General features: G+C 72.1%; 40 protein-coding genes. 32 read left to right on the top strand and 8 right to left on the bottom strand.

Annotated elements, in window-relative coordinates:
* The 3 genes from ACFVH5_RS25300 to ACFVH5_RS25290 all read left to right on the top strand — a co-directional run.
* The coding region (locus tag ACFVH5_RS25300) for a DUF4162 domain-containing protein (RefSeq protein WP_385836046.1) at nucleotides 1-441 on the top strand (441 nt) is incomplete at its 5' end.
* Complete coding sequence (locus tag ACFVH5_RS25295; RefSeq protein WP_385836045.1) at nucleotides 438-1,229, top strand: ABC transporter permease; 792 nt, start codon at nucleotides 438-440, stop codon at nucleotides 1,227-1,229. The genes ACFVH5_RS25300 and ACFVH5_RS25295, both read left to right, overlap by 4 nt.
* Nucleotides 1,230-1,370: 141 nt before the next feature.
* Nucleotides 1,371-1,766, top strand: coding sequence for a VOC family protein (locus tag ACFVH5_RS25290; RefSeq protein ID WP_385836044.1), 396 nt, complete (start codon nucleotides 1,371-1,373; stop codon nucleotides 1,764-1,766).
* 91 nt (nucleotides 1,767-1,857) lie between these two features.
* Here ACFVH5_RS25290 and ACFVH5_RS25285 read toward each other — a convergent pair whose 3' ends face one another.
* Both ACFVH5_RS25285 and ACFVH5_RS25280 read right to left on the bottom strand, forming a co-directional pair.
* Nucleotides 1,858-2,598, bottom strand: a complete 741-nt coding sequence (locus tag ACFVH5_RS25285) for a helix-turn-helix domain-containing protein (protein ID WP_385836043.1) — start codon at nucleotides 2,596-2,598, stop codon at nucleotides 1,858-1,860.
* Nucleotides 2,599-2,600: 2 nt separating this feature from the next.
* On the bottom strand, nucleotides 2,601-3,560 hold the full coding sequence (locus tag ACFVH5_RS25280; protein WP_385836042.1) for a cupin domain-containing protein: 960 nt from the start codon (nucleotides 3,558-3,560) through the stop codon (nucleotides 2,601-2,603).
* Between the two features lie 81 nt (nucleotides 3,561-3,641).
* Between ACFVH5_RS25280 and ACFVH5_RS25275 the strand changes: the two genes are divergently transcribed.
* A complete protein-coding gene (locus ACFVH5_RS25275) occupies nucleotides 3,642-4,478 on the top strand; it encodes an NmrA family transcriptional regulator (protein WP_385836040.1) in 837 nt (278 codons plus the stop codon).
* A 105-nt stretch (nucleotides 4,479-4,583) separates the two neighbouring features.
* On the opposite strand, the gene ACFVH5_RS25270 is transcribed toward ACFVH5_RS25275, so the two are convergent.
* Nucleotides 4,584-5,747, bottom strand: coding sequence for a YihY/virulence factor BrkB family protein (locus ACFVH5_RS25270; RefSeq protein ID WP_385836039.1), 1,164 nt, complete (start codon nucleotides 5,745-5,747; stop codon nucleotides 4,584-4,586).
* A 785-nt stretch (nucleotides 5,748-6,532) separates the two neighbouring features.
* Here ACFVH5_RS25270 and ACFVH5_RS25265 point away from each other — a divergent pair.
* From ACFVH5_RS25265 to ACFVH5_RS25135, 27 genes are all read left to right on the top strand, one after another.
* Complete coding sequence (locus ACFVH5_RS25265) at nucleotides 6,533-9,028, top strand: Pls/PosA family non-ribosomal peptide synthetase (protein ID WP_385836037.1); 2,496 nt, start codon at nucleotides 6,533-6,535, stop codon at nucleotides 9,026-9,028.
* A 59-nt stretch (nucleotides 9,029-9,087) separates the two neighbouring features.
* Entirely contained in the window at nucleotides 9,088-11,478 is a 2,391-nt protein-coding gene (locus tag ACFVH5_RS25260; RefSeq protein WP_385836036.1) for an amino acid adenylation domain-containing protein, read from the top strand.
* Between the two features lie 104 nt (nucleotides 11,479-11,582).
* Entirely contained in the window at nucleotides 11,583-12,584 is a 1,002-nt protein-coding gene (locus ACFVH5_RS25255; RefSeq protein ID WP_385836034.1) for a TauD/TfdA family dioxygenase, read from the top strand.
* Nucleotides 12,581-13,690, top strand: coding sequence for a 2,3-diaminopropionate biosynthesis protein SbnB (gene sbnB, locus ACFVH5_RS25250; protein ID WP_385836033.1), 1,110 nt, complete (start codon nucleotides 12,581-12,583; stop codon nucleotides 13,688-13,690). Before ACFVH5_RS25255 ends, sbnB begins: the two co-directional genes overlap by 4 nt.
* Nucleotides 13,691-13,760: 70 nt before the next feature.
* On the top strand, nucleotides 13,761-14,747 hold the full coding sequence (sbnA, locus tag ACFVH5_RS25245; protein WP_385836031.1) for a 2,3-diaminopropionate biosynthesis protein SbnA: 987 nt from the start codon (nucleotides 13,761-13,763) through the stop codon (nucleotides 14,745-14,747).
* Between the two features lie 80 nt (nucleotides 14,748-14,827).
* Nucleotides 14,828-16,495 (top strand): acyl-CoA dehydrogenase family protein, encoded by a 1,668-nt coding sequence (locus ACFVH5_RS25240; RefSeq protein WP_385836029.1) that lies wholly within the window; start codon nucleotides 14,828-14,830, stop codon nucleotides 16,493-16,495.
* Nucleotides 16,496-16,786: 291 nt separating this feature from the next.
* Nucleotides 16,787-18,118 (top strand): GAF domain-containing protein, encoded by a 1,332-nt coding sequence (locus ACFVH5_RS25235; protein ID WP_385836028.1) that lies wholly within the window; start codon nucleotides 16,787-16,789, stop codon nucleotides 18,116-18,118.
* 177 nt (nucleotides 18,119-18,295) lie between these two features.
* Entirely contained in the window at nucleotides 18,296-19,702 is a 1,407-nt protein-coding gene (locus ACFVH5_RS25230; protein WP_385836026.1) for a hypothetical protein, read from the top strand.
* A 63-nt stretch (nucleotides 19,703-19,765) separates the two neighbouring features.
* Nucleotides 19,766-20,335 carry a GNAT family N-acetyltransferase gene (locus ACFVH5_RS25225; protein WP_385836024.1) on the top strand — a complete coding sequence of 190 codons (570 nt, stop codon included), beginning with the start codon at nucleotides 19,766-19,768 and terminating at the stop codon, nucleotides 20,333-20,335.
* Nucleotides 20,336-20,462: 127 nt separating this feature from the next.
* A complete protein-coding gene (locus ACFVH5_RS25220) occupies nucleotides 20,463-20,546 on the top strand; it encodes a putative leader peptide (RefSeq protein WP_349817346.1) in 84 nt (27 codons plus the stop codon).
* 148 nt (nucleotides 20,547-20,694) lie between these two features.
* Nucleotides 20,695-22,392, top strand: a complete 1,698-nt coding sequence (locus tag ACFVH5_RS25215) for a nitrite/sulfite reductase (RefSeq protein ID WP_385836022.1) — start codon at nucleotides 20,695-20,697, stop codon at nucleotides 22,390-22,392.
* Nucleotides 22,389-22,568, top strand: coding sequence for a hypothetical protein (locus ACFVH5_RS25210; RefSeq protein WP_384799863.1), 180 nt, complete (start codon nucleotides 22,389-22,391; stop codon nucleotides 22,566-22,568). The genes ACFVH5_RS25215 and ACFVH5_RS25210 overlap by 4 nt, the downstream gene beginning before the upstream one ends.
* Nucleotides 22,565-23,326, top strand: a complete 762-nt coding sequence (locus ACFVH5_RS25205) for a phosphoadenylyl-sulfate reductase (protein ID WP_385836021.1) — start codon at nucleotides 22,565-22,567, stop codon at nucleotides 23,324-23,326. Before ACFVH5_RS25210 ends, ACFVH5_RS25205 begins: the two co-directional genes overlap by 4 nt.
* 56 nt (nucleotides 23,327-23,382) lie before the next feature.
* Complete coding sequence (gene cysC / locus ACFVH5_RS25200; RefSeq protein WP_385836049.1) at nucleotides 23,383-23,934, top strand: adenylyl-sulfate kinase; 552 nt, start codon at nucleotides 23,383-23,385, stop codon at nucleotides 23,932-23,934.
* Nucleotides 23,931-24,869 (top strand): sulfate adenylyltransferase subunit CysD, encoded by a 939-nt coding sequence (gene cysD, locus ACFVH5_RS25195; protein WP_385836020.1) that lies wholly within the window; start codon nucleotides 23,931-23,933, stop codon nucleotides 24,867-24,869. The genes cysC and cysD overlap by 4 nt, the downstream gene beginning before the upstream one ends.
* 2 nt (nucleotides 24,870-24,871) lie before the next feature.
* A complete protein-coding gene (locus ACFVH5_RS25190) occupies nucleotides 24,872-26,236 on the top strand; it encodes a sulfate adenylyltransferase subunit 1 (protein ID WP_385836019.1) in 1,365 nt (454 codons plus the stop codon).
* A 234-nt stretch (nucleotides 26,237-26,470) separates the two neighbouring features.
* Nucleotides 26,471-27,574 carry an aliphatic sulfonate ABC transporter substrate-binding protein gene (locus ACFVH5_RS25185; RefSeq protein ID WP_384799876.1) on the top strand — a complete coding sequence of 368 codons (1,104 nt, stop codon included), beginning with the start codon at nucleotides 26,471-26,473 and terminating at the stop codon, nucleotides 27,572-27,574.
* A 32-nt stretch (nucleotides 27,575-27,606) separates the two neighbouring features.
* Entirely contained in the window at nucleotides 27,607-28,425 is an 819-nt protein-coding gene (locus tag ACFVH5_RS25180; RefSeq protein ID WP_385836016.1) for an ABC transporter ATP-binding protein, read from the top strand.
* Nucleotides 28,412-29,347, top strand: coding sequence for an ABC transporter permease (locus tag ACFVH5_RS25175; RefSeq protein WP_384799882.1), 936 nt, complete (start codon nucleotides 28,412-28,414; stop codon nucleotides 29,345-29,347). The genes ACFVH5_RS25180 and ACFVH5_RS25175 overlap by 14 nt, the downstream gene beginning before the upstream one ends.
* Before the next feature lie 5 nt (nucleotides 29,348-29,352).
* Nucleotides 29,353-30,096, top strand: coding sequence for a sirohydrochlorin chelatase (locus ACFVH5_RS25170; RefSeq protein ID WP_385836015.1), 744 nt, complete (start codon nucleotides 29,353-29,355; stop codon nucleotides 30,094-30,096).
* A gap of 412 nt (nucleotides 30,097-30,508) precedes the next feature.
* Nucleotides 30,509-32,752 (top strand): hypothetical protein, encoded by a 2,244-nt coding sequence (locus ACFVH5_RS25165; protein ID WP_385836014.1) that lies wholly within the window; start codon nucleotides 30,509-30,511, stop codon nucleotides 32,750-32,752.
* A 4-nt stretch (nucleotides 32,753-32,756) separates the two neighbouring features.
* Nucleotides 32,757-34,004 carry a hypothetical protein gene (locus tag ACFVH5_RS25160; RefSeq protein WP_385836012.1) on the top strand — a complete coding sequence of 416 codons (1,248 nt, stop codon included), beginning with the start codon at nucleotides 32,757-32,759 and terminating at the stop codon, nucleotides 34,002-34,004.
* Nucleotides 34,001-36,823 (top strand): GTPase-associated protein 1-related protein, encoded by a 2,823-nt coding sequence (locus ACFVH5_RS25155; protein ID WP_385836009.1) that lies wholly within the window; start codon nucleotides 34,001-34,003, stop codon nucleotides 36,821-36,823. Before ACFVH5_RS25160 ends, ACFVH5_RS25155 begins: the two co-directional genes overlap by 4 nt.
* Nucleotides 36,820-38,451: a hypothetical protein gene (locus tag ACFVH5_RS25150; RefSeq protein WP_385836008.1), complete on the top strand. Its 1,632-nt coding sequence runs from the start codon at nucleotides 36,820-36,822 to the stop codon at nucleotides 38,449-38,451. The genes ACFVH5_RS25155 and ACFVH5_RS25150 overlap by 4 nt, the downstream gene beginning before the upstream one ends.
* 200 nt (nucleotides 38,452-38,651) lie before the next feature.
* Nucleotides 38,652-39,314 carry a tellurium resistance protein gene (locus tag ACFVH5_RS25145; RefSeq protein WP_107022038.1) on the top strand — a complete coding sequence of 221 codons (663 nt, stop codon included), beginning with the start codon at nucleotides 38,652-38,654 and terminating at the stop codon, nucleotides 39,312-39,314.
* Entirely contained in the window at nucleotides 39,308-40,225 is a 918-nt protein-coding gene (locus ACFVH5_RS25140; protein ID WP_384799900.1) for a protein phosphatase 2C domain-containing protein, read from the top strand. The genes ACFVH5_RS25145 and ACFVH5_RS25140 overlap by 7 nt, the downstream gene beginning before the upstream one ends.
* Nucleotides 40,226-41,569, top strand: coding sequence for a protein kinase (locus ACFVH5_RS25135; RefSeq protein WP_384799902.1), 1,344 nt, complete (start codon nucleotides 40,226-40,228; stop codon nucleotides 41,567-41,569).
* A gap of 36 nt (nucleotides 41,570-41,605) precedes the next feature.
* Here the strand turns inward: ACFVH5_RS25135 and ACFVH5_RS25130 are convergent, their stop codons facing one another.
* The 5 genes from ACFVH5_RS25130 to ACFVH5_RS25110 all read right to left on the bottom strand — a co-directional run bounded on the left by ACFVH5_RS25130 (nucleotide 41,606) and on the right by ACFVH5_RS25110 (nucleotide 45,625).
* A complete protein-coding gene (locus ACFVH5_RS25130; RefSeq protein WP_384799905.1) occupies nucleotides 41,606-41,929 on the bottom strand; it encodes a hypothetical protein in 324 nt (107 codons plus the stop codon).
* A 64-nt stretch (nucleotides 41,930-41,993) separates the two neighbouring features.
* Nucleotides 41,994-43,490: a hypothetical protein gene (locus ACFVH5_RS25125; RefSeq protein WP_385836006.1), complete on the bottom strand. Its 1,497-nt coding sequence runs from the start codon at nucleotides 43,488-43,490 to the stop codon at nucleotides 41,994-41,996.
* Nucleotides 43,491-43,546: 56 nt separating this feature from the next.
* The gene (locus ACFVH5_RS25120; protein WP_385836005.1) at nucleotides 43,547-44,590 is read right to left on the bottom strand and encodes a ketopantoate reductase family protein; all 1,044 of its coding nucleotides are present in this window, start codon (nucleotides 44,588-44,590) and stop codon (nucleotides 43,547-43,549) included.
* A gap of 53 nt (nucleotides 44,591-44,643) precedes the next feature.
* Nucleotides 44,644-45,075 carry a DUF4440 domain-containing protein gene (locus tag ACFVH5_RS25115; protein WP_385836003.1) on the bottom strand — a complete coding sequence of 144 codons (432 nt, stop codon included), beginning with the start codon at nucleotides 45,073-45,075 and terminating at the stop codon, nucleotides 44,644-44,646.
* A complete protein-coding gene (locus tag ACFVH5_RS25110; RefSeq protein WP_385836002.1) occupies nucleotides 45,068-45,625 on the bottom strand; it encodes a DUF1697 domain-containing protein in 558 nt (185 codons plus the stop codon). Before ACFVH5_RS25110 ends, ACFVH5_RS25115 begins: the two co-directional genes overlap by 8 nt.
* Before the next feature lie 326 nt (nucleotides 45,626-45,951).
* Between ACFVH5_RS25110 and ACFVH5_RS25105 the strand changes: the two genes are divergently transcribed.
* Nucleotides 45,952-48,243 carry an MMPL family transporter gene (locus ACFVH5_RS25105; RefSeq protein ID WP_385836000.1) on the top strand — a complete coding sequence of 764 codons (2,292 nt, stop codon included), beginning with the start codon at nucleotides 45,952-45,954 and terminating at the stop codon, nucleotides 48,241-48,243.
* Nucleotides 48,244-48,389 lie beyond the last annotated feature (146 nt).

Genomic DNA, 48,389 nt, shown 5'->3' with positions numbered 1-48,389 from the left:
ACCACCGGCGTCACCGTCTTCCTCACCACCCAGTACCTGGAAGAGGCCGACCAGCTCGCCGACCGCATCGCCGTCCTCAACAACGGCCGCATCGCCGCCGAAGGCAGCGCCGAGGAGCTGAAGCGGCTCATCCCCGGCGGGCACGTACGGCTCCGCTTCTCCGATCCGGCCGCGTACCGGTCCGCCACCTCCGTACTCCAAGAGGTCACCCTGGACGACGAGGCACTCGCACTGCAGATCCCCAGCGACGGCAGCCAGCGCGCACTGCGCGCCATCCTCGACCGGCTCGACACCGCCGGCATCGAGGCCGACGAACTCACCGTGCACACACCCGACCTCGACGACGTCTTCTTCGCCCTGACAGGCGACACCACCGCCCCCAACCAAACCGACGACCAGGCCGACCAGGCCGCCGACCAGATCAAGGAGAACGTCCGATGAGCACCCTCTCCCTCGCCGTGCGCGACTCGTCCACCATGCTGCGCCGCAATCTCCTGCACGCCCGGCGCTACCCGTCGCTCACCCTGAACCTGCTGCTCACCCCGGTCATGCTGCTCCTGCTCTTCGTCTACATCTTCGGCGACGTGATGAGCGCCGGGATCGGGGACGGCGGCGCCGACCGCTCCGAGTACATCGCCTACATCGTCCCGGGCATCCTGATGATGACCATCGGCAGCACCGTGATCGGGGCCGCGGTGTCCGTCGCCACCGACATGAACGAGGGCATCATCGCCCGCTTCCGCACCATGGCGATCCACCGCGGATCGGTGTTCATCGGGCATGTCGTCGGCAGCGTCCTGCAAGTGCTCGCCAGCCTGGTCCTCGTCGGGGCCGTCGGTGTGGCCATCGGTTTCCGGTCCACCGACGCGACGGTCGTCGAGTGGCTGGCGGCGTTCGGGCTGCTGGCCCTGTTCGCCCTGGCGCTGACCTGGATCGCGGTCGGGATGGGCATGGCGAGCCCGAACGCCGAGGCGGCCGGCAACATGGCCATGCCGCTGATCCTGCTCCCGCTCGTCTCCAGCGCGTTCATCCCGGCCGACACCATGCCGGGCTGGTTCCGGCCGATCGCCGAGTACCAGCCCTTCACCCCGGCGATCGAGACCCTGCGCGGGCTGCTGCTCGGCACCGAGATCGGCCACAACGGCTGGCTGGCCGTGGCCTGGTGCCTGGGTCTGGCGGCGCTCGGCTACTGGTGGTCGGCCTCGCAGTTCAACCGCGACGCGAAGTAGGCGGCATGGCACCGCGGGCCGGCCCCCGCACCTCGTCCCGCCCCAGGGCGGCGTACCCCGACAAGGCGTCGGAGTGCGCCGCCCTGTCCGTACGTCCGATTCCTTCAAGACCCGCGCCACCGCGGTCCCTACGGTGGTCCCATGACTCCACGATTCGATCTCATCGGCCTCGTCGTCTCCGACATGGCCGCGTCGCTCGCCTTCTACCGCCGTCTCGGCCTCACGTTCCCCGAGGGTGCCGAGAGGTTGCCGCACGTCGAGGCGGAACTGCCGGGCGGTCTGCGTTTCGCGCTCGACACGGAGGACACGATCCGCTCGTTCCACCCCGACTGGCGACCGCCGACGGGCGGGGGCCGGGTGGCACTGGCCTTCCTGTGCGACAGCCCCGCGGACGTCGACGCCACGTACGAGGCGCTGCTGGCCGCAGGCCACAAGGCCGAGCTGAAGCCGTTCGACGCCCCCTGGGGCATGCGCTACGCGACCGTCCAGGACCCGGACGAGAACGGAGTGGACCTCTTCGCCCACCTCGCCCGGTAGCGGCCCCTCTTCTGAGTGCGCAGCCCCCGGAGCTTGCGGGGGAGTGCGTGCGGGTCCGGTGGGGGCTGGTCGCGCAGTTCCCCGCGCCCCTTCAACGGCGCAGCAGTACCCCCAACGGCGCCCCCGCCAACTCCTTCACCTCCCGCGCCAGATGGGCCTGGTCCGCGTACCCCGCGACCACCGCCACCTCCGCCGCGGCGGCCCCACCCCGCACCAGCGCCAACGCCCGTTGCAGGCGAAGAACACGGGCGAGCGTCTTCGGCCCGTACCCGAACGCGACCAACGCCCGCCGATGCAACTGCCGCTCGCTCCAGCCCACCTCCTCAGCGGTCGGGGCGACAGCGGCCCCCGAGGACAGCGCCGCCACGACGGCCCGGAGCCGCGGATCGGGCGCCGCTGCGTCGGCCGCCCGCTCCATGGCCACCGCCTCCAGCGCGACGGCGGGATCGGCCGCCGCGTCGACCCGCTCGGTCAGCCGCCGCACCTCTCCCCCGTCCCACAGATCCGCGAGGTCGACGCGCCGGTCGCGTAGTTCGTGGGCGGGTACGCCGAGATAGGAGGGCGCCGTTCCGGGGAAGAACCGGACCCCCGCGTACCGCCTGGCGCCTCCGGGGCCGTCGGTCCCGCTCGCGTACGCCCGCGTGTCGGGGCCCGCGACGAACAGCCGGCCCTCGGTCCACAGCAGGTCCATGCAGCCGTCGGGCAGGACCGGCGCCGCGTCGCCCGGCACGGCGGTACGTGTCCACACGACCGCGCCGGTGAGCCGCGACGCCCGCTCCCGGTACGGCGCCGGCGACGGCTCGGAGTGCTGCTCGGCGTACGGCTCGGCCACAGTCAGAAGGCTACGCCGATCGGTTGCCGGGCCGCCCGCGTCCGGTGTTCCTGCGGACTGACCCCGTACACCCGCTTGAAGGCGCTGGACAGGGCGAACGCGCTGCCGTAGCCGACCTGGCGGGCGATCGCCTCCAGGGTGTCGTCGGTGTCGCGCAGCCGGTCGGCGGCGAGGGCGAGGCGCCAGCCGGTGAGGTACGTCATCGGGGGCTCGCCGACGAGTTCGCTGAAGCGGCGGGCGAGGGCGGCCCGCGAGACGCCGGCCTTCGTGGCGAGGGAGGCGACCGTCCAGGGGTGCGCGGGGTCGTCCTGGACGAGCCGCAGCACCCGGCCGACGACCGGGTCGGCGAGCGCCCGGTACCAGGCGGGCGCCTCGGCCTCCGGGCGGGAGAACCAGGCCCGCAGCGCGGCGATGACCAGCAGGTCGAGGAGCCGGTCGAGGACGACCTCCTGGCCGGGCTCGTCGCGCACGATCTCCTCGGTGAGCAGCGGGGTCAGCGGGCACTCCCACACGTCGGAGGTCAGGGTGAGGACCGGCGGCAGCGCGTCGAGGAGCCGCCCGCTGACCTCGCCCTGCACCGGATACGTACCGATCAGCATCACCATGGAACCGTCGAGGCGCTGCCCCCAGGTGCGGACGCCGAGGTCCATGTGGCCGCGCATCGAGCGCCCGTCGGGATAGGTGCACTCCTGGCCCGGCAGGATCACCGCGATCGGCGGGGTCGCGGGGTCGTCGGCGCAGGTGTACGGGTCGGGGCCGCGCGCGATGGCGAGGTCGCCGGCCCGCAGCCGTACGGGCTCGCCCCCGTCGGGTGTGATCCAGGACTCGCCGCGGATCATCAGCATGACGGTGAGCGGGGCGCGGTCCTCGATCCGAAGGGACCAGGGTGGTTCGAAGCACGCCCGGATCATGAAGGCGCCACGCGCGCGTGGACCCTCCAGAAGCCCTGCGAGTGCGTCCATGGGAATCAGAGTAGACGCGCACTTATGGGAACGAGAGGTTCAGCGATGTTCCCTTTCGGCATGCGGTCGTTGACTGGGCGCATGACGGAAAACACGCGCAACGGGACGGTGTTGGTGACGGGCGCCTCCGGGAGGACCGGGCGTCGGGTGGCGGAGGCGGCGAGGGCCGCGGGGTTCGGGGTACGGGCCGCTTCGCGCGGTGGTGACGTGCGCTTCGACTGGTACGACCCCTCGACATGGGACGAGGCGCTGCGCGGGGCCGACGCGGCGTATCTGGCGTACGCGCCGGACGTCGGTGCGCCGGGCGCGGCCGGGAACGTCGCCGCGTTCGCCCGGCGGGCCCAGGATCTCGGTGTGCGCCGGCTGGTGCTGCTGTCGGCGCGCGGGGAGCGTCAGGCGGAGCCGACCGAGCGGGCGCTGCGCGAGTCGGGGGCCGCGTGGACCGTGGTGCAGGCCGACTGGTTCTTCCAGAACTTCAGCGAGGGCCTGCTGGTGGAAGGGGTGCGCGGCGGCGAGTTCGTGTTCCCGGCGGGCGAGGTGCCGGTGCCGTTCGTCGACGCGCGTGATCTCGCGGAGGTCGTGGTGAAGGCCCTGTCCGACTCCTCGTACGTGGGGCGGACGCTGGAGATCACGGGGGCGCGGCTGCTGTCCTTCCGGGAGGCCATGGCGGAGATCTCCGCCGCGGCGGGCCGGGAGATCCGTTACGTGCCGGTGCCGACGAAGGAGTACGGGGAGATCCTGGCCGGGTTCGGGCTGCCGGCCGAGGAGGTCGCGTTCATGGAGGAGGTCTTCGACGGGCTGCTCGACGGGCACAACGCGCGGACCACGGACGGCGTACGGCAGGTCCTTGGACGTGCGCCGCGGGACTTCGCGGACTTCGCGCGGGAGCACGCGGCGGACGGCGTGTGGAAGGTCTGACGCGCCCCGGACACTCCGGCCGGTGCTCCGGCCGACACCCCGGGCCGTCCCCGCCGCTGCCCTCGCGGCGGGGACGGCCCGTCACTGCTGCCGTCACCGCTCCCGTCACTGCTGCGGAGGTGTCTCGCCACTGTTCTTGGGGGTGGACTTGACGTGGGTGCGCAGCCGGGAGGTCACGTCCTCCGGGGGGAGGAAGCGGGACCAGCGCTCCGGGAACTCGGAGGGCATGTCCGGGTCGTCGGGGTCGTCGTAGCCGTCCTCGGCCTGCGCGGCGCGGGCCGCCGCCGCGCGGGCCACGAGGTCGGCGGCCTGCTCGGCGCGCAGCCGTTCGTTGACGGCGCGGGCGGCGGCGGTGGCCGCGGCGGGCCAGACGCGGTCGATGGCCGCGTTGACGGCGGCGCCCACGAGGACCGCGAAGGCGGCGACACCGATCCACAGGAGGACGGCGACGGGCGCGGCCAGGGAGCCGTAGATCGTGGGGCCCTCGACGGTGTTCGTGAGGTAGATGCGCAGCAGGAGGCTGCCCAGGACCCACATGGTGAGGGCGACGAGCGCGCCGGGCACGTCCTCGATCCAGGGTGAGCGCACCGGTACTGACACGTGGTACAGCGTGGTCAGGAAGACGATGGACAGAACGATGACGACGGGCCAGTAGAGCACCTGTACGACGGTCGTCGACCAGGGCACGACGTTCACCACGGCGTCGGGGCCCGCGACCATCAGCGGCAGGGCGATCGAGCCGATCAGCAGGGCCACGAGGAAGAGCAGGAAGGCCATCAGGCGGGTCCTGACGATCCCGCGCACCCCGTCGAGGCCGTACATGACGGTGATGGTGTCGATGAAGACGTTCACCGCGCGGGAGCCGGACCACAGGGCGAACAGGAAGCCCAGGGAGATGACGTCGGGCCGGCCGCCCTCCATCACGTCGTGCAGGAGCGGTTCGGCGATCTGTTTGACGCCCTTGTCAGTCAGGACCGTGCGGGAGGCCTCCAGGAGGCTGGTCTCCACACTGGCGATGGTGTCGGCGCCGGTCCAGTCGTCGACGTAGCCGAGCAGGCCGATCATGCTGAGCAGCAGCGGCGGCACGGACAGCAGCGTGAAGAACGCCGCCTCCGCCGCGAGTCCGAGGATCCGGTACTCGATGCACGAGTTCACGGTGTCCTTGAGCAGCAGCCAGGCGGTCCTGCGCTTCGAGACGTTCCGATAGAGGGCACGCGCCCGGTGGAGACGACCGGACGTCCTCTGAGGGGGTTCACTTGCTGGCTGCACGCCCTAAAGGTATCCGCCGCGCGGGGTCGCACTCATCCCCCGGTACCGCGACCTGCAGCGGGTGTGGCGGGAGCGGCGCGCGCGACCCGGTGGCGGGACGGTACCGGTCCGGTTCCGTCATACGACGGAAAAGCGGCAGCAATTCCGCGGTAATCGTAAACAGAAATCGAACCCTTTTTCTGTCATGACCGCGTGGCCGAAATACCCGCCCTGCAGAAGTGGAATACGCAACAACGCATGCACTGTGCACCGGCGAGTTCCCCGGTGACGCGGTCGGACGAGATCATTCAGGGTGACCGGCGTTGAAGCATCGGACAGCGAGAAAGCGCCATAGGCCGAAACGCCCTTGACCCGTTCATGAGCACGCCGAAACAATTCGGATTGCATTGCGCTGGGCACGTGGGGACGGCTCGGTGGCACCACGACACGGGGGGACTCAGAAGGGCCCGGAGGAGGGTCCTACACAGCCGCGTCACCCGTGATCCGCGTGGGAACCACGCGGATCATGCCGTGCTGCACTGCGCCTTTTCCACGCGGCCACTTCACACACTTCCCGAACATCCTCTTCTCGCCTGCCCTGACACGACACAGCTCGCGCGAGAAACAAGTCTATCTTCCGGCACACCGGAGTCACACAGGAATCACCGTGGTTCACCAGAACATCTTTCGTCACCAATTCGGGTGCGTGATGAAACTGCGGGCGTGAATCCTTCGTATTCCCATCCGGAGGTGCCAAACACTCCGAACGGTCCACAAGTACGAGCAATCACCAGCAAGGAGATCAAGTGGTGGGAAATCCCACTGAGGTCGCGACCGCCGCTCCGGCGCGGTCCGTGACCACCCGCGACCCGGTGAACGGGATCGAACCTGTCCTCGCGGAGGTGCTCGCCGGTGTCGTACGCGCCGAGCAGGTCCCCGTCGACAGTCACTTCTTCGACGACCTCGGTGCCAACTCCCTGGTGATGGCACACTTCTGCGCCCGGGTCAGGAAGCACCCCGGCCTGCCGGCCGTGTCGATGCGCGACGTGTACGGCCACCCGACGATCCGGGGCCTGGCGGCGGCGCTCTCCGAGGTCCCGGCCGAGGAGCCCGCGCCACCGCAGGAACCGGCCGCGCCGCCCGCCGCGGGCAGCAGCGCGCGGTACGTCCTGTGCGGGGCACTGCAGTTCCTGGTCTTCGCGCTGTACTGCCTGCTCTCCGGGCTCGTCACCGCCCAGGGGTACGACTGGGTGTCGGCCGGGGACGGCGTCGTCGACGTCTACCTGCGGTCGGCCCTCTTCGGAGGCGGTGTCTTCGTAGGCCTGTGCACGCTGCCGGTGGTGGCCAAGTGGGTGCTGGTCGGCCGCTGGAAGGAGACCGAGTTCCCGGTCTGGAGCCTGGCCTATCTGCGCTTCTGGACCGTCAAGGTGCTGCTGCACGCGAACCCGATGGTCCTCTTCGCCGGCAACCCGCTCCACGTCCTGTATCTGCGGGCCCTCGGCGCGCGGATCGGCAGGAACGTCACGATCCTCTCCCACGCGCTCCCGGTCTGCACCGACCTGTTCACGGTCGGCGCGAACACCGTGATCCGCAAGGACTCGCACTTCCTCTGCTACCAGGCGCACGCCGGGCGCATCCGCACCGGCCGGGTCACGCTGGGCCAGGACGTGTTCGTCGGCGAGAACACGGTCCTCGACATCGGCACCTCCATGGGCGACGGCTCCCAGCTCGGCCACGCGTCGGCGCTGTACGGCGGCGCCGCGGTCCCGGCCGGCCAGCACTGGCACGGCTCGCCGGCGCAGCGCACGGACGTGGACTACGTACGGGTCGCCCCCGCGGAATGCGGCACCGCGCGCCGGGTGGGCTACGGCCTGGCCACCGTCCTCCAGACGCTCCTGGTCACCATGCCGCTCCTCGTCGGGGGCACGTACATGCTGCTGACGGTGGCGCCCTCACTGGACACGCTGCTGAACCCGGAGACGCAGAACACCACGTCGGGGCGGTTCTACGCCGAGGCGTTCGCCCTGTCGGTCGCGCTCTTCGTGGGCTTCATCGTGGTCGGACTCGCCGTCGTGACCGTGGTCCCGCGGCTGCTGAACCGGTTCCTGGAGCCGGACCGGGTCTACCCGCTCTACGGCTTCCACTACTCGGTGCAGCGGACCGTCGCGCGGCTGACCAACGTCAAGTTCTTCAAGTGGCTGTGCGGGGACAGCTCGTACATCGTCCACTACCTGCGGGCCATCGGGTACGACCTCTCGCACGTCGAGCAGACCGGCTCCAACTTCGGTACCGGGGTGGCGCACGAGACGCCGTTCCTGGCCACCGTCGGGCGCGGCACGATGGTCGCCGACGGACTTTCGATCATGAACGCCGAGTTCTCGGGCACGTCGTTCCGGGTCTCGCGCGCGACGATCGGACCGAACAGCTTCCTGGGCAACCACATCGCCTACCCGGTCGGCGGGCGCACGGGCGAGAACGTCCTGCTCGCGACGAAGGTCATGGTCCCGCTGGACGGGGAGGTCCGCGAAGGGGTCGGCCTGCTGGGCTCGCCGCCCTTCGAGATCCCGCGGACCGTGGAGCGCGACACCCGCTTCGACCACCTCCGCGAGGGCGACGAGCTGCACCGCCGCCTCACCGCGAAGAACCGCCACAACCTGCACACCATGGGCCTGTTCCTGCTCCTGCGGTGGTTCGACTGGTTCGCCCTCATGGTCCTCGGCTTCGCCGCCTTCGACCTGTACGGGGAGTACGGCACCGCCGGCGGTCCGCTGATCGGGGCCTCCCTGCTCGCCGGGGTCGCGTTCACCACCGTCTACTACGCGCTGGTGGAGCGGATCATCCTGCGGTTCCGGCCGCTGGAGCCGCGCCTGCACTCCATCTACGACCCGCTCTTCTGGCAGCACGAGCGGCTGTGGAAGGTCCCGGACACGCACTTCGCCCTCTACAACGGCACCCCGTTCAAGAGCCTGCTCTGGCGGCTCCTCGGGGTCCGCATCGGCCGCCGGGTCTTCGACGACGGGGCCTACATCACCGAGCGCACGCTCACCGCCATCGGCGACGACTGCACCCTCGGCGCACACAGCAAGATCCAGTCGCACTCGCAGGAGGACGGCACCTTCAAGTCCGACCACATCGAGATCGGCGACGGCGTCACGCTCGGCGTCGGCGCGCTCGTCCACTACGGCGCGTCTGTGGGGGACGCCGCCGTTCTGGCCGCCGACTCCTTCCTGATGAAGGGCGAGGAGGTACCGCCGGGGGCGCACTGGGGCGGGAACCCGGCGGCCGAACAGCGACGCACCTGACGGCACCACAGGCACGACAGGCACCACAGCACATACGGGAACACAGGGGGGAACACAGAATGGACACGATCCCGAGGTGGACGCTCGACCCGGGCCCGGGCACGGCGGAGTACGAGGTTCCGCTGCCCGCGGGACCGGTGCCGGAGCCGTCCGCGCTCCTGGCCGCACACGCCAAGGTCCTCGCGGCCCTGTCCGGTGAGCGCGAGGCCGTCACCGGCCACGTCACCGCGAAGGGCGCGGCGCCGGTGCTCCGCCGGCTGGCCGTCGGCCCCGGCACCTGGCGCGACCTGCTGGCGCAGGCGGACCTGGCGGTCCGCGAGGCCGCCCATGAACCGGCCGGGGAGCCGCCCGCGCGGGAGTCGGGCGGCGCCCCGGTCCCCTTCGCGGCCGTGCTCGACCCGCACGGCCACGACGACGGCACCGGGCGGACCGCGGACGCCGATGACACCGCGAACGCCGTGCTGCACGTGGGCGTGGCGGGCCACGCCCTGCGGCTGCGGTACCGCACCGACGTCCTGGACGCCGCAGCCGCCGCGCGCATCGCCGGCTACCACCTGGCCGCGCTCCGCCTGCTGGCCGCCGACCCGGACGTCGCGCACGACCGGCACAGCCTGCTGGGCGAGGACGAACTCCGGTTCCAGCTCGACGAACTGGCCGGGCCGCACCGCGAACTGCCGGACCGCCGCGTCCACGAGCTCTTCGAGGAGCGGGTGGCCGCGCATCCGGACGCCGTCGCCGCCGTCCAGGGGGACGAGGAGTGGACGTACCGCGAACTGAACGCGCGAGCCAACCGCATCGGGCGGGCACTGCTCGCCCGCGGGCTGCGCCCCGAGGGCGTCGTCGCGGTCGTCATGGAACGCGATCTGGACTGGACGGCCGCCGTCCTCGCGGTCCTCAAGGCGGGCGGTGTCTATCTGCCCGTCGAGCCGCACTTCCCCGCCGGGCGGATCGAGAAGACGCTCAGGCGCGCCGGCTGCGCACTCGTCCTGACCGAGAACGGCAGCACCGCCACGCTGGACGCGGCCGACACCGGCGCCCACGTCCTGCACGTCGAGGAGGTCTACGGGGAGGACCACGCCGACGGCGACCTCGGTGTCCCCGTCGCCGCGGACCAGCTCGCCTACATCTACTTCACGTCCGGCTCCACCGGCGAGCCCAAGGGTGCGATGTGCGAGCACGCGGGCTTCGTCAACCACGTCCTGGCCAAGATCGGCGACCTGGGGGTCGGCGAGGGGCAGGTCGTCGCGCAGACGGCGCCCCAGTGCTTCGACATCTCGCTGTGGCAGCTGGTCTCCGCGCTGCTGGTCGGCGGGCGGACCCTGCTGGTGCCTCAGGAGGTGATCCTGGACGTGCCGCGGTTCGTGGACACGATCACGGACGGCGGGGTCAATGTGCTCCAGGTCGTCCCGTCGTACCTCGAAGCCGTCCTCGCCGAACTGGAGCAGCGCCCGCGCGAACTGCCCGCTCTGCACTGCGTGTCGGTCACCGGGGAGGCCGTCAAGAAGGAACTCGTCCAGCGCTGGTTCGCGGCCGAGCCGGGCATCCGGCTGGCCAACGCGTACGGCCTGACCGAGACCTCCGACGACACCAACCACGAGGTCATGGAGCGAGTGCCGGACGAGGACCGGGTCCCGCTCGGCCGGCCGGTCGCCAACGTGCGCGTGTACGTCGTCGACGAGCACCTGATCCCCGTACCGCTCGGCGCGCCCGGCGAGATCGTCTTCTCCGGGGTGTGCGTGGGCCGCGGGTACGTCAACGACCCCGAGCGCACGAAGGCCGCGTTCGGGGAGGACCCGTACCGGCCGGGCGAGCGGCTGTACCGCAGCGGGGACCACGGCCGGTGGCTGCCCGACGGGAAGCTGGAGTTCCTGGGCCGCCGGGACAGCCAGGTGAAGATCCGCGGCTTCCGCATCGAGATCGGTGAGATCGAGAACGCGCTGCTGCGGGTGGACGGCGTCCGCGACGGCGCCGTGGTGGTCGCGGGTGGCACCCGGCTGGTGGCGTTCTGCGCCGGGTCCGGGCCGCTCGACCCGGAGACGGTTCTTGAGCGGCTGGCCGTGTCGCTCCCGGCGTACATGGTGCCGTCGGCCGTCCACCGGCGGGAGAGCCTGCCGCTGACCGCCAACGGCAAGATCGACCGCAAGACGCTGACCGCGCTCGCCGGGGATCTCGACTCCGCCGGGAGCGGTGCGGCCGGTCGGGACGGCGAGCACGCGCCGGGCACCCCGGGCGAGTTGCGGCTGGCGGCGGCCTGGGCGCAGGTGCTGGGCGTCCCGCAGGACCGGATCGGCCGCCTGGACCACTTCTTCGACCGCGGCGGCACCTCCCTCGCGGCGGTGAAGCTGGCGGTCGCCCTGGACCGGGCGATCACCCTCAAGGACGTCGCCCGCCACCCCGTCCTCGCCGACCTCGCGGGCCTGCTCGACGCCCCGGCCAGGGAGGCGTCGTGAACCACGCCGGGAAACGGGCCCGGAAACCGGCGCAGGAGCCGGCCCACGACCCCACGCACACCCGCGCGCGGTCCGCACCGCGCGAGACCGGAAGGAACCACACGATGTCCACGACTCCGACGCTCCTGCCCGACGTCGTCCTGCGTCCCGGCAGCCCTCCGGTCCTGCGCGCCGACGTGGCCGGGGACACGGCGGGCTGGGCGGCCGTCCACCGCGACGCGCTGCGCGCCGTGGTCGCCGAGCACGGCAGCGTCCTGGTCCGCGGCCTGGGGCTGAGCGACCCGGACACGACCGGTGAGGTGTTCCGGCGGCTGGCCACCGCACTGATGCCCGACCGGGAGTCCTTCGCACCGCGGCGGACGTACGCGGACGGCGTGTACTCCTCCACCAAGTGGCCGCCCAACCAGCAGATGTGCATGCACCACGAGCTGAGTTACGCGGTCGAGTTCCCCGCGCTGATGCTGTTCGCGTGCCTCGACGCGCCGGCCGGGGGCGGCGCCACCGCCGTCGCCGACGCGCCCGCCGTGCTCGACGCGCTGCCGGCCGGTCTCACCGAGCGGTTCGCCCGGGAGGGCTGGCTGCTCACGCGGACGTACAACGACGAGATCGGGGCGTCGGTCGGCGAGGCCTTCGGCACCGAGGACCGCGCCGCCGTCGAGCGCTACTGCCGGGGCCACGCGATCGAGTTCGCCTGGCAGAGCGACGGCTCCCTGCACACCCGCCAGCGCCGCGCCGCGGTGATCCGCCACCCCGTCACGGGACGGCCCTGCTGGTTCAACCAGATCGCCTTCCTCAACGAGTGGACGATGGACCCCGAGGTGCGGGAGTACCTGGTGGACGTCTACGGCCCCGACGGGCTGCCCTTCAACACCCGCCACGGCAACGGCGATCCGATCGGCGAGGACGTCGTCCGGGAGATCAACGCGGTGTACGAGGCCCACACCGTGCGCGAGCCGTGGCGCTCCGGCGACCTGATGATCGTCGACAACATCCGCACCGCGCACAGCAGGGAGCCCTTCGAGGGCCCGCGCGAGGTGCTCGCCGCACTGGCCGACCCGGTCCGGCTGACCGACTCCACCCCCACGACCGAAGTGAGGACCGCATGACCGGCACGGAACACGCGGCGCAGGCCGCCGGGGCGTCCGGGACACCCGAGGCGTCCGGGGCACACGAGGCATCCGGGCGGACGCTCACCGCTCCCCCGTTCTCCGTCGTCTCCGGCTCTCAGGTCCAGCAGGCGCTGGAGGGGCGGGAGTCCGAGATCGCGGACCTCGTCGAGCGGGTGTACCGGCTGCACGGGGGCGGCGACTCGGTGAACCCGCCGTCGTACTTCCTGCGTTTCCCCGACCGCCCGTCGTCGCGGATCATCGCGCTGCCGGCGTCGATCGGCGGAGACATCGGGGTGGACGGCATCAAGTGGGTCTCCAGCTTCCCCGAGAACACCGCGTCCGGACTGCCCCGGGCCTCGGCCGTGCTGATCCTCAACGACCACGAGACGGGCTATCCGTTCGCCTGCCTGGAGGCGTCGATCATCAACGCCGCCCGGACGGCGTCCTCCGCGGCGCTCGCGGCCGACCGGCTCAGCCGCGGCCGCACCCGGCCGGTCCGGGTCGGGTTCATCGGCACCGGGCTGATCGCCCGCCACATCCACACCCATCTCACCGCCACCGGCTGGTCGTTCGAGGAGACCGGGGTGTACGACCTGTCCGCGGACAGCGCGGCCGGATTCCGCGGCTATCTGGAACGGTCGGGCGCCAAGGGCCGCCTCACCGTGCACGACAGCGCCGAGTCGCTGATCCGCTCCAGCGACCTGGTGGTCTTCGCCACCGTCGCGGGCGCACCGCACATCCACGACCTCGCGTGGTTCGACCACGCCCCGCTGGTGCTGCATGTGTCGCTGCGCGACCTGGCACCCGAGATCCTGCTCGCCTCGGCCAACTTCGTGGACGACATCGAGCACTGCCTGAAGGCGGAGACCTCTCCGCATCTGGCCGAACGCCTCAGCGGCGGCCGGGACTTCATCGACGGCACGTTGGACGACGTGCTGTCCGGGCGGGTGACCGTGCCGGCCGACCGGACGGTCATTTTCTCGCCCTTCGGCCTCGGGGTCCTCGACCTCGCGGTCGGCAAGTTCGTCCACGACGAGGTGGCCCGGCGGGGCGAGCCGCACGTCGTGGACGGCTTCTTCCACGAGCTGCGCCGGCACGGCTGACCGGCGGGCGCCGTGCCGCACGGGACGTGGGCACGGCGCCGCACGAAGGCCGCATGAATGAGGGGGACTCATGCCTGTCATTTCCGATCCTTCGGAATTCAACGAGAACGAGCTCTACGTCGACCTGCGGGCGACGATGGGGCTGCCGCTCTTCCTGAAGTGCGAGGGGTTCAATTTCGCGGGGTCGATCAAGATGAAGGCGGCCACCGAGATGGTGGACGCCGCCGAACGCAGCGGCGCCCTGCGACCGGGATCCGTCCTGGTCGAGTCGTCGTCCGGGAACCTGGGCGTGGCGCTGAGCGTGATCGCCGCGAGCCGTGGCTACGGGTTCCGGTGCGTGACCGACGCACGCTGCAACCCGGCGACCCGGCGGATGATGGAAGCTCTGGGCAGCGTGGTCCACGTCATCGAGGAGCCCGCGCTGCACGGCGGCTTCCTGGGCGCCCGGATCGCGTACGTACGGGCGCTGTGTGCCTCGGACGACCGGTACGTCTGGCTCAACCAGTACGCCAACGACAGCAACTGGCGGGCGCACTACCGCACCACGGCGCCGGCCATCGCCCGCCGCTTCCCCGACCTGGACGTGCTGTTCGTCGGGGCCGGCACCACCGGCACCCTGATGGGCTGCGCGCGCTGGTTCTGGCAGTGGCGGCGCCGGGTGCGGATCGTCGCGGTGGACAGCGTCGGCTCGGTGACCTTCGGCGGGCCCGCGCGTCCGCGGCTGATCCCGGGGCTCGGCATGGGCGTACGTCCGCCGATGCTCGACGAGTCGTATGTCGACGACGTGGTGCACGTGGAGGAGGCGGACACCGTCCGTGTCTGCCGCCGGCTGGCCGCACGGGGGTTCCTGTTCGGCGGCTCCACCGGCACGGTCGTCAGCGGGGCGTCCAGGTGGATGGATCTGCACGGGGCCCGGGACCTCACGTCGGTGGCGATAGCCCCCGACCTCGGTGAGCGCTACCTCGACACCGTCCACAGCCCGAGCTGGTCGGTGAGCCAGCGCGGCGAGGACACCCTCGGCTCAGGCGACCTGGCCGCGCTGTCGCGTCCGGCCTGACCGGACGGCGGCGCTCCGGCGTACGGGGGGTGCGGCGGGAGTTTGGTGACGATCGCCGCACCGCGGGTAGGTTCGCAGGCATGGCAGCCCGCACCCACACCGTGACCAACCAGGCTCCGCCGCTGGTCGCGTACGACCTCTTCACCGCCGACCGGGCCCTCGTGGAGGCGGTCGGGCGGCATCTCGATCCCGCGCTCCTCGACGAGGCGCACAGCGAGCTGTCGGCCCTCGGGCGCACCTCCGGGTCCGCGCAGGTCCAGAAGTGGGGGGCGCTGGCCAACGAGAACCCGCCGAAGCTGCTCACCCACGACCGCTACGGCGAACGCCTGGACGAGGTCGAGTTCCATCCGTCCTGGCACCGGCTGCTCGGCAAGGGCGTCTCGGCGGGGCTGACGGCGGCCTGGTCGCGGCCGGGCGGGCATGTGCGGCGCGCGGCCGGGTTCCTGGTCTGGAGCCAGGTCGAGGCGGGCAACGGCTGCCCGCTGTCGATGACCCACGCGGCGGTGCCCGCGCTGCGCACCGACCCGGCGCTGGCCGCCGAGTGGGAACCACGCCTCACGTCCACCGTCTACGACCAGGACCTGCGTCCGGCCGCCAAGAAGGCCGGCGCCCTGTTCGGGATGGGTATGACGGAGAAGCAGGGCGGCAGCGACGTCCGCGCGAACACGACGGCGGCGCGGCCGCTCGCCGAGGACGGGACGTACGAGCTGACGGGCCACAAGTGGTTCTGCTCGGCGCCGATGTCGGACGGCTTCCTGGTCCTGGCGCAGGCGGGCCCCGTCGGCGAACAGGGCGAGCAGGGCGGCCTGGACGCGCTCACCTGTTTCCTGGTGCCGCGCGTGCTGGCGGACGGCACCCGCAACGTCTTCCGGATCCAGCGGCTCAAGGACAAGCTGGGCAACCGGTCGAACGCCTCCGCCGAGGTCGAGTTCGACGGGACCTGGGCGCGCCGGGTCGGCGAGGAGGGGCGCGGGGTGCGCTCCATCATGGGGATGGTCGCCGCGACCCGCCTCGACTGCGTGCTCGGTTCGGCGGGGCTGATGCGGCAGGCCGTCGCGCAGGCCGTGCACCACTGCGAGCACCGCGAGGCGTTCGGCGGCAGGCTGGTCGACAAGCCGCTGATGAGGAACGTCCTGGCGGACCTGGCCCTGGAGTCGGAGGCGGCGACGACCCTCGCGCTGCGGCTCGCCGCCGCGTACGACGACGGCGGCGAGCAGGAGCGGGCCTTCCTGCGGCTCGCGGTGCCGGCGGCCAAGTACTGGGTGACCAAGCGGTGTACGCCGGTCGTGGTGGAGGCCCTGGAGTGCCTGGGCGGCAACGGGTACGTGGAGGAGTCCGGCATGCCGCGGCTGCTGCGCGAGTCGCCGCTCAACTCCATCTGGGAGGGCGCGGGGAACGTGCAGGCGCTCGACGTGGTGCGGGCCCTGCAGCGGGAGCCGGCCGCCCTGAACGCGTATCTCCGGGAGGTCGGTCTGGCGCGCGGCGCCGATCACCGGCTGGACGGCGCGATCAAGAACCTGCTGACCGAACTCGCCGACCTGGGCGGTGTCGAGGGGCGTGCCCGGCGGCTCGTCGAGCGGATCGCCGTGGTGCTGCAGGGTTCGCTGCTGGTGCGCTTCGCGCCGCCGGAGGTCGCCGACGCGTTCTGCGCGTCACGGCTCGGCGGGGACTGGGGGTCGTCGCTGGGGACGCTGCCGCACACCCTCGACCTGGCGTCGGTGGTGGAACGGGCACGCCCCGTCTCCTGACCCCGCACCGGCACCGGCACCAACCCCGGCGGCCTTCCGGTCGGCCTCGCCACGGGGGTGGTACTGCGCCGACACGGCACCACCCCCGTGCGTCGTAGAGTTTCGGCCGGGCACCGGGCGTCGCACCAGAGTTGCAGAGGGTTGCAACGTCTCCGCACCCTGCTCTTACCTTGCAAACCCTGCATGGAATCTCCGCTGCGTGTTCGGATTGTCGCGCTCGGTGACGGACACCCGTCGCCGGGACGGTCCGACAGCCGCCGGCTGTCCGCTCAGGCATTTCGGGAGGACGCGATGGCGCACTCGCCCATGGACGTGGCAGGGCTGGCCGCGGGGAACGCCGTGCGGGCGGCCCGCGTGCTCGACGAGGTACGCGACGCCGCGCTGTCCGGCCAGCGGGGGCCGCTCGACCCGCGGCCGGTCATCGGGGAGTCCTGGGGGCGCATGCTGCGCAGCGGGGTCGACCCCGACCACGACTTCCGCGCCGGGCTGCTCGACCGCGACGAGATCGAGCGGCGGCGCCGGGAGTCCCCGCTGCGGCACGTCCTGCCGGTGCTGCGCGAGGGGTTGTTGTCGGTCGCGGACATCACCCGCCACATCATGGTCGTGGCGGACGGCGAGGGCCGGGTGCTGTGGCGCGAGGGCAGCAGGCCCGTGCTGCACAGGGCCGACGGTTTCGGGTTCGAACTCGGCGCGGACTGGGGCGAGAACGTCGTCGGCACGAACGGCATCGGCACCCCCGCGGTCGTCCGCCGCCCCGTCCAGGTCTTCGCCGCCGAACACTTCGTACGCACCCACGCCACCTGGACCTGCACGGGCGCACCGATCACCGACCCGCGCGACGGCCGGCTGATCGGTGTCGTGGACGTCAGCGGGCCCTGGGAGACGATGCATCCGTCGACCCTCGCGTGGGTCGACTCGGTGGCCAAGCTCGCCGAGGCGCGGCTGCGGGAGCGGCATCTGGCCGCGCTGGACCGGCTGCGCTCGGTGGCCGCGCCGGTCCTCGCCCGGATCACCGGCCGCGCCCTCGTGGTCGACCGGGACGGCTGGACCGCCGCGGTCACGGGCATGCCGCATCTGGACCGGGTCGCGCTGCCCGCCGTGCCCGGCGCCGACCGGATCCGGCTGCCGCCGCTCGGCCCGTGCTCGGTGGAGCCGCTGACCGGCGGCTGGCTGATCCGCGCCTCGGACGGACTCCGGCCGCCGGGCGACACCACCCGGATCGAGCTGGACGTCTCGCGGCCGCGCCGCTGGTCGGTGACCGTGGCGGACGGTGCGGGCACCTGGACCCATGAACTGAGTCCGCGCCACACCGAGTTGCTGTACCTGCTGGCGCTGCACCGCACCGGGCGCAGCGCCGCCGGCCTGGCCGACGACGTGTTCGGCGACCCGGGCCGCACGGTGACCGTACGGGCCGAGATGTCGCGTGTACGGCGCTACTTGGGGGCCGTCCTGGAACACCGGCCGTACCGTTTCCGCGAGACGGCCGAGGTGGAGGTGGTCCTCCCCGGCAACCCTCGCGACCTGCTTCCGTATTCGTCGGCTCCGGGGGTGGTGCGCGCGCGGGTCGCGGGGAGCACGACCGGGCCGGTGGACGCGGGTTGCGCGCAGCCCCTGCCGGAGTGATGACGGTATCCTCCTCCCTCCGGGGGAGCCATGGGCGCAATCCCGACCTATTGCCGGGTATTCGACCTGGCTCGCCCCCCTCTGCCGTACCATCCAACCCACGGCCCCCCACATCCGTCTCCTCCGGCTCAACCGCTGGATCGCAGGAGGCAGTTGGCCGCCGACGCGGGAGGACCTATGACGTATCGAGGCAGACATCGCCGCCGGACCAAGGGGCGTGTCCTGCGGGCCACCCTGTCCGGGGCCGCCCTCGCCCTCACCGCCGCCGCCACCATCATCACGACCTCGCAGGCCGCCGGCAGCGACAATCCCGGCCCCCTGAAGCCGCTCACCTCGTCGTCCGAGATCGGCAAGCTGCAGCTGCACGAGAACCTGGTCGCCGAGTCGACGCTGGACACCCTGCAGAGCTCAATGGGCGGCTCGGTCGGGGTGGACGCCGTCCTCAGGAGCGCCAACCACCCGATGCGCAACAAGGCCGACTGCGACGCGACCGAGTCGGCCGCCCTGCCCGTCGAGCCGACCGCGTCCCGCGCGTACTGCTGGGACAGCGGGGACGCCACGACACAGAAGTGGCTGCCGCAGTCCGTCACCACCTCGGGGGACGCCGACAACGACGGCAAGTGGGGCTCCGACCGGGTGATCCTGGCGGGCTGGACCCACAACGACCACAAGGCGGGCGAGCCCGACGCCGACAAGGGTCTGGCCCGGGTCGCCTTCATCGACGCGAACGACCCGAAGAACCTCAAGTACCGCTGGGTCCTGCTGGTCGCCCCGCTCTCCGGCGGCAAGGACTTCGGAGCCGTCCGCTCGCACGTCGGCGGCATGGTCTGGTACCAGGACAAGCTGATCGTCACCGCGAAGAACGGCGCCGATCACGACAACGCCCTGTTCGTCTTCGACATGAACCGCATCCTGCGGGCCGACGTGAACAGCGACGAGATCGGCAAGGTGAGCGGCGGCTGGTCGGCGCGCGGCTACCAGTACGTACTGCCGGCCATCGGCTCGTACAACCTCACCGGCGGGGCGTGCAGCGCGACGAACAACGACGCGCGTCCCTGTTTCGCGTCGGTCTCGCTGGACCGCACCTCGACCCCGGACAGCCTGGTCGCGAACGAGTGGTTCAGCTCCGGCGGTACCGAACCGGCGCGCGTCTGGCGCTACTACTACAGCACCGCGAGCGACCGCACGGGCCTGCTCGGCAGCAACGCCAGTGACCTCGTGAACGCCGACGAGGCGTACGAGACCAAGGCCGTCGGGCTGCAGGGCGTCCTCTCGCACAAGCCGGACGGGGCGGACAAGGCCGACTGGTACACCGGTTACGCGCCGGGCAGCCGCGACCGGCACGGCACGCTCTGGCGCCAGAACGAGAGCGCCGCGAAGGCCGCGCAGTGCGGCGACGGCGGCACGTCGTACGCCTGCTGGGGCCAGCACACCGAGTCCCTGTCGTACTGGCAGGAGACCGGCGAGCTGTGGACGCTCACCGAGTGGGCGGCGAACAAGGACAACGCGTGGGAGGCGCCGGCGATCCCGGAGCGGGTGCTGTACGCGGTCCCGCTGTCGGCGGTCGACGACTCCGTGCAGTGACCCGCGGGAGGGACGGGCGTCCCGCTTTGGAGGGGAGCCCGTCCCCGTGGTTCGCTGGCCCGCATGAGCATCGCTGTGACCACCTGGTCCCTGGAGCAGACCGCTCCGGCAGACCGGCTGCCCGCCGCCGCACCCGACGGTGACGTCCGGATCGCCCGCGCCGAGGTGCCCTCCCCCGAGTTCAGCCGCTTCCTGTACACCTCCGTCGGCGGTGACATCCGCTGGACGGACCGGCTCGGCTGGACCTACGCGCGGTGGCAGGAGGAGCTGGACCGGCCGGGCGTGGAGACCTGGGTCGCGTACGACCACGGGACACCCGCCGGATACCTGCAGCTGGCGGCGCAGGACGACGGCGCCGTGGAGATCGTCTACTTCGGCCTGATCCCGGCCTTCCGCGGCCGGCGCATCGGCGGACACCTGCTCTCGTACGGGGTCGCGCGGGCCTGGGACCTGGCCGACCGCTGGCCGGGGCGGGCGCCGACCAAGCGCGTCTGGTTGCATACATGCAGCAAGGACGGGGAGCACGCGATGGACAACTACCTGCGCCGCGGCTTCAAGCTCTTCGACACCAAGGTGGAGGAGGAGCCGGACGTGGCCGCCCCCGGGCCCTGGCCCGGAGCACAGGTCGGCTGACCTGGCGGGATGTGATCCGGACCCGATCTTGTGACCGTCACCACCCTTGTCCCACATCTCGGGACAAGGGTGTCCGCATCCTGGACGAAGCTGGACTGTGTCCAGATCGCCGTGACACGCTTCCGTCATGTCTGGAACTGGGATCGCCTTGGTGAGTCGGCGGCACGTCGACCTCGGCCGCATGTCCAGCGCCATCTGTCCGGTCCGCTGACCCACGGCACCAGGGGCCGCGCCCCCGTGCCCGGCACCACCGACATTCCCCCCTGTCTCGACTTGCGCAATGCCGCGCACGCATGCCCGTATGTAGTCGTACGCGCAGGTCAGAGCCGCATCCGTCTGTCCCGGAGGACGTAGAAACCATGGCCGCCACTCCGCAGGATCCTGCTGCCGCAACGCCCCGCCGCAAGGTGAGCCGTCACCGCGGTGAGGGCCAGTGGGCCGTGGGTCACTACACCCCGCTCAACGGCAACGAGCAGTTCAAGAAGGACGACGACGGTCTCAACGTGCGGACGCGCATTGAGACGGTCTACTCCAAGCGGGGCTTCGACTCGATCGACCCCAACGATCTGCGCGGCCGTATGCGCTGGTGGGGGCTCTACACCCAGCGCAAGCCCGGCATCGACGGCGGCAAGACCGCGGTCCTGGAGCCGGAGGAGCTGGACGACAAGTACTTCATGCTGCGGGTACGGATCGACGGCGGACGTCTGACCACCCAGCAACTGCGCGTCATCGGCGAGATCTCGCAGGAGTTCGCGCGCGGGACCGCCGACCTCACCGACCGGCAGAACGTCCAATACCACTGGATCCGCATCGAGGACGTCCCGGAGATCTGGGAGCGCCTGGAAGCCGTCGGGCTGTCCACGACCGAGGCCTGCGGTGACACGCCCCGCGTGATCCTCGGCTCGCCCGTCGCCGGTATCGCCGAGGACGAGATCATCGACGGCACGCCCGCCATCGAGGAGATCCACCGCCGGGTCATCGGCAACAAGGACTTCTCGAACCTGCCCCGCAAGTTCAAGACCGCGGTCTCCGGCTCGCCGCTCCTGGACGTGGCGCACGAGATCAACGACGTCGCGTTCGTCGGCGTGAACCACCCCGAGCACGGCCCCGGCTTCGACCTCTGGGTCGGCGGCGGCCTCTCCACGAACCCGAAGATCGGCCAGCGCCTCGGGGCCTGGGTCCCGCTCGACGAGGTCGCCGACGTCCACATCGGCGTCCTGTCGATCTTCCGCGACTACGGCTACCGGCGCCTTCGCACCCGCGCCCGCCTGAAGTTCCTGGTCGCCGACTGGGGTGTCGAGAAGTTCCGCCAGGTTCTGGAGGACGAGTACCTCCGGCGCAAGCTCGTCGACGGCCCGGCCCCCGACCAGCCGCTCGCCCGCTGGCGCGACCACATCGGTGTGCACCGGCAGCAGGACGGCCGCTTCTACGTCGGCTTCGCCCCGCGCGTGGGCCGCGTCGACGGCACCACGCTCACGAAGATCGCCGAGGTGGCGGAGGCGCACGGCTCCGGCCGGCTGCGGACCACCGTCGAGCAGAAGATGATCGTGCTCGACGTCGAGCAGGACCAGATCGACTCCCTGGTGGAGGGCCTGGAGGCACTCGACCTGAAGGTCAGGCCGTCCACCTTCCGGCGCGGCACGATGGCCTGCACCGGCATCGAGTACTGCAAACTCGCCATCGTCGAGACCAAGGCCCGCGGTGCCTCGCTGATCGACGAACTCGAACGCCGTATGCCCGAGTTCGACGAGCCCGTCACCATCAACATCAACGGCTGCCCGAACGCCTGCGCCCGTATCCAGGTCGCGGACATCGGTCTCAAGGGCCAGCTGATGCTCGACACCGAGGGCAACCAGGTCGAGGGCTACCAGGTCCACCTGGGCGGCGCGCTCGGACTCGAAGCCGGCTTCGGCCGCAAGGTCCGCGGTCTGAAGGTCACCGCGGACGACCTGCCCGACTACGTCGAGCGGGTCCTGAAGCGCTTCGAGGAGGAGCGCGAGGACGGCGAGCGCTTCGCCGCGTGGGCCACCCGCGCCTCCGAGGAGGCCCTGTCATGAGCGAACGCGCGGCGCCCTTCTACTGCCCCTACTGCGGCGACGAGGACCTGCGTCCCGGCGAGCAGGGCCACGGCGCGTGGGAATGCGGAGCGTGCAATCGAGCCTTCCAGTTGAAGTTCCTCGGGCTGCTGACCCGTGGACTTCAGCGCAACGACGGTGGAGGGGACGAGATATGACGGCCGTTCAGACCGATACCGACACAGAGAAACAGACCGGCGCAGAGAAGCAGACCGGCTCCGAGAGCGGTCGGGACGCAGAGCTCAAGGCGCTCGCCGAGCAGGCCGGCCGTGATCTGGAGGACGCCTCCGCGCTGGAGATCCTCCAGTGGGCCGTGAAGACGTTCGGCAAGCAGTTCTGTGTCACCTCCTCGATGGAGGACGCGGTGGTCGCCCACCTCGCGTCCCGCGCGAACCCCGGCGTGGACGTCGTGTTCCTCGACACGGGCTACCACTTCCCCGAGACCATCGGCACCCGGGACGCGGTCGAGGCCGTGATGGACGTCAACGTCATCACGCTCACCCCGCGGCAGACCGTCGCCGAGCAGGACGCCGAGTACGGGCCGAAGCTGCACGACCGCGACCCCGACCTGTGCTGCGCGCTGCGGAAGGTCGCGCCGCTGGAGCAGGGCCTGACCAGGTACCGCGCCTGGGCCACGGGCCTGCGCCGCGACGAGTCCCCGACCCGCGCGAACACCCCCGTCGTCGGCTGGGACGAGAAGCGCCGCAAGGTCAAGATCTCGCCGATCGCCCGCTGGACGCAGGACGACGTGGACGCGTACGTGAGCGAGCACGGTGTCCTCACCAACCCGCTCCTCATGGACGGCTACCCGTCCGTCGGCTGCGCCCCCTGCACCCGCCGCGTGCTGGAGGGCGAGGACGCCCGCGCCGGCCGCTGGTCGGGCAGCAACAAGACCGAGTGCGGACTGCACGGCTGACCATGACCGCGACGCCCCTGACGGCCGCGACGACCGTGACCGGCTCGACGACCTCGATGAACCAGGAGAACCAAGTGACCGGAGCCACCATCTGGCTCACGGGTCTGCCGAGCGCCGGCAAGACCACCATCGCGTACGAGCTGGCCGGACGGCTGCGCGAGGAGGGCCACCGCGTCGAGGTGCTCGACGGCGACGAGATCCGTACGTTCCTGACGGCGGGCCTCGGCTTCAGCCGCGAGGACCGGCACACGAACGTCCAGCGCATCGGCTTCCTCGCCGACCTGCTGTCCCGCAACGGCGTCAAGACGCTGGTGCCGGTCATCGCCCCGTACGCCGACAGCCGCGAGGCGGTGCGCAAGCGCCACGAGGCGAGCGGTGCCGCGTACCTGGAGGTGCATGTCGCCACGCCGGTCGAGGTGTGCAGCGAGCGGGACGTGAAGGGCCTGTACGCCAAGCAGGCGGCGGGCGAGATCTCCGGGCTCACCGGGGTCGACGACCCGTACGAGGCGCCCGAGTCGCCCGATCTGCGCATCGAGTCGCACACCCAGTCCGTGCAGGAGTCCGCGGCTGCGCTTCACGCGCTGCTCGCCGAAAGGGGTCTCGCATGACGACCGTCGCCGACGTCTCCGAGGAGGGGACCGACAGCCCGTACGCCCTGAGCCATCTGGACGCGCTGGAGTCCGAGGCGGTGCACATCTTCCGTGAGGTGGCGGGCGAGTTCGAGCGGCCGGTGGTGCTCTTCTCCGGCGGCAAGGACTCCATCGTCATGCTCCACCTGGCGCTGAAGGCGTTCGCGCCCGCAGCGGTGCCTTTCTCCCTGCTCCATGTGGACACAGGACACAACTTTCCGGAGGTCCTGGAGTACCGGGACCGCACGGTCAAGAAGCATGGGTTGCGGCTCCATGTGGCCTCCGTACAGGACTACATCGACCGTGGTGTGTTGCGGGAACGTCCCGACGGCACCCGTAACCCGCTCCAGACCGTGCCCCTCACCGAGAAGATCCAGGCCGAGCGCTTCGACGCGGTCTTCGGCGGCGGACGCCGGGACGAGGAGAAGGCCCGCGCCAAGGAACGCGTCTTCTCCCTGCGCGACGAGTTCTCCCAGTGGGACCCCCGCCGCCAGCGCCCCGAACTGTGGAACCTCTACAACGGACGCCACGCCCCCGGCGAACACGTCCGCGTCTTCCCCCTGTCCAACTGGACCGAACTCGACGTGTGGCAGTACATCGCCCGCGAGGGCATCGACCTGCCCGAGATCTACTTCGCGCACGAACGGGACGTCTTCCAGCGCGCCGGCATGTGGCTCACCGCCGGCGAATGGGGCGGCCCCAGGAACGGCGAAACGGTGGAGACCCGCCTCGTGCGCTACCGCACGGTCGGCGACATGTCCTGCACGGGCGCGGTCGACTCCGACGCCACCACGCTGGAGGCCGTGATCACCGAGATCGCCGCCTCCCGGCTCACCGAGCGGGGCGCCACCCGCGCCGACGACAAGATGTCCGAGGCCGCGATGGAAGACCGCAAGCGCGAGGGGTACTTCTAACTATGACCAGCACCATCGAGCCCACCGAGCCCGTCGAGCCGCTGTCGGTCGAGCAGCTGTCCGACACGACGCTGCTCCGCTTCGCGACCGCGGGTTCCGTCGACGACGGCAAGTCCACCCTCGTGGGCCGCCTGCTCCACGACTCCAAGTCGGTCCTCACCGACCAGTTGGAAGCCGTCGAACACGCCTCCCGCAACCGCGGCCAGGACACCCCCGACCTCGCCCTGCTCACCGACGGCCTGCGCGCCGAACGCGAACAGGGCATCACCATCGACGTCGCCTACCGCTACTTCGCCACCGCCAAGCGCCGCTTCATCCTCGCCGACACCCCGGGCCACGTGCAGTACACCCGCAACATGGTGACGGGGGCGTCCACGGCCGAGCTGACAGTGGTCCTGGTCGACGCGCGCAACGGCGTCGTCGAACAGACCCGCCGGCACGCGGCGATCGCCGCCCTCCTGCGCGTCCCGCACGTCGTGCTCGCCGTCAACAAGATGGACCTCGTCGACTACCGGGAGCCGGTGTTCGCCGCGATCGCCGAGGAGTTCACGGCGTACGCGTCCGAACTGGGCGTTCCCGAGATCACCGCGATCCCCATCTCCGCGCTCGCCGGGGACAACGTGGTCGACCCGTCCGCGAACATGGACTGGTACGGCGGCCCCACCTTCCTGGAGCACCTGGAGACCCTGCCGGTCAGCCACGACCTGGCGACCTGCCACGCGCGGCTGCCCGTGCAGTACGTGATCCGTCCGCAGACCGCCGAGCACCCGGACTACCGCGGGTACGCCGGACAGATCGCGGCCGGCGCGTTCCGCGTCGGTGAGGCGGTCACCGTGCTGCCCTCCGGGCGCACCTCGCGGATCGCCTCGATCGACCTGCTCGGCGAGCCGGTCGACCTGGCCTGGACGACGCAGTCGGTGACGGTCCTCCTGGAGGACGACGTCGACATCTCGCGCGGCGACCTGATCGTGCCGACCAAGGACGCGCCCGCGACCACGCAGGACATCGAGGCGACGGTCTGCCACGTGGCCGACGCGCCCCTGACCATCGGCCACCGGGTGCTGCTCAAGCACGGCACCCGCACGGTCAAAGCACTCGTCAAGGACATCCCGTCGCGGCTGACCCTCGACGACCTGTCCCTGCACCCGCACCCGGGTCACCTCGTCGCCAACGACATCGGGCGCGTGAAGATCCGTACCGCCGAGCCGCTGCCGGTGGACTCGTACGCCGACTCCCGGCGCACCGGCTCGTTCATCCTGATCGACCCCTCCGACGGCACCACGCTCACCGCGGGCATGGTCGGCGAGTCCTTCGCCTCCCCGGAGCCGGTCAGGGCCGAGGCGGACGAGGACGGGTGGGACTTCTGACATGACGGTCACCACGGACTTCTACTCCACGTTCGCGAAGGAGGGCGGCCGTGTCGGCAGCGGCGCCCTCGGCGCCGGACAGGGCGGAGTCGCGCGATGTGCGTGCTGACGTACGCGCACTGCCTGCGCGCCCCGTCCCCCCGCCCGCCGTCGCGGATACGACGAAGACCTGCCGACCTCCCGGCCACGACCTGAAGAACCGTGACCGCCGGGCCAACGAGAGGAAACCCTCCCGTGCCTGCCAAGGGCTCCACACTGCTTCGCCGCGGCATCGCCGTGGCCGCCGCGCTTCCGCTCCTGACCCTCGCCGCCTGCGGTTACGGCTCCGACAAGGACGAGGACACCTCGAAGGTCGCCGCCGAGGGCAAGAAGCTCTCCGCCGACACCGTCCGGATCGGCTATTTCCCGAACCTGACGCACGCCACCGCACTCGTGGGTGACCAGGAGGGGCTGCTGCAGAAGGAGCTCGGGGGCACGAAGGCCTCGTACTCCCAGTTCAACGCGGGTCCGTCCGAGATCGAGGCGCTGAACTCCGGGTCGATCGACATCGGCTGGATCGGCCCCTCCCCCGCCATCAACGGCTACAGCACGACCGACGGCAAGGGTCTGCGGATCATCGGCGGCTCCGCCTCCGGCGGTGTCAAGCTGGTGGTGAACCCGGACAAGATCAAGTCCACGAAGGACATCAAGGGCAAGAAGATCGCCACCCCGCAGCTGGGCAACACCCAGGACGTGGCGTTCCTCAACTGGATCGCCGAGCAGGGCTGGAAGGTCAACGCCCAGAGCGGCAAGGGCGACGTCTCCGTGGTCCGCACGGACAACAAGATCACGCCGGACGCCTACAAGTCGGGGTCCATCGACGGCGCGTGGGTGCCGGAGCCGACCGCGTCGAAGCTGGTCGCCGAGGGCGCGAAGGTGCTGCTCGACGAGGCCGACCTGTGGCCCGACAAGAAGTTCGTGATCACGAACATCATCGTGTCGCAGAAGTTCCTCAAGGAGCACCCCGACGTCGTCGAGGCCGTGCTGCGCGGCTCGGTGAAGACCAACAAGTGGATCAACGCCAACCCGGACGAGGCGAAGGCCGCCGCCAACACCAAGCTCAAGGCGCTGTCCGGCAAGGAACTGCCCGCCGAGGTCATCGACCCGGCGTGGAAGTCGATCCAGTTCACCGACGACCCGCTGGCCTCGACCCTCAACACCGAGGCCGAACACGCGGTGAAGGCCGGACTGCTGGAGAAGCCCAAGCTCGACGGCATCTACGACCTCGCGCCGCTGAACAAGGTCCTCGAGGCCGAGGGCGCGAGCGCGGTCGACGACGCCGGCCTCGGCGTCAAGTAAGCCCGGACAGCCGAGAGTTCAGGCCCAGACCCATGAGTTCCCAGGAGGTGACGACCGTGGCAACCGCCCTCGCCAAGAACGACGACGCCGAAGCCGGTACGTCGGTGGAGTACGCCGCCCGGATCGAGCACGTCTCGAAGTCCTTCGCCGGCCCCGCCGGGCAGCAGCTCGTCCTGGACGACATCACCCTCGATGTCGCGCCCGGCGAGTTCGTCACCCTCCTGGGAGCTTCCGGGTGTGGCAAGTCGACGCTGCTGAATCTGGTCGCGGGGCTCGACAAGCCGTCCGCGGGCGACATCGACACCGACGGCCGCCCGGCCCTGATGTTCCAGGAGCACGCCCTCTTCCCGTGGCTGACCGCGGGCAAGAACATCGAACTCGCCCTGAAACTGCGGGGCGTGGCCAAGGCCGACCGCCGCACCAGGGCGGAGGAGCTCCTGCGGCTCGTCCGGCTGGAGGGCGCGTACGGCAAGCGGGTGCACGAGCTGTCCGGCGGTATGCGGCAGCGGGTCGCGCTGGCCCGCGCGCTCGCCCAGGACAGTCGGCTGCTGCTGATGGACGAGCCGTTCGCGGCCCTCGACGCCATCACGCGGGACGTGCTGCACGACGAGCTGACCCGGATCTGGCGCGAGACGAACGTGTCGGTGCTGTTCGTGACGCACAACGTGCGCGAGGCGGTACGGCTCGCCCAGCGCGTGGTGCTGCTGTCCTCGCGCCCGGGGCGCGTGGCGCGGGAGTGGACGGTCGACATTCCGCAGCCGCGCCGGATCGAGGACCCCGCCGTGGCGGAACTGTCCGTCGAGATCACCGAACAACTGCGTGGGGAGATCCGCCGCCATGGCCAGCACTGAGACGAGCGCCGTCAAGGACGGCGGCGTGACGGGCCGGGCCGACGAGGACGAGAGCGCCGGACAGAGCGCCGATCTCGCCGGACTCGAAGCCGGTCTCGACGCGCTGGACACGGTCCAGACGAAGCGGACGCCCTTCCGCAGGACCTTCGTGGAGAAGATCTTCCCGCCGATCGTCGCCGTGGCGCTGGTGCTGGTCGTCTGGCAGGTCCTGGTGTGGGCCGAGGTCACCGACAGCTACAAGCTGCCCGCCCCGTCCGCGGTCTGGGACGAGGTCCAGGAGGCCTGGCTGGAGGGCACGCTCCTCGAATACATCTGGACCAGCGTCTCGCGCGGTCTGCTGGGCTTCCTGATGGCCCTCGTCATCGGCACCCCGCTCGGGCTGCTGGTTGCGCGGGTGAAGTTCGTGCGCGCGGCGATCGGCCCGATCCTGTCCGGACTCCAGTCGCTGCCGTCGGTGGCATGGGTGCCGCCGGCCGTCCTGTGGCTGGGCCTCAACGACTCGATGATGTACGCGGTCATCCTGCTCGGCGCGGTCCCCTCCATCGCCAACGGCCTCGTGTCCGGCGTCGACCAGGTCCCGCCGCTGTTCCTGCGGGCGGGCCGCACGATGGGCGCGACGGGGCTGCGCGGCACCTGGCACGTCGTGATCCCGGCCGCGCTGCCCGGCTACCTCGCGGGGCTGAAGCAGGGCTGGGCGTTCTCCTGGCGCTCCCTGATGGCCGCCGAGATCATCGCGTCCTCGCCGGACCTGGGCATCGGCCTCGGCCAGCTGCTGGAGAACGGCCGTACGGCCAACAGCATGCCCATGGTGTTCCTCGCCATCCTCCTCATCCTGATCGTCGGCATCGCCATCGACCTGCTGATCTTCAGCCCCCTGGAGCGGTGGGTACTGCGCAGCCGTGGTCTCCTGGTGAAGAGCTGATCTCCATGTCGAAACCGGTACTCCTCGTCATCGCCCACGGCAGCCGCGACCCGCGTCATGCCGCGACCGTGCACGCCCTGGTACGCCAGGTGCGGGCGCGGCGGCCCGGGGTGCGCGTGGAGACCGGCTTCCTGGAGTTCAACGTTCCCTCCGTATCGGGCAAGCTGGAGTCGCTGGCGGCGGAGGGCGTACGCGATGTCGTGGCCCTCCCCCTGCTCCTGACCCGCGCCTTCCACGCGAAGGCGGACATCCCGTCGGTGCTGAGCGAGGCACCGGCCCGGCTGCGGATCCGGCAGGCCGAGGTGCTCGGCCCGTCGCCGCTGCTGACGGCCGCGCTCGAACGGCGGCTGTACGAGGCGGGGCTGTCCCCCGCCGACAAGTCCTCGACCGGGGTCGTACTGGCCGCGGCGGGGTCCACCGACCCGGGGGCGATCGCAGTGATCGCAGACATCGCGCGGGAGTGGCGGCGGACCGGTTGGTGCGCCGTGCGGCCTGCGTTCGCCTCCGCCGGATCGCTGCCGCGGACGGGGGAGGTGGTGCGGTCTTTGCGTGCGCTGGGGTGTGCGCGGGTGGTTGTGGCGCCGTATTTCCTCGCGCCGGGGCGGTTGCCGGATCGGGTCGCACGGGGCGCCGACGAGGCGGACCTGGTGGCGCCGGTGCTGGGCGCGGCGCCGGAGGTTGCCCGCGTGGTACTGGCCCGCTACGACGCGGCCGCCGCGGTGTCGGCTCTGGCCGCCGTGGGGGCTTGAACGGTCACCTGCGGGCCGGTGGGGGTGGCCCTAACCGATTGCGCAGTTCCCCGCGCCCCTAAAAGGCAAAAGACTGCGCCGTTCCCCGCGCCCCTGGGGGTCTAGGGGCGCGGGGAACTGCGCAATGGGGGGCGAGGGGGCGGAGCCCCCATGTGTGGACGGGAACGGGTAGGGGCGGCGGGGGCGGACTCCCTCTTCACTTCAGAACCACCCCGCCCACACAACCCCTCCCACCTCGCCGGATTGCGAAAGTCACTCCCCCAAACCCACCAAATCTGATGGGATGTCGGTCGCAGGCACGACCGGGGGAGCGGTACAGGTGGCAGGTCTGGAGTTCGGGCATCACCTAGGCCTGCCCCAAGCGCTGTCCGCACTCCCCCTCACCCCCCTGACCCCCGGCTACACCCGCCTCATGGCCACCCAACGCGCCGCCGGCCTCCGCCACATGGGCGAACTCTTCGACCCCGGCCCAGGTACCGGCACCGGTACCGGCCCCGGCGCCGCCGCCGGACTGCGCGTCCTGGACGGCGTGTTCGTCCCGCTCGGCCCCCGCGGCCGACGACGCGTCGACCACGCGTTACTGGCCGACCTGGGCCGCGGCGCGGGCCCGAGGGCCACCCTCGCGAACGACCTCGCCGAACTCCACCGCGCCGACCCGCAGGCCCTGCGCAGAATCCTGCTGTACCAACTGATCGGGCTCCTCCAGGACCACCCGCGCGGCCGGCACCCGGACACGGCACGGGCGTTGGGCATCCACGCCGACGAATCCGCAGGCCTCACCGCCGCCGCCGGCGTCCGCCCCGTCCTGGACAAGGCGCAAAGGACCGCCGCCGAGGGACTGGCCGACGCGTGGGCCGAACACCGGCTGCGTCGCGTGCGCAAACTCCTGGAACGGCTGCCCTCCACCGGTCGCGACCCGTCGCTCGACGCGCTCCGGGTCACCCTCACCCGGCGGCTGGGCCACGCCGACGCCGCGCTGGACTCGGCCCGTGCCGCCGAGCAGGCGGGCGACACCGAGGCCGCGACGGAGGAGTATCTGCGGACCCTGCGCCTCGCCGCGGACGACCGCAAAGCCCTGTTCAGCCTCGTACGCATCCACCGGCCCCGGCACGACGACCGCACCGGGCGGCTGCGGTGCGCACTGCGCCCGGAGTCGGCGGTGCTGGCCTGGGACGCGACGGAACCCGGCATCGCCTGGCGCGTCCTGCGGCTTCGGCGGACCGGGCGCGGCAGCACCGAGGTCCGTGAAGTGCGCCAGGTGCCCGCGGGCACGGGCGGCGTGTGCGGCACGGAGGACCGGGCGATCCCGCTCGGGAGCATGGTGCGTTACGTGGCGCTCCCCCTGCGCGAGGGCCGCGTGGACGGCGTCCCCCTCGTCGCGCGGGAGTTGCCGGTCACCCCCGAGGTGAGCGGGCTCGCGCTGACGGACGGCCGGGAGCGGATCGACGGCACCTGGCGGACACCGCCCGGCGCCACGGAGGTGACGGTCGAGCACACCGGTCCCGACGGCCGGACCGGCACGCTCCCCTGTGAGAGGGACCGGTTCGCGGCCACCGGGCTGCCGCCGGGCCGGCACCGCTTCAGGGTCGTGTGCCACTACCGCACGCCCGAGGGACAGGCCGCCGCGTCCCCTGGCGTCGAGGCGACTCGCACGGCACATCGCTGGCCCGAACCCGTACGGACGCTCACGGCCACGGCCGAGGGCGAGGCGATCAGGTTCGCCTGGACGGGCGGCGAGAGCACAGGGGACGCAGGAGACGGCGTACCGGAGGAGGGCACGGACGTACGGCTGGTCTGCTGGCCCGGCGAAGCACCCGCGCCGGGCGCCGAGTTGGCCACCGCCGAGCTGCCCCGACCGCTGCCGTGGCGCCGCCCGCACGACGGCGAACCGGTGCTGTGTCCGCCGCCCGGCACCCACGCCGAGGTCGCGGCCGTCGCCGTGCTCGGGGAACGTGCCGTGGCCGGACCGACCGTCACCGTGGAGGCGCCCGTCGCCGTGACCGGGCTGAGCGCGCGGCGGCAGGCGGACGGCCAGGTGCAGGTGCTCCTGGACTGGCCCGAGGGCACCGGCCTGCTGACGGTCAGCTGGACGGAGAGCGGCGGACGCACGGGCGAACAGGCCGTCGCCGCCCACCAGTACCGGCGTCAGGGCCTGCGGCTGCCGGTGGGCCGGGGCGGTGTCCGGGTCAGGGCGGTGCCCGCGCCGCGCGCCTCGGGGTCCGTGGTCGCGCTGCCGTCGCCCGCCGAGACGGAACTGCCGCCGGACGCGTCCGTCGCGTACCGCCTGGTGCCCGCGCCGCGCCGGATGCTGCGGCGCGGCAATCCCCTGATCCGCGTCACCCTCTCCGCTCCCGACTCCGTTGCCGGTTCCTCCACCGGCTCCTCCCTCGAGGAGAATCAGCCCCGGTTGCCGGAGCAGCTGCCGGAGTTCGTCTGTGTGGCGCGCAGTGGCACGCTTCGGCCCCGGGGGCCCTCGGACGGCACCACCGTGCTCAGGATCGCCGGTGCCGAGCTGCTGGAACTGCGTACGGTCGAGCACGAGTTGGACTCGGCCCCCTGTCCCGTCCCGTACACCCTGCGCGGGTTTCTGCTCGGCGCGCACGCCACGTCCGTACGACTCGAAGAACCGTCCCCCGCGACCCTGGTGGTGCGCTGAACCCATGACGACCGTCATCTGCCCCTACTGCTTCGCCCGTTCGTCCGCCGCCGGGCTGCCCTACCGCTGTCTGATGATCGCGGGCGGGGTGCGCGGTTCGCAGCCGTGCGGGCCCGAACGCGACGACGTGTGGGCCGAGTTCATGGGCCCGGGCATCCCCCCGTCGGCCCGGATGCGCGGCCCGGTCTTCACCCGGCCGCGCTCACCGGTGTCCAGGCTGCGGCCCGCCGCGAACGCGGGTCCCGCCGTCTGTCCGGGCTGTGGCGTGACCACGACGGTACGGGTGTGCGGCTCCTGCCACAGCGATCTGCCCAGCGACTACTGCGAGCAGGACAGCCGGATCATCGCACTGGTCGGCGCGAAGGCGTCCGGCAAGAGCACGTATGTCGCCGTGCTGGTCAACGAGTTGAACCGGCGGGTCGGGCAGGCCTTCGACGCCTCACTCGCCGCGATGGGCCAGGGCACGCAGCAGCGCGACAAGGAGATGGCCCAGGACCTGTACGAGCGGCTGCGGCTGCCGGACGCGACCCGCCCCGCCGCGCTGGGCTTCAACGATCCGCTGCTGTACCGGCTGAGCCTGCCCCGGCGCGGACGGCTCGGCACGGGCAGCAGGCACACGACGCTCGTGTTCTTCGACGCGGCGGGCGAGGACCTCGCGGGCGCCGACGCCGTGGACCGCTACACCCGCTATCTCAGCGCGGCCGACGGCATCATCCTGCTCGTGGATCCGCTGCAACTCGGTTCCGTGCGCGACCGGTTGCCGCTCGGCGACGGACCGCCGCTGCCCGCCGTGGAGACACCGCCGCAGCAGATCGCGGCGGATCTCGCGACCCAGCTGCGGGCGCACGGCCGGGGCGGCTCGCGCGGCCGGGTCAGCACCCCGATAGCGGTGGCCGTGACGAAGACGGACATGCTGCGGCCACTGCTCGACCCGCACTCACCGCTGCTGAACAGCGCCACCCACGAGGGCGGGACGCTCGACGAGGACGACCGGCTCGCGGTGCACGAGGAGCTGCGCGCCCAGCTCGCCGACTGGGACTCGGGGGCGCTGTACCGGCAGCTGGAGCGGGACTTCGCGGAGTTGTCGCTGTTCGGTCTCTCGGCGCTGGGTGCGCCACCGCCCGCCGACGCCCCGGCGGACGTACCGAAGTCGGGGCCGCAGCCGTTGCGGGTGGAGGATCCATTGCTGTGGCTGCTGGCCCGGCGCGGGCTGCTGCCGGTGACCAACGTACGGAAAGGACAGTCCAGGTGACGCTCTCCCAGCTCCACTACACCTCCGCGCCGCCCGGGCCCGGCGGATCCGGCTTCCGCTTCACGGCGGTCAGCGAGGACGTGCCGCAGGGCGTGCTCAGAGAGGCGGAGCAGCTCATCGGGTACGAGCCGCCGCGGGACTCCCCCGCACGGCCCGACGCCGACGAACTCAGCGGCTTCCCCACGGCGTTCAGCTTCAGCGAACTCTCCGACGGCGGGCGGCTGCTGAGCCGTTCCGTCTACACGGGCGTCGACTACAGCGGGCGGTGGGGCAACTTCCACGCCCATGCCCTCCATCTGCCTGCCGGGGGACGGCTGCCGGACGGTGCGCTGCCCATCGCGGCCTGGGAGTCCCGGCGTTGGGGCCGGGTGACACCGGACGGCGGCAGGCCCGAGCCGATCGACCGCTTCGAGCCGTCGGGGCTCATGCAGCACGAGGCGCTGGTGGCCTTCGCGGTGTCCCGCGCCGACCGGCTCGCGGCGGTCCTCGCGGACGTCCGGGCGGTCGCGGACGACCCGGGGGCCGGGCAGGTCGTGCTCGTGGAGCGGGACAGCGCCGCCGTGGCCCAGTGGATCGCGCTGGCCTGCGCGGTGCTGCCGCGCGAGCAGGCGCACCGGCTGACCTTCACGACGTACACACGGCGGCCCGTGCAGGCGAGGCAGCAGATCATCGGCGTACTGCCGTCGTCGGAGACCGTGGCCTACGGCCATCGGCACCGGGTCCACGACTGCACCCGGCCGCCCGTGCCCGCCGCTCCCGGCCCGTCCGCCGAGACCGTGGCGGACCCGTGGGCGGAGGTGTGCGCCCGGGTGTGGCGGGCGGGCAGGCCCGATCTGTTCCGGCGCCACGGGCCGGACCTCGGTTCGCTGTCCGCGGCGGCGCTCACGGCTCGCATCCCGCTCCCCCCGGCGGCACTCACGGCGGCCACGCACTGGGTCCGCGACCGCGCGGGCAGCCTGCCCGAGGGCGAACTGGCCGAGATCGTCACGGCGTTGAGCGAGGCACGCCCGACGGACGACACCCGGCCGTCGGACGAAGCCCGGCGGACGGACGGTGCGGCCTCCGGCACGGCATCCGGCACGTCGTCGTCGGCCGACTTCGTCGCGGGACTGACCTCTCTCTTCGAACGCCTCGACGGGCAGGTGCCCGCCTTCGTCTCCGCGCCGCTCGCCGCGCAGGTGCTGACGGCGGCGGTGCGCGGCGACGGGCCCGTCCCCGTCGTCCACGGCGCCTCGTTCACCCCCGAGGCGCGGACGCGGCTCGGCGCGGAGCTGGGGTACGCCATCCGCTCGGGCGTCGCCGACCCGGCGCAGCCGCCGGCCGGGCGCCCGCTGGGTCTGCTGCGCGTCGCCGATCTGCTGGAGGTCGACTGCACCGACCTCCTCCCGGACCTCGCGGCGCGGCTGGCCCAGGCCCTCATGGACATCCCCGAGGCGCGGGCGCACCCCTCCGCCACGGGCCCGGAACCCCGTACGGACACCGGGTACCCAGGTCGGCGTACCCCGGCGGCGACCGCCGACCGCGACGGGGCGATCCCCTGGTGGAGCACCCGTACGGGCCCGGCGCACCCCGGAGCGGATGGGGCAGCCGGGACGGCCGGAGCCGGGCACGAGGCCGGTTTCGGCGCCACCGGTCCCGTGCACCCCGTGGGTCCCGCCCGGCCTGTCGGCTCCGTCGGCCCCGTCGCCCCCACCGCCCCCGTCCGCCCGGAGGAGCTGGCCGTGCTGCGCGACGCCGTCGCCGCGCATCCGACCCTGCGGATCGCCCTCTTCGGCGCGCTCGACGCGATCTCCGCCGACCGGCCGGTGTCCGCCGCGCGGATGCTGGCCGTCGCGGAACTCCCCGTACGGGACCACCCGGGGTTCCTGCATCTGCGGATGTGCGCGTCGAACGCCCTGCCCACCGGCGTGGGTGACCGGGTGACCGCGTTCCACGGCGTGGTGCGTACCGCCGGGGTCTCGTTGCACACCGAACCGGCCGTCCTGCGGACCGCGGTCGACCTGGTGTGGCCCGGCGTACTGCCCACGGGCCAGGAGGCGAGTCTGCTGCTCAACGCACTCGGCTCCGACCTGCACCGCGCGGCCGGTACCCGGGACCTGCTGATCGACGCCGCGCTCGCGGCGCCTGCCGACGACCGGGACATCCCGGCGCTCGCCGTCGACCTGCTGTGCTGCTTCACCACGGAACTGGCGCCGGAACAGCGTGCGGCGCTGCTGCTGCTGGAGTTCGCGGGGCTGCTCGGCACCGAGGGCGAGGGGCTGGACTGGGTGCAGCGCGCGGCGGCGCTCGGCGCGAACGCGCGCCCGGTGCCCGCGCCGGTCCTCGAACGGGTCCACCGCGCCCTCGCGCGCCGGCTGCTGCGCGGTTCGGCGCCGCCCGGTGAGCTGTACGCGCTGGCCCTCTCCGGTGACGCGGCACTGCTGGCCGCGTACGAGCGGAGGGCGCAGTCGAACCGGGTGGGCGACCGGCTGCGTACCGTCCCCGGTTATGTCGCCGACTGTTTCTGCGACTGGAGTTCGCACGCGGGCGCGCACCCGGCGTGGGACGAGACGTGTGCCGCGCTGCTGGCCAAGGTGCTGCGGCCCGTCGTGCGGGCGCTGCCCGCCGAGGATCTGGCCGAGGTGGAGGCGAGCCTCGACCGGGCGGGCCGCGGCAAGCTCGACGCCTTCCGGGCCTGGAACCGGCCCGGTACGTTCGGCCGCCTCGCGGGCCGGTTCTCCGGCCGCGGACGCGGCAGGGACGGGGGCAGGGACAGCGACCCGTCCTCGCGGTACGGGGACGTGGCACCCCCTCCGGGCGACGGCCGGGAGTACCGGTGAACGTGGTCGCGCAGTGTGTCCTCGGCTTCCTGGCGCTGGTCGCGGGCGCCGTCTGCTTCGGCAACGCCCTGTGGCAGCTCCTCTCCCTGGGGGTACGGGCGGTGTGCTCCGCCCTGGGCCCCCGGCAGGAGGGCGTGACCGACACCCGTATCCCGGTGGTCGGCGGGAGCGGAGGCAAGGGCGGTTCGGGTACCGGTGGCGGCGAACCGGCCGAACTCGCCTACTGGTGGCGGCAGATGTGGGTGGACGCGGCCACGGCGGGCGGGTTCGGCATCCGGGTGATCTGGCTGCGGTTCACCAGCCGGTGGACCCAGCACACGACCGCGAGACTGTTCCGCGGCATCCGTGCCGACGGGCTGCCCGAGCGCAACTCGTTCGTGCAGCTGGGGATGTGGCTCGTCGCGCCCGGCACGTTCCTCGGCGCCCTCGTGGCCGCCACGCTCGCGACCGTGTTCCTCGCGCTCGCGCTGGCGGTCCTCGCCCTGCTGCTCGCCCTCGTGTGGCTGGGCGCCGCCGGGACCGCGCTCGTCCTGCGGGGCGTGGAGCGCGGCTGGGCCACGGTCCTGCGGATCCGCGTCAAGTGCCCCTATCCGGGCTGCTACCGGCCGGTGCCGCTCGCGGTGCATCGCTGCCCCGGCTGCCGGAAGCCGCACGCCCGGCTGCGTCCCGGCCGGTACGGGGCGCTGCGGCACATGTGCTCCTGCGGGCAGCGGCTCGGAGCGAGCCGACTCGCGGGCCGGGGCCGGCTGACCGCCCTGTGTCCGCACTGCGACCAGGTGCTGCCGGACGCGGTGGGCACCACGCGGGTCGTGCACGCTCCGCTGGTCGGCGGCACGTCGTCGGGCAAGACGATGCTGATGGCCGCCATGGTCGAAGGGCTGCACGCCTGGTCGCGGCGGAGCGATCTGCGGGTCGAGTACGCGTCGACGGACGACCGGCAGACCGCGAACACCCTCAACCAGACCCTGACACAGGGCACTTGGGCGCACGCCACGACCGGCGGCCAGCCCCGCGCCTTCATGCTGACGGTCACGCTGGGGCGCCGCCGCCGGCTGCTCTACCTGTACGACCCGATGGGCGAGTCCCTTGAGGACGCCGAGCGGGTGCGCGCCCAGCACTACCTCGCGCACACCGACGGTGTCGTCCTGGTCGCGGACGTGCTCGCCGAGCCGACGGTCCGCACGAAGCTGAGCGGCACGGACGCCGACCGGGCCACCGCCGCGCGGCCCTCGCCGCAGGGCCCCTGGGAGACGTACCAGCGGCTGGCGGGCGAGCTGTCGGCGCTCACCGGGCGGCGCGGCAGGATGTCCGTGGCGACGGTCGTCACCAAGCGGGACGTCCTCGACCAGCTCGACTCCCTGCCGGTGGCCGGGGCCCGGATCGACACCTGGCTCACCGAGATCGGCCTCGGCGGGCTGGTGCGCGCCCTCGGCCACGACTTCAGGTCCGACCGCTACTGGGCCGTCAGCGCCCACGCGGCCACCGGCGCGGGCGCGTTGGACAGCGAGCAGCGACGGGCCGCCGAGCCCGTGCTGTGGCTGCTCGCCGCGTCGGGCCTGCGCACGGGACGGCTGGTCGGCCCCGACCCGGCGGCCGGCCCGAAGGAGAAGAGGCTGGAGACCGCATGAGTACCGTGACGCGGCACATCAGGTGGGGGCGGCGCATGGCCCTCGGCCTGTTCGTCACCGCACTGGTCCTGACGAGCGCGCTCCTCGTCGCGGGCGTCCTGTACGCGGTGCGCTGACCGACGCGCACCGACCCGAACTCGGAACCGACCCATCCACACCCCACGGAAGGACACGCAGTGAGTGACATCCCCGGCGGGCCCATGGCGAACCGTCCGGTCCACTTCATCTGGCTGCTCGACTGCTCGTACTCGATGCAGGGCGAGAAGATCGCCCGGCTCAACTACGCGATCAGGGAGGCCGTCCCGGAGATGCGTTCGGTGGCCCACGACAACCCGGCGGCCCAACTGCTGCTGCGTACGGTCACGTTCTCCACGACGGCCAAGTGGCATCACCAGACGCCCGTCCCCGTCGACGACTTCACCTGGCAGGACGTCGAGGTGGACGGCATGACCAACCTGGGCGAGGCACTGCACCTGGTCTCGCGCGAGCTGCAGAGTCCGCCGATGCCGCAGCGGGCCCTGAAGCCGGTGCTCGCGCTGGTCTCGGACGGTGTGCCGACCGACGACTGGAAGGCCGGTCTCAAGGCGATCGACGCGACACCGTGGGGGCGCAAGGCCGTCCGGGTCGCGATCGCCATCGGCCACGACGCGGACCGCTCCGTGCTCCAGGAGTTCCTCGCCAATCCGGAGCTGCAGCCGCTGGACGCCAACAGTCCCAAGCAGCTTGCGGCGGCGATCCGCTGGGCGTCGACGGCGGCGGTCAAGGCGGCCTCGCAGCCGGTCGCCGGTTCGGGGGACCCGCTGGCGAAGCAGCCGTTCGCGCCGCCGGTCCTCGACGACGACGATGACGACGACGTGTGGTGACGGCACTCGTACGGCGCTGGGCCACCCTCGCCGAAAGCATCCAGGGCACCGGGAAACGGCAGAACCAGGACTGGTACGCGTTCTCCGGGACCGGTTCCTCGGCCGATCCCCTCGTCCTCGCCGTGGCGGACGGCCACGGTTCGGCCGCGCACGCGCGCAGCGCGCTCGGGGCACGGTTCGCCGTGGACCGGTTCGTCGCGCTGGCGACGGAGTTCGGCCGGGCGGCCGACGCCTGCCACGAACCGGGCGGGCTGGCCCGGCTGATGAACTACGCCCGCAACGACATGCCGCGCGCCCTGGTCCAGTCCTGGCGCGAGGCGGCCCTCGGGCACTGGGCACGGCACCGCCCGGTGGCCGACCTCGGCCTGCCCGAGCCCGGCCCGGACGAGAAGCTGACGCTGTACGGGACCACGCTGATCGGCGCCGTCGTGACGCCGTGGCTCCTGACGGCCTGGCAGATCGGCGACGGCGATCTGGCGGTGGTGGGCCACGACGGCTCGGTGGACCGGCCGCTGGCCCCGGCCGAGGACGACCTGGGCGACGAGACCGAGTCGCTGTGCGTTCCGCAGGCGTGGCGCGCGGTACGGACGTACTGGGCGCCCGTGTTCGAGGAGGCGCGGATCCCGCGGCTCGTGGTGCTGTCCACGGACGGTCTGTCGAAGAGTTTCGCGTCGGGCGACGGCTTCACGGAGTTCGTCGGGGACATGGACGCGCGGCTCGCGACGGAGGGCTTCGAAGGGGTGCGGGACGCACTGCCCGACTGGCTGCGGCACGCCTCCCGGTACTCCGGCGACGACACGACCCTGACCGCGGCCCTCCTGCACTCGTACGCGGCCCGCCCGCAGCCGAAGCCCGACGCGCAGCCCGGCACCGACCGCGACGCAGAACCCGAACCGAAGAAGGAGACCTAGATGACCGGCATGCTCGACAGCGGCACCCGCCTGACCGTGGAGACCGGTGAGGAGGTCCAGGTCGTCGACATGCTGGGGGCGGGCGGCCAGGGCGAGGTCTACCGGGTGAAGACGTCCGCCGGCGAGAAGGCCCTCAAGTGGTACTACCCGACCTGCGCGACCCCGGAGCAGGAGGGGATCGTACGGGAGCTGGTGTCGCGCGACTTCGACGACGACCGTTTTCTGTGGCCCGAGGCGTACGTGCCCTGGCACCACGGATCGTTCGGGTATCTGATGGGGCTGCGGCCCGACCGGTTCAAGGGCCTGCCCGCGCTGTTCCGCCGCCAGCTGCGCACCAGCACGCGCGCGTTGCTGACGGCGTGCCTCTACACCGTCGAGGCGTACCAGGCGCTCCACTCGCGCGGCATCGCCTACCGGGACATCTCCTGGGGCAACGTCTTCTTCGACCCGGACACCGGTGACATCCTCGTCTGCGACAACGACAACGCGGTGGTGGAGGGCGACGCGAGCGGGATCTCCGGGACGATGGAGTTCATGGCGCCCGAGCTGGTGCGGGCCGAGCCGGGCGCCCGTCCCGGTACGCAGTCCGATCTGCACTCGCTGGCCGTGCTGCTGTTCATGTTCCTGATGAACCATCACCCGCTCAAGGGCAGGCGGGAGTTGGCGATCCACTGCCTGGACGAGGCCGCCGAGCGGAAGCTCTACGGGAAGAACCCGCTGTTCGTCTTCGACCCGGCGGACGACTCGAACGAGCCCGACCCGATGGAGCACGCGACCGTGCTGGCCACCTGGGACGCCTCCGCGGGCGCCCTCCAGGACTTGTTCCGGCGCAGCTTCACGGCCGGGCTGCACGATCCGGCGGTCCGGGTGCGGGAGTCCGAGTGGCGCGACGCGCTGCGGGCGGTACGGGACGCGGTGGTGGAGTGCGCGTCCTGCGGGCGGCAGAACATGACGGAGCCGGGCGAGCCCCAGCCGCAGGCGTCCCGCCCGTGCTGGGGCTGCGGGGCGCTGCTGGTGCTGCCGCCGCGCCTGACGGTGACCACTCCCCCGCCGCGCACCGAGCGCCACATCCGGCTGCCGCGCGCGGCCCGGGTGCAGGCCCACCATCTGCAGGCGGAGCCCGCCCGGCACGACTACTCGGACGCGAGCCTGGTGGCCGAACTGGTGGAACACCCCACGAAGCCGGGCCGCTTCGGCATCGCGAACCGCAGCAGCCGGACCTGGGCGGGCACGCGCTCGGACGGGACGTCCCAGCAGATCGGCCCCGGCCAGACGGTCCCGCTGCGCGCGGGCCTGGAACTGGACCTGGGGGACGGCACCCGCGCGGTCGTACGGGCGAAGTGAGCGCCCCGGATCACGGGTGAGGGGGCCGCGCCGGGTTCACAGGCCGAGGACCCGGCTCAGCTCCTGTGCGAGGGCGAGCCCTCCGCTGCCGGCCGCGACGCCCACGGAGATCGTGTCCAGGGCCGAGCGAACCCGCCCGCGGTCCGGGGCGGCGCCCTCCTGCCCGGCCCGCGCCAACTCGCCCCGTACGACCTCCGCCTGGGCGACGAGGGGCGGGTTCTCGGTGCGCAGCCGCTCCACGAGTTCGGCGGCCAGGCGCAGCGACTGGGCCGCGTCCACCCCGTTGTTGACCTCGATACGGCCGTGGTCCCCGAAGTTGGAGGGGCCGTTGATGTTGCCGTGGAAGTTGAAGGTGCTCATGCCTGGCTCCTGGTAGGGGTGCTGTTCGCCGGACGCACGGGTTCGCCGAGGGGGCGGGGGCAGGTCATGAGCCGCCGCCCTGGCCCGCGCCCGGATGGCCGCCCTGCCCCTGCTGCGGCTGGCCGCCCGCCATGGTGATCTGGCCCTGGTTGCCGATGTTGCTGGGGCCGTTGATGTCCCCGGAGATGTTGTAGGTCTGGGTGCTGATGATCTGCTGCGCCTTGTCGAACGAGCCCGTGTCGACGTTGTGGTCCTGGAGGAAACGCTCGGTCGCGACCAGGACGCCCTGCTGGAGCCGGAACAGGAAGTCCTGCGCGTCGGTCTTCTCCGAGTATCCGGCCGCGTCCCAGTCGCCGAGGCTCTCGCGCAGACTGTCGAACGCCCCGTAGTCGTACACCAGATGGCGTTCCTTGATCTCGCGGCGGGTCCTGGTCAGGGCCCGCTCCGTCTCGCGGTGGAACCGGCGCCGGGCGCGCAGCCGCCGGGAGGCACCGCGCAGTTCGGGCCAGACGTGCGCGGTGGCGTACGAGACGAGGCTCCACCAGCTCTCGGCGCGGGCGACGGGCAGATGGTCCACCCGGTGGAAGCGGCCGTGCAGCGGCGGGATCGCGTACGCGGCGACCTCCCAGGTGAGGCTCGGCCGGTGCAGTCGCGCCCGCAGGTACATGGAGACGATGGTCCGGCCGCCCTCGCCGACCCGTTCGAGGCAGAGGTACGTGCGCATACCGGCGCCGGGGCTCTGCAGGCCGGCCTGGACGAGCTGCCGGGGGATCTGGGCGCGTGGGTGGCGGGTGCGGTCGGGCAGCAGGTCGGGCAGGTGGAGGGCGTTGCTGCCGAGGACGTACAGGCGGTTCCTGGCGCGCAGGCCGTCGAGGCCGGAGACTCCCTCCATCTCCCGGGCCACATAGGTGTGCAGGTCGACGGCGTCGAAGGGGCGGATGGTGAGTTTGCCGCCGGTGGGCGAGTCCGCGGGCCTGCTGACGTCGATCGGCTGCCAGAGCGTTTCCTTGATCTTGTCGCCGCTGCCGACGAACGGGTTGGTGCGCTCCGCGGAGTCGGTGTACGGGATGACGTTGGCCCGCTTGAGGTCGTGCAGCCGGGCCTCCGCCTCCTGTTCGACGGCCGGGGCGAGGTTCTCGGCCTTGTCCTGGCTGCGGTAGACGTCCTGGGCCGCGGCCCTGGCACGTGCCTGGTCGTGGTGGACGAGCCACCAGGCGGCGGCCAGGACGGCCACCGGCCCGTACACGGCGGTCATCGCGACCGGGCCGTGGCCCTTGACGAGGGCGACCAGTCCGGCGAGCACCGCGGCCCAGCCCGCGGCGAACAGCCAGGCGAGCTGGCGGTCGAGCGCGGCGCGGGCCCTGACGGCCACGCGCGCGTGCCGGGCGAGCGCGACGAGGTTGATGCCGAGGGCCGGGCCCATGGCGTTCAGGCCGTCCCCGGTGAGCCGGTGGTCCGCCTCGTGGGCGAAGTCCGCGTCGAGATGCACCGACGCGCACAGCCGCCGGGTGACCGCGTCCTTGCGCATCTTCGGCAACGACGGCAACTGTCTTCCGACCATTCAGGCCCCCCACCCCGTAATCGCTCCATCACCCTAGGGATACGAGGGGCCGTGTGTCACGGAGTTGCGGCACCGGAGATCGGGAGGGCCCGCGCGACCGCCTCGTCGGCGAGCCGTACCAGCTCGGCCACCTCCATCGAACCCGCCGCCCGCCGTTCCCGCGCGAACTCGTTCGCGAGGCGTCGCAGCAGGTCGTTGAGGGGCGTCGGGACTCCGTGCAGACGCCCCAGCAGGGCGATCTCCCCGTTCAGGTAGTCCGCCTCGATCGTGCCCGTGCCCCGGCTCAGCGACTGCCAGGACGACCCGCCGCCGCGCACCGGTCCGCCGTCGAGCGGTACGAGGCGCATCTTGTCGGCGCGGGCCTCCTTCTGCTCCTCCTGCGAGGCGTACGCCGTACCCGCGGCGGCGAGCACCGCCTCGCCCTCGGCGCGTACCCGGCCCTGCAGCGCGTGGGCCTCCTCGCTGTCGACGACGCCGCTGACCGCCTCGATGGCGTTGGCGAGGTTGGCGAGCAGTTTGGCGTACTGCCAGCGCGTCACATCGGGTACGACCGGCGCCTCGAAGCGGGACGCGGACAGGTCGGCGGCGACGGCCCGCGCGGTGTCGTCCGTGCCGTGCGGGAAGCGCCCGAGGTGCAGGATGCCGGTGAGGGGCGATCCGGCCGCCGACACCACGCCCGGCTCGACGAAGGTGGCGGGCAGCCACACGCACACCCCGTACACGCGGTGGAAGCGGCGCAGTGCGAGCCGCTGGCTCTCCACGCCGTTCTGGGCGCACAGCAGGGGCAGCCGTTCGGCCGCCGTGCCGCCGCCCGCCACCGGGGCGGGCCCCCATTCCTCCAGGGCCGCCACGCTGTCCTGCGTCTTGACGGCGAGCACGAGGACGTCCTCCGCACGCAGTTCGCCGAGGGCCGACGGGCCGTCGACGGCGGGCAGCCGGTGGGTGCGTGCCCCGTCGGGTGTCACGAGCCGCAGTCCCCGCTCGCGCAACGCCTCGTGGTGCGCGCCGCGCGCGACGAGCACCACGTCGTGTCCCGACTCGGCGAGGCGTCCGCCGATGGCCCCGCCCACGGCCCCTGCTCCGATGATGATGTAGCGCATGGCCCGAGCCTGCCACAGTCACGTGTACGACCCGACGATGAGACGACGACGGCTCACACCGCGAACGGCGTCCCCTGGTGGAAGTACAGGAGCCACCCGTCGTCCGACCGCCGCCACAGCGAACTCCGGTGTACGTGGCGGCCGTCGCCCTCCGTGTCGAAGGTGAGGTGGACGACGTCCGCCGAGAGCTGGACGCCTCTCATCCCGGAGGCGGACACGGGGACCGCTCCCGTCCCCGCCTCCGTTTCCGCCTCCGTTTCCGCCTCCGTTTCCGCCTCCGTTTCCGCCTCCGTGGCGAGCATGCCGATGATCGCGGCCCGGTCCCAGTGCCGGCCGGAGGCGCCGAACTCGTGGAAGTCGGGGTGCAGCAGCGCGCCGGCCAGCTCGGGGGAACGGCGGACCGCGGGGTCCAGGAGGCGCAGCTCGCCCGCGACGGCCGCCTCGACGGCCGCCGCCGCGTCGACGTCGCGCGCGGGCTCACTCACCGGTCAGCTCCACGAGTTTGACGACGGTGTTCCAGTTGCGTGTGGTGGCGACGACGCCCTTCGTCACCCGGGGCTTCGCCAGGCTCTCCGCCAGCTTGGAACGGCCGAGGCCGTCGGGGGCGTACAGGTACAGCACGCGGTCGCCGAGGCGGAACTCCTCGGGCAGGAAGGCCTGTTGCTCGACCGACGCGAAACGTCCGGCGTCGACCGGCGCCGAGAAGTAGGTGACGTGCAGCTGCTTGGCCTCCAGTTCGGCGGCCGGGAACGGGCAGGCGTCCAGGACGGCCCGCAGATACGCGTGGTCGCGCACCAGCACGTCGACGGTGAACCCGAAGCGGTCGGCGAGGGCTCCGGCCAGCTCCTCGGCGAGGGAGTCCTCGTCGCCGTGGTCGCTGGTGAACACGGCGTTCCCGCTCTGCAGATACGTACGTACGCCGCCGTGCCCGAGCCCTTCCAGGAGGGTCCGCAGCTCGGCCATCGGCACCTTCCGGCTGCCACCCACGTTGATCCCGCGCAGCAGCGCCGCGTACGTCGTCGTCCCCATCGTCATCCGCACACCCTAGGCCCAGGAGCTGACAAGACCCTTTAGGGCGGCCGTCGTGCCCCGTGGGGGTGGGCACGACGGCCGGCGGGCCGGGACTGCCCGGCTCACCGCAGGTTACCGACCGGTCAGCTCGGGCGCGACCCCCGAGAGGCGGCTTTACATGTAAGGGCCTCTCATCCTCCTCAGTGCGGAGGTGGCGGGGTCCGCGGGGAGGACTTCCGACCACCGGACTTCACCAAAGAGCACGAGGAGAGACCCTTATCCGCGCCATACCTTCATAGCGGAAGGTGTCGGCAGGAGGTCGGCACCCAGGACAAGGGGGCAAGCCCGTCATGGGGAAGCGAGACACGCGGGTACGGGGGATAGCGGCCCGGGCCGGTGGCTGGAGCGCCCGGCACCGCTGGGCGGCCGTCGGGATCTGGGTGCTGTTCGTCGTTCTGGCGATGGGACTCGGCTCGGCGGCGGGCACGGTCGAGCTCAAGGACAGCGAGCAGCTCGGGGGCGAGACGGGCCGGGCCGCGGCCATCGCCGAGCAGGCGGGCATCGACGAGCCGGCCGGGGAGACCGTGCTCCTCCAGGCCAAGGGCACGGGCCTCAAGGCGACCGACAGCGAGTTCCGTGCCGCCGTCGCCGCCGTGATCAAGGCGGTCGAGGGCACCGGCAAGGTGACCGACGTGACCTCGCCGTACGACACGAAGACGATCTCGAAGGACGGCCGCAGCGCGCTCGTGCAGTTCGACATGCGCGGCGAGGCGGACACGGCGGGCGAGCGGGTCGAGCCCGTCCTGAAGGCCGTGGACGAGGTCCAGAAGGACCATGAGGCGGTGCGGATCGAGGAGATCGGCGGCGCCAGCATGAACAAGACGTTCGACGACGCGTTCGGCGACGACTTCCAGCAGGCCGAGTTCTCCGCCGTGCCGGTGGCCCTCGGCATCCTGCTGGTCGCGTTCGGCGCGCTGGTGGCGGCGCTGGTGCCGGTCCTGCTCGCGATCACCGCGATCATGGCCACCATGGGCCTGATGATGATCGTCAGCCATGTCCAGCCGATGGACGACACCTCCAGTTCCGTGATGCTGCTGGTCGGGCTCGCGGTCGGCGTCGACTACTGCCTGTTCTATCTGCGGCGCGAACGCGAGGAACGCGCGGCGGGCCGGGACCCCGAGACCGCGCTGCGCATCGCCGCGGCGACCAGCGGCCGGGCCATCATCGTCTCCGGCGTCACGGTGTGCGTGGCGATGGCGGGCATGCTGTTCACCGGGATCGCCACCTTCAAGGCGATGGGGCTCGCCTCCCTGATGGTCGTGGCGGTCGCCATGGTCGGCTCGGTCACGGTGCTCCCCGCGGTCCTGTCGCTGCTCGGCAAGCGCGTCGAGACGGGACGGATCCCGTTCCTCCACCCGGACAAGCGCCGCAAGGCCAACGGCGGCTCCGGCAAGGCCGGTTCCGGCAACGACAGCCGCTTCTGGACGGCCGTCCTGCGCGTGGTGCTGGCCAAGCCGGCGATCTCGCTGATCGTCGCGGCGGGCGCCCTGGTGGCCATCGCCGCTCCCGCGCTGGGCATGAAGACCCAGAACCTCACACTGGACCAGGAGTTCGGCGACTCGCTGCCGATCGTGGCGACGTACGAGCGGGTCAACGAGGCCTTCCCCGGCGGTTCCGACCCGGCCGAGGTGGTCGTCAGGGCCGACGACATCAACTCGCCCGAGGTGAAGTCCGCGCTCGCCGACTTCCGCGCCCAGGCGGTCAGTTCGGGTGCCTCGCGCGGCCCGGTCGACGTCAAGGTGCACGACGCGCAGAACATCGCCTTCGTGTACGTGCCACTGGTGGGCGGCTCGAACCTCGACAAGGCCGAGAAGAGCCTGACGATCCTCCGCGACGAGGTCCGTCCCGCGACGCTCGGCAAGGTCGACGGCGTGGAGGCCCCGATCTCCGGTCAGGTGGCGGGTTCGAAGGACTTCAACGACCAGCTCGTCAGCGCGGTGGCCCCGGTCTTCGTCTTCGTCGTGGTCTTCGCCTTCGTGCTGATGCTCCTGTCGTTCCGCTCGCTGACGGTCGCGGTCACCTCGATCGTCCTCAACCTCCTGTCGGTCGGAGCGGCGTACGGCATCCTGGTCGCCGTCTTCCAGCACGGCTGGGGCGCGTCGCTGGTGGGCGCCGAGGGGGTGGGCGCGATCGTCACCTGGCTGCCGCTGTTCCTCTTCGTGATCCTGTTCGGGCTCTCGATGGACTACCACGTGTTCGTGGTCTCGCGGATCCGTGAGGCGCGGCTGCGGGGGCTGACGACCCGGGACGCCATCCAGCACGGTGTCGTCACCACGGCCGGTGTCATCACCAGCGCCGCCGTCATCATGGTCGCCGTCTTCGCGATCTTCGGGACGCTGTCCATGCAGTCCATGAAGCAGATGGGTGTGGGCCTCGCGGCGGCGGTCCTGATCGACGCCACGATCATCCGCGGTGTGCTGCTCCCGGCGGTCATGGCCCTGCTCGGCGAGCGCAACTGGTACTTCCCGAAGTGGCTGAACCGGCTGCCGGACCTCAGTCACGACGAGTCGTTCGAGGAGCCGTCGACGCAGCCGCAGCCGCCTCAGCCTCCGGCGGTCGAGGGCGAGAGGGTCGGCGTCTGACCGGCCGGTTCCGTACGGAGCGGCAACGCTGAACGGCAGCGGGGCCGGGGCAAGTGCCCCGGCCCCGCGGGCGTTCGCGGGACGGCGGGTCGCGGTACGCCGTGCCGCGGGACGCCATGTGGCGGGGGGGCGGTAGCGGGGGGTGG

This window comes from Streptomyces sp. NPDC127119, assembly GCF_042677425.1.
GTDB lineage: Bacteria > Actinomycetota > Actinomycetes > Streptomycetales > Streptomycetaceae > Streptomyces.
This window is presented reverse-complemented; position numbering and strand designations above follow the sequence as displayed.

Coding starts and splice junctions, on each gene's coding strand:
- ACFVH5_RS25295 (WP_385836045.1), top strand. CDS start 438: ATGAGCACCCTCTCCCTCGCCGTGCGCGACTCGTCCACCATGCTGCGC.
- ACFVH5_RS25290 (WP_385836044.1), top strand. CDS start 1,371: ATGACTCCACGATTCGATCTCATCGGCCTCGTCGTCTCCGACATGGCC.
- ACFVH5_RS25280 (WP_385836042.1), bottom strand. CDS start 3,560: ATGGACGCACTCGCAGGGCTTCTGGAGGGTCCACGCGCGCGTGGCGCC.
- ACFVH5_RS25275 (WP_385836040.1), top strand. CDS start 3,642: ATGACGGAAAACACGCGCAACGGGACGGTGTTGGTGACGGGCGCCTCC.
- ACFVH5_RS25260 (WP_385836036.1), top strand. CDS start 9,088: ATGGACACGATCCCGAGGTGGACGCTCGACCCGGGCCCGGGCACGGCG.
- ACFVH5_RS25255 (WP_385836034.1), top strand. CDS start 11,583: ATGTCCACGACTCCGACGCTCCTGCCCGACGTCGTCCTGCGTCCCGGC.
- sbnB (WP_385836033.1), top strand. CDS start 12,581: ATGACCGGCACGGAACACGCGGCGCAGGCCGCCGGGGCGTCCGGGACA.
- sbnA (WP_385836031.1), top strand. CDS start 13,761: ATGCCTGTCATTTCCGATCCTTCGGAATTCAACGAGAACGAGCTCTAC.
- ACFVH5_RS25240 (WP_385836029.1), top strand. CDS start 14,828: ATGGCAGCCCGCACCCACACCGTGACCAACCAGGCTCCGCCGCTGGTC.
- ACFVH5_RS25235 (WP_385836028.1), top strand. CDS start 16,787: ATGGCGCACTCGCCCATGGACGTGGCAGGGCTGGCCGCGGGGAACGCC.
- ACFVH5_RS25230 (WP_385836026.1), top strand. CDS start 18,296: ATGACGTATCGAGGCAGACATCGCCGCCGGACCAAGGGGCGTGTCCTG.
- ACFVH5_RS25225 (WP_385836024.1), top strand. CDS start 19,766: ATGAGCATCGCTGTGACCACCTGGTCCCTGGAGCAGACCGCTCCGGCA.
- ACFVH5_RS25220 (WP_349817346.1), top strand. CDS start 20,463: ATGTCTGGAACTGGGATCGCCTTGGTGAGTCGGCGGCACGTCGACCTC.
- ACFVH5_RS25215 (WP_385836022.1), top strand. CDS start 20,695: ATGGCCGCCACTCCGCAGGATCCTGCTGCCGCAACGCCCCGCCGCAAG.
- ACFVH5_RS25210 (WP_384799863.1), top strand. CDS start 22,389: ATGAGCGAACGCGCGGCGCCCTTCTACTGCCCCTACTGCGGCGACGAG.
- ACFVH5_RS25205 (WP_385836021.1), top strand. CDS start 22,565: ATGACGGCCGTTCAGACCGATACCGACACAGAGAAACAGACCGGCGCA.
- cysC (WP_385836049.1), top strand. CDS start 23,383: ATGAACCAGGAGAACCAAGTGACCGGAGCCACCATCTGGCTCACGGGT.
- cysD (WP_385836020.1), top strand. CDS start 23,931: ATGACGACCGTCGCCGACGTCTCCGAGGAGGGGACCGACAGCCCGTAC.
- ACFVH5_RS25190 (WP_385836019.1), top strand. CDS start 24,872: ATGACCAGCACCATCGAGCCCACCGAGCCCGTCGAGCCGCTGTCGGTC.
- ACFVH5_RS25180 (WP_385836016.1), top strand. CDS start 27,607: ATGAGTTCCCAGGAGGTGACGACCGTGGCAACCGCCCTCGCCAAGAAC.
- ACFVH5_RS25175 (WP_384799882.1), top strand. CDS start 28,412: ATGGCCAGCACTGAGACGAGCGCCGTCAAGGACGGCGGCGTGACGGGC.
- ACFVH5_RS25170 (WP_385836015.1), top strand. CDS start 29,353: ATGTCGAAACCGGTACTCCTCGTCATCGCCCACGGCAGCCGCGACCCG.
- ACFVH5_RS25165 (WP_385836014.1), top strand. CDS start 30,509: ATGGCCACCCAACGCGCCGCCGGCCTCCGCCACATGGGCGAACTCTTC.
- ACFVH5_RS25160 (WP_385836012.1), top strand. CDS start 32,757: ATGACGACCGTCATCTGCCCCTACTGCTTCGCCCGTTCGTCCGCCGCC.
- ACFVH5_RS25145 (WP_107022038.1), top strand. CDS start 38,652: ATGGCGAACCGTCCGGTCCACTTCATCTGGCTGCTCGACTGCTCGTAC.
- ACFVH5_RS25135 (WP_384799902.1), top strand. CDS start 40,226: ATGACCGGCATGCTCGACAGCGGCACCCGCCTGACCGTGGAGACCGGT.
- ACFVH5_RS25130 (WP_384799905.1), bottom strand. CDS start 41,929: ATGAGCACCTTCAACTTCCACGGCAACATCAACGGCCCCTCCAACTTC.
- ACFVH5_RS25125 (WP_385836006.1), bottom strand. CDS start 43,490: ATGGTCGGAAGACAGTTGCCGTCGTTGCCGAAGATGCGCAAGGACGCG.
- ACFVH5_RS25120 (WP_385836005.1), bottom strand. CDS start 44,590: ATGCGCTACATCATCATCGGAGCAGGGGCCGTGGGCGGGGCCATCGGC.
- ACFVH5_RS25110 (WP_385836002.1), bottom strand. CDS start 45,625: ATGACGATGGGGACGACGACGTACGCGGCGCTGCTGCGCGGGATCAAC.
- ACFVH5_RS25105 (WP_385836000.1), top strand. CDS start 45,952: ATGGGGAAGCGAGACACGCGGGTACGGGGGATAGCGGCCCGGGCCGGT.